30 protein-coding genes are annotated in these 44,630 nt (G+C 49.7%); 12 read left to right on the top strand and 18 right to left on the bottom strand.

Annotated features, from left to right (window positions below):
- The coding region (locus B3A20_RS01000; protein ID WP_290760908.1) for a right-handed parallel beta-helix repeat-containing protein at positions 1 to 1,037 on the bottom strand (1,037 nt) is incomplete at its 3' end.
- Between the two features lie 263 nt (positions 1,038 to 1,300).
- Positions 1,301 to 3,205 carry a carbohydrate-binding protein gene (locus B3A20_RS01005; RefSeq protein WP_290760910.1) on the bottom strand — a complete coding sequence of 635 codons (1,905 nt, stop codon included), beginning with the start codon at positions 3,203 to 3,205 and terminating at the stop codon, positions 1,301 to 1,303.
- 332 nt (positions 3,206 to 3,537) lie between these two features.
- Between B3A20_RS01005 and tenpIN the strand changes: the two genes are divergently transcribed.
- Positions 3,538 to 4,005 carry a type III toxin-antitoxin system TenpIN family toxin gene (tenpIN, locus tag B3A20_RS01010; RefSeq protein WP_290760912.1) on the top strand — a complete coding sequence of 156 codons (468 nt, stop codon included), beginning with the start codon at positions 3,538 to 3,540 and terminating at the stop codon, positions 4,003 to 4,005.
- A gap of 52 nt (positions 4,006 to 4,057) precedes the next feature.
- On the opposite strand, the gene B3A20_RS01015 is transcribed toward tenpIN, so the two are convergent.
- Both B3A20_RS01015 and B3A20_RS01020 read right to left on the bottom strand, forming a co-directional pair.
- Entirely contained in the window at positions 4,058 to 5,554 is a 1,497-nt protein-coding gene (locus B3A20_RS01015) for a carbohydrate binding domain-containing protein (protein ID WP_290760913.1), read from the bottom strand.
- A 542-nt stretch (positions 5,555 to 6,096) separates the two neighbouring features.
- Positions 6,097 to 8,439, bottom strand: a complete 2,343-nt coding sequence (locus B3A20_RS01020) for a family 43 glycosylhydrolase (RefSeq protein WP_290760914.1) — start codon at positions 8,437 to 8,439, stop codon at positions 6,097 to 6,099.
- A 334-nt stretch (positions 8,440 to 8,773) separates the two neighbouring features.
- On the opposite strand from B3A20_RS01020, the gene B3A20_RS01025 reads away from it, so the two are divergent.
- A complete protein-coding gene (locus B3A20_RS01025; RefSeq protein WP_290760915.1) occupies positions 8,774 to 10,264 on the top strand; it encodes a PHB depolymerase family esterase in 1,491 nt (496 codons plus the stop codon).
- Between the two features lie 610 nt (positions 10,265 to 10,874).
- Here B3A20_RS01025 and B3A20_RS01030 read toward each other — a convergent pair.
- From B3A20_RS01030 to B3A20_RS01065, 8 genes are all read right to left on the bottom strand, one after another.
- Positions 10,875 to 12,515, bottom strand: a complete 1,641-nt coding sequence (locus B3A20_RS01030) for a sialate O-acetylesterase (protein ID WP_290760916.1) — start codon at positions 12,513 to 12,515, stop codon at positions 10,875 to 10,877.
- A gap of 204 nt (positions 12,516 to 12,719) precedes the next feature.
- Entirely contained in the window at positions 12,720 to 14,825 is a 2,106-nt protein-coding gene (locus tag B3A20_RS01035) for a carbohydrate-binding protein (protein WP_290760917.1), read from the bottom strand.
- Positions 14,826 to 15,471: 646 nt separating this feature from the next.
- A complete protein-coding gene (locus B3A20_RS01040; RefSeq protein WP_290760918.1) occupies positions 15,472 to 17,664 on the bottom strand; it encodes a carbohydrate-binding protein in 2,193 nt (730 codons plus the stop codon).
- Between the two features lie 174 nt (positions 17,665 to 17,838).
- Complete coding sequence (locus B3A20_RS01045; protein WP_290760919.1) at positions 17,839 to 20,064, bottom strand: carbohydrate-binding protein; 2,226 nt, start codon at positions 20,062 to 20,064, stop codon at positions 17,839 to 17,841.
- 209 nt (positions 20,065 to 20,273) lie between these two features.
- The gene (locus B3A20_RS01050; protein ID WP_290760921.1) at positions 20,274 to 22,505 is read right to left on the bottom strand and encodes a carbohydrate-binding protein; all 2,232 of its coding nucleotides are present in this window, start codon (positions 22,503 to 22,505) and stop codon (positions 20,274 to 20,276) included.
- A 122-nt stretch (positions 22,506 to 22,627) separates the two neighbouring features.
- The gene (locus B3A20_RS01055; protein WP_290760923.1) at positions 22,628 to 23,848 is read right to left on the bottom strand and encodes a hypothetical protein; all 1,221 of its coding nucleotides are present in this window, start codon (positions 23,846 to 23,848) and stop codon (positions 22,628 to 22,630) included.
- The gene (locus tag B3A20_RS01060; protein WP_173560975.1) at positions 23,845 to 24,711 is read right to left on the bottom strand and encodes a DUF4423 domain-containing protein; all 867 of its coding nucleotides are present in this window, start codon (positions 24,709 to 24,711) and stop codon (positions 23,845 to 23,847) included. Before B3A20_RS01060 ends, B3A20_RS01055 begins: the two co-directional genes overlap by 4 nt.
- 543 nt (positions 24,712 to 25,254) lie before the next feature.
- The gene (locus B3A20_RS01065) at positions 25,255 to 26,445 is read right to left on the bottom strand and encodes an FKBP-type peptidyl-prolyl cis-trans isomerase (RefSeq protein ID WP_290760927.1); all 1,191 of its coding nucleotides are present in this window, start codon (positions 26,443 to 26,445) and stop codon (positions 25,255 to 25,257) included.
- A 72-nt stretch (positions 26,446 to 26,517) separates the two neighbouring features.
- Here B3A20_RS01065 and B3A20_RS01070 point away from each other — a divergent pair, with 72 nt between their 5' ends.
- Together B3A20_RS01070 and B3A20_RS01075 are read left to right on the top strand one after the other, a co-directional pair.
- Positions 26,518 to 27,081: a hypothetical protein gene (locus B3A20_RS01070; protein WP_290760929.1), complete on the top strand. Its 564-nt coding sequence runs from the start codon at positions 26,518 to 26,520 to the stop codon at positions 27,079 to 27,081.
- On the top strand, positions 27,074 to 29,242 hold the full coding sequence (locus B3A20_RS01075; RefSeq protein ID WP_290760931.1) for a PorV/PorQ family protein: 2,169 nt from the start codon (positions 27,074 to 27,076) through the stop codon (positions 29,240 to 29,242). Before B3A20_RS01070 ends, B3A20_RS01075 begins: the two co-directional genes overlap by 8 nt.
- Positions 29,243 to 29,427: 185 nt before the next feature.
- Here the strand turns inward: B3A20_RS01075 and rsmG are convergent, their stop codons facing one another.
- Positions 29,428 to 30,195, bottom strand: coding sequence for a 16S rRNA (guanine(527)-N(7))-methyltransferase RsmG (gene rsmG / locus B3A20_RS01080; protein WP_290760933.1), 768 nt, complete (start codon positions 30,193 to 30,195; stop codon positions 29,428 to 29,430).
- Positions 30,196 to 30,276: 81 nt separating this feature from the next.
- Between rsmG and B3A20_RS01085 the strand changes: the two genes are divergently transcribed.
- The 7 genes from B3A20_RS01085 to B3A20_RS01115 all read left to right on the top strand — a co-directional run bounded on the left by B3A20_RS01085 (position 30,277) and on the right by B3A20_RS01115 (position 38,171).
- Positions 30,277 to 31,698 carry a hypothetical protein gene (locus tag B3A20_RS01085; protein WP_290760935.1) on the top strand — a complete coding sequence of 474 codons (1,422 nt, stop codon included), beginning with the start codon at positions 30,277 to 30,279 and terminating at the stop codon, positions 31,696 to 31,698.
- Between the two features lie 180 nt (positions 31,699 to 31,878).
- Positions 31,879 to 32,274: a hypothetical protein gene (locus B3A20_RS01090; RefSeq protein ID WP_290760937.1), complete on the top strand. Its 396-nt coding sequence runs from the start codon at positions 31,879 to 31,881 to the stop codon at positions 32,272 to 32,274.
- A gap of 3 nt (positions 32,275 to 32,277) precedes the next feature.
- Positions 32,278 to 33,000 (top strand): epoxyqueuosine reductase QueH, encoded by a 723-nt coding sequence (locus B3A20_RS01095; protein ID WP_290760939.1) that lies wholly within the window; start codon positions 32,278 to 32,280, stop codon positions 32,998 to 33,000.
- 50 nt (positions 33,001 to 33,050) lie between these two features.
- Positions 33,051 to 34,061: an FISUMP domain-containing protein gene (locus tag B3A20_RS01100; protein ID WP_290760941.1), complete on the top strand. Its 1,011-nt coding sequence runs from the start codon at positions 33,051 to 33,053 to the stop codon at positions 34,059 to 34,061.
- Between the two features lie 72 nt (positions 34,062 to 34,133).
- Positions 34,134 to 36,446 carry a YgiQ family radical SAM protein gene (locus B3A20_RS01105; protein WP_290760942.1) on the top strand — a complete coding sequence of 771 codons (2,313 nt, stop codon included), beginning with the start codon at positions 34,134 to 34,136 and terminating at the stop codon, positions 36,444 to 36,446.
- A 157-nt stretch (positions 36,447 to 36,603) separates the two neighbouring features.
- Complete coding sequence (locus tag B3A20_RS01110) at positions 36,604 to 37,659, top strand: helix-turn-helix domain-containing protein (protein ID WP_290760944.1); 1,056 nt, start codon at positions 36,604 to 36,606, stop codon at positions 37,657 to 37,659.
- Positions 37,656 to 38,171: a hypothetical protein gene (locus tag B3A20_RS01115; RefSeq protein ID WP_290760946.1), complete on the top strand. Its 516-nt coding sequence runs from the start codon at positions 37,656 to 37,658 to the stop codon at positions 38,169 to 38,171. Before B3A20_RS01110 ends, B3A20_RS01115 begins: the two co-directional genes overlap by 4 nt.
- Positions 38,172 to 38,344: 173 nt before the next feature.
- On the opposite strand, the gene B3A20_RS01120 is transcribed toward B3A20_RS01115, so the two are convergent.
- Positions 38,345 to 39,187, bottom strand: a complete 843-nt coding sequence (locus B3A20_RS01120; protein WP_290760948.1) for a 50S ribosomal protein L11 methyltransferase — start codon at positions 39,185 to 39,187, stop codon at positions 38,345 to 38,347.
- Between the two features lie 84 nt (positions 39,188 to 39,271).
- Between B3A20_RS01120 and B3A20_RS01125 the strand changes: the two genes are divergently transcribed.
- The gene (locus tag B3A20_RS01125) at positions 39,272 to 40,312 is read left to right on the top strand and encodes a Fic family protein (protein WP_290760950.1); all 1,041 of its coding nucleotides are present in this window, start codon (positions 39,272 to 39,274) and stop codon (positions 40,310 to 40,312) included.
- A 565-nt stretch (positions 40,313 to 40,877) separates the two neighbouring features.
- Here B3A20_RS01125 and B3A20_RS01130 read toward each other — a convergent pair.
- The 4 genes from B3A20_RS01130 to B3A20_RS01145 all read right to left on the bottom strand — a co-directional run.
- Positions 40,878 to 42,326 (bottom strand): RNA-binding domain-containing protein, encoded by a 1,449-nt coding sequence (locus B3A20_RS01130; RefSeq protein WP_290760952.1) that lies wholly within the window; start codon positions 42,324 to 42,326, stop codon positions 40,878 to 40,880.
- 17 nt (positions 42,327 to 42,343) lie between these two features.
- Positions 42,344 to 43,183 (bottom strand): DNA damage-inducible protein D, encoded by an 840-nt coding sequence (gene dinD / locus B3A20_RS01135; protein ID WP_088660050.1) that lies wholly within the window; start codon positions 43,181 to 43,183, stop codon positions 42,344 to 42,346.
- Positions 43,184 to 43,369: 186 nt separating this feature from the next.
- Positions 43,370 to 44,359 carry a hypothetical protein gene (locus tag B3A20_RS01140; protein ID WP_290760956.1) on the bottom strand — a complete coding sequence of 330 codons (990 nt, stop codon included), beginning with the start codon at positions 44,357 to 44,359 and terminating at the stop codon, positions 43,370 to 43,372.
- A gap of 68 nt (positions 44,360 to 44,427) precedes the next feature.
- A partial coding sequence (locus tag B3A20_RS01145; RefSeq protein ID WP_290760958.1) for a winged helix-turn-helix domain-containing protein occupies positions 44,428 to 44,630 on the bottom strand: 203 nt, incomplete at its 5' end.

Genomic DNA, 44,630 nt, shown 5'->3' on the forward strand with positions numbered 1-44,630 from the left:
ATGTTGAACATACTTGCCTGCAAATCCAGGAAGCCTTCTTCGCTCGGACGCAAGAAATTGGAGTTTGCAAAGGTTATGCCTTCAAAAGACATGTAACCAACTTTGTTCTTAGTATCCTTACCGAGAATGCTGAAGAGCGTATTGACGCGCGGAACGACAACATTTGCGGTCGCCATGTTTTCGCCTGCGCGGGCCTTGTAATAAAGCGTACCGGTCGATTCGTCCAAGTACCATTCGCCCGGCTGGTCGATAAATTCGTAAGCATTTTCAAGGTAGTAAACCTGCTGCTTCGGCGGATTGCTCATGAAAGCAGTGCCAAGCATCGGGTATTTGCGGCGGAAAAGCTTGCTTCTTTCAGGATCCTGCGGTTCAAACTTGAAGGTATTGCCCTGCTGAGAAATCTTGTCAAGACGCAAGATGCTTTCGGCCCACGCAATCATCAAATGGATTTCGACCTTCTTCGGATTCTTCCAGTCCGTAGACTTGACATCGCTGCTGTTGAGGAGGAATGCAGAGCCTGCAGAGTCCACTTTGTTCAAGCGGAAGAAGTTATGGTCGCCGTTATCGAGCAAGTTCGGCATACGCGCGCGAATTGCCTTTTTGCCGTTCACGTACATCTGGCGGAAACGGGCATCGACACCTTCGACCTTCCAGATGTTGTTCTTTTCATCGTGAATCGTCCAGCCAGACATCGGGATACCGCCCGTAATAAGCGGAGTTTCGTTCGGATAGGCTTTATAGCGGACGTAGAAACCATCCTTACCGCCATCAGCCTCAGTAAAATTGACCGTAGACGAAAGCTGATAGGTTCCGCCACGAAGAATGACGGAGATATCGCCCGTCATGGTGCCGTTGATGGCACGCACAGCCTTCTGGGCCTGCGTAATCGTCTTGAACGGGGCCTCTTCGGTACCCTTGTTGGAATCGCTGCCATTGGGAGCGACATAGAAAGTAGCCTGATCAGCGGCGGTAGCAACAGTAACACCCAGGAAGAGTGCAGAAACTGCGGCAAGATGACCAATTGTTTTGAAGCTCATACCTAACCTCACGTTTAAAAACCAAACATAGTTTGCCCTAACAACACTTTAAAATTATTCTCGAAAATGCGTTTTTTTCATGTTTTAAGGCGAGATATTGTGGACGGTTTATCCATAGCTATGGGAGGGTGGAATATTCTTTTTTAGAGTTAGGAATTACACAAAATGCCTCGCGGAAGCGCGAGGCATTTTGAATGTGTTTGTGAGGAGAAATCTCAATGCCGCCCCGGCGCAAAGGCCGAGGAGACAACGCAAAGCGCTATTTAGCGAACGTTCACACGCTGGATTTGGTTACCCTTGACGGAGCGCACCATGTACGTGCCACGTGCATACCCAGCGTTCTTGAGCGCCTGCGGCATGCTAGCGCCATTCAAGTCCACGCGGCCAAGATGCTTACCTGTAGCGCTGAACACGTTGTAGGAATTCTCGGATTCAAACGACGTGAGACGAGTTTTTGCAAGCCCAACCTTTTCATCGCAAGTTTCTTCGCAGAACTTAATCCAGTCAATGTCCATCCAGTCGCCGGTTACCGTAAAGCGGAGGATGTGTTCGCCTTCGGTCAGCTTCACGTCAGCCTTAACTATGTTGTATTCATCGTAGTTGTCTTCGCCTTCGCTTGCAGCAGGTACCGCAATTTCTTCAGTAATATCCTTGCCATCCATGGAGAGTTTGAAGCTAGAAGTACTGTTGGCAGAAGCCACAGAAGCATTCATGGCATAAGTTCCCGTCGAAGCCACCTTCACTGTGTATTCAAGCCATTCGCCTGCCTGGTTGTAGCCAACAATGACACCGGTAGCCTTCTTGTAAAGGTCCACGCCAGTACCCGGGCGGTAATCGGAATCGCCGTGGTTTTCTGTATCGCTTTCGTTGTAAGTGGTGTTGCCCTGACCCACGCCGTTCACATCGAAATCTTCCACTTCGATCTTACCCGGAATGTCAAGAGGCTTGCCCTTGAACGGTTCGCGCGGAACCGGCTTTAAAACCAAGCGGAGCAGTGCAGAACCATGAGCCGGGAGTTCAATAGAAACACTAGAGACCGGTCCCAAATCCTTCTTTTTCCAGGCATCGCGGACTTCTACTTCGCCTTCTACGCCAATGTCTTTAAAGTTGCATTCGACGGTCTGGGTAGAATTGTTATTGTTGAGAAGCGCCACGGCGATATCGCCATTTTTCAAAGGCTTGGTCCAAACCTGCTTGCCATTCTTGTCAGAAATGCGGTGGCCCTGAACGCCCAAGGAGTCCTGGTTAATGGCAATCATGTCCTTGTTCAGGTAGAGTTCCTTAGTCTCGTTGCTCATGTTGCGCACATCGGAACTGATCATGATGGGAGCAGCCATGATGGACCACATCGTCATCTGGGAGCGCTGTTCCTCGTAAGAGAGGCCTCTGTTACCTACTTCGAGCATGTCCGGGTCATTCCAGTGACCGGGCTTTGCAATCTGCCAATACTTGTTGTTCGCATCAATAATTTCGTAGACGCCGCGGTACCACGAAGTCGAAATCCATTCGGGACCAATGTCGAAAGTGGTGCGCCAGAGGTTAGCAATTTTCGGCATCCAGTCCTTGTATTCCCACATGCAAATGCTGAACACGATGTCGCGTCCGGAATTGCGGAGAGCGTTGGACATTGCAGTGTAATCTTTTTCCTGCGTTCTCGGATCCGAGTCGCAGTTATCGTACTTCCAGTAATCCACGCCCCATTCAGCGAGCTTCTTGGCGTCCTGAACTTCGTGGCCGTTGGAACCACTTTCGCTTTGCCAGTTGCTATTGTAATGGTGGCAGGTGCGTTTGCCACGGTCGCCGTAAAGGCCGAACTTCAGGCCCTTCTTATGCACGTAATCAGCGATGGCCTTCATGCCACTCGGGAAAGTCTTCGGGTTGTTCTGGAGGTTGCCCTGGGCATCGCGCTTGGTATCCATCCAGTTATCGTCCAGATTAAGGAACACATAGCCCGCGTCTCTCAAACCGGATTCGACCATCGCGTCGGCAATTTCCTGAATCTGCTTTTCGTTGATGTTTTCGTGGAAAACGTTCCAGCTGTTCCAACCCAGCGGCGGCGTAAGCACCAAAGTGTCGGCACTAGCAAAAGCCTGCGATGCCAATCCCGCTAAAGCCAAAGAAGCTAGCACTCCAAACTTGCGACCATTTTTCTTGTTCAAACCAAACATAAGCACTCCTGTATCCTAAGTATTAATCATCCCCAAACTAAAAATACCCCCTAAAAAACAAAAAAATTAAAGGAATTACAAATGTTCCTTTGACATTTTATCCACGATGGATAAGAAGATGGATAGCAAAGCCAGCATATTGACTTTCCCGCAGATTTTTTGTATATTATTTGTAGATGACAGGGTGGCAGACCAATCCACCTAAGATAAAAAAGAAAGGTCAACCAATGACAGGGTGGCAGACCAGCCCACCTAAGATAAAAAAGAAAGGTCTAAGATGAGCCGTATTTCGTTATATATGAAATACGGCCTTTTTTATTTTAAGGAAAAAAATGAAACTGGCTCAAGCCGTCTTTCTTAAGCAATCTTTCTTTGAACGACATAAAGACCACAAGGAAATACTTACAAATAAAGCAGGCAGACCTTACCTATCTTTCATAATCGAATGTAATGGAACATTATTCGCCATTCCATTTCGAACAAATATCAAACACCCATACGCATTCATATTCAAAACTTCAAGCAGACACACAGACGAAAAGAAAGGATTGCCCGGCATCGATTTTACCAAAGCGGTAGTCATTCAGCAAATAGATATTGAATGTCAATGTACCATCGATAAAAAGGAATGGGTTGAACTCAACAAAAACTTGATGACAATCTTCACCAACTTTACCGAATACCTCAAAAAGTTTACAGCATCACTAGAAAATAGCGATTTTAGCAAGTTGCCCGTATTCAAATACTCATCGCTACAATATTTTATCGATGATGTGAAATCAGTCGTCAACTCTTTATAAAAAAAGAGCGTCCCCGAAGCCAGGGAGCGCTCTTGGTGAGAGAGAGTATTTTTTAACGGTCAACGGGCAACATGAACGAACGCGTTTTATCGCGCAAGATGTAAACGCCCTTGCCAAAGCCAGCATTTTTCATCGTTTTTTGCATGTTCGGCACATCGTTTTCGATGATTTCGACAAACCCGAGGCGTTTGCCCACAAGGTTATAGACACCAAACTTGCCGTTTGACGTTTTGAAGCGGAGAAATGACGCAATCGCGATTGTTCCCGGATCGGGTTCCGCAATTTTCTTGAGCGTGACGTTGTCGAGCGTAAGCGTGCCTGTCGAGGCGCCCGCATTAAAGCTCAAACGAGAATCCTTGTCCGTTGCCGCGGTCATCTGGAACTGGAAGGAATACTTCTTGGATTCCGTGCCGAGATCAAAATTTGCCTTTTCAGTGAGGTAGCTTGCCCACGGATCTGTATGCTGTTCCACATTCACTTCGAGCGTACGGGAAGCGCCAGCGCTTGCTTCAAAGCTCACTTCGTACCACTGGCCTTTTTCGAGACGCAAGTCATGCTGGATAAGCTGCACCTGATAATTCTGGTCGCCAACGGCGGTGATGTTGAAATTGTACTTGCCATTTTTCACGTCACCTGTTGCAGTGGCGCTGCCGTGAGTCTGCAAAGTCCAGGCGACATCTGTCGAATCGAAGCCACCGTTGAAAATGCTATCGCGGTCAGTCGGCACCTGAATTGGCGGCGGAAGCGAGGAGCCATCCAGCGAATAATTCTTGACAAAATTCCAAATTTCAACACTCGTATTGACACTGACAGCCTCGTCCATGGAATACCAGTGACCCTTGCCAGCAATCGTGAGCAAACGGACTTCGACGTTATCCTTGCACCCGCTCCAGACTTCGAGAGAAGCGGCAGAACCCGGCTTGCTCGCCGGATAAGGCTTTATAACCTTGGAACTCGAAGAGCATTTTTGCGCAGAGACCCAGCCCTTGAGGGTATTCACGGTGCTGTTGTAATTCACCACGTCATCGGAAGTGCCATGTGTATGCATAATCGGCATCGCGCGCTTGGGCGAGTTCACCCCGCCGCCACCAGAAACAGGCGCTATGGCCGCAATCATGTCGCCCATCTTGTTTGCCGCATGGTAGCTCATCATGCCGCCCATCGAGAATCCCGAAACGTACACGCGATTTTTATCAATGCCGTACTTGTTGTACATTTCATTGATAATCGCCTTGAGGAAATTGATGTCCTTGTCGCCACCGATGTCCCAGGCCTTGTTTTGGCCGTTCGGGAACACGACCACAAATCGTGCGGTATCGGCAATCGGCTCCCACTTGGCGGCGTTCTGCTGATACGGGGCATCCTGATTCATACCGTGCATCTGGATGATGAGCGGGCGGCCCTTTTCGATATTTTTCGGCGCATACACATTCATGGTACGGTTCGTGCCGTTCACGTTAATGTTGTCTGCAAAAGAAAAGGTCGCAAGGCTTGCTAGAACAGCAAGCGAAAGCAATCCATGAACTTTTTTGAAGATTTTACCAAACATACCTTATCCCTTAGAGATATCCATTTCACCTAAAGACAAAATACATTTGGAAGCGTAACTTATCGCATGCAGATTATTATTTTCCATTGCTCTTTTGACAATGGGTTGAGGGGATAAAATGTGTAATAGGGGTGTTTTAAGAACAACCAAAAACGGTCAGGATATACACGCTTAAAAATACTTGCGTATTTCCGCGTGTGCAGGCCTCTTGGTTGTTCTGGAATGTGTAATGGGGGTGGTAAAGAAGGGTGTTTAGAGAACAACCAAAAACGGCTTGGATATACCCACAGGAAAGCAAGCTTTCCGAGATGTAATTCTAGCCTCTTGGTTGTTCTGGGAATGTAATGGGGAGTGTTTGCAGAACAACCAAAACGGGCTGGAAATGCATATTTGAAAACTTCGTTTTCAATATGCGCTTCCAGCCCTTGGGGGTGTTTACAGAACACCAGAACGACCAGGAAATGGATGTCCGTAAGCTTCGCTTCCGACATCCGCTTCCTGGTCTCGGGGGTGTTTGAGGAACTATGAATAAACTATATAGATTACTTTGTTACGGAGAGGCGGAGGGTGGTGCCTGAGGTGAGGGACTTGACGATGTACACGCCGCTTTCCCTCACGAGGCTGTTCACCTTTGTACGGACATCAACGCTGTTCATGGCATCGATGCGGCCGACAAACTTACCGTTCAAGCCATAGACACTATAAGACTGTACGCCCTGTATGCCGTAGCGGACAGCATTTGCAATACCGATAGGCTCGATAGGTTCCGGATCCGTAGCATCCGCACCCTTCACGAACGTGAAGTAGTCGATATCAAGCCAAGAGCCAACAACCGTGAAGCGGAGTACATGTTCGCCTTCCGGGAGTTTTACGTTTGCTTTTACCTTGTTATAATCGTCATAATTTTCTTCGCCGGAACTTGCCGCCGGCACCGCAATTTCTTCGGTGATGTCCTTGCCATCCAAGGAGAGCTTGAAGCTCGAGGTGTTGCCCGCTGCTGCGACAGCCGCAAACATGGTGTAATCTCCAGCTTCCTTTACGTTCACAGTATATTCGAGCCAGTCGCCTTCGCTGTTGTAGCCCACAATGACGCCAGTTGCCTTCTTGTAAAGGTCAACGCCGGTACCCTTGCGGTAGTCAGAGTCGCCGTGGTTTTCGGAATCGCCATCATAGTAAGAGGAACCATCTTTGCCCTTGCCCGGCACGTCGAAGTCTTCGGCTTCGATCTTGCCCGGGAGCGCAATTGCGGGGCAGTTTTCGCCAGCGGCACAGAACGGAGTCTGCGGAACAGGTTCAGAACCAGCGCCGTCGAGATAAATTTCATCGTTCACATCGGTACCGACCTTGAACCAGTCGAAGTCAGCATAGCCGCCCGCCTGCTTGGTCGCAAAGTTGAAGAGGCCCCAGCGCACGCCTACGAACATGTGGAGGTCATAATTGAGCTTCACATCGTTGCCAATCTTTTTCCAAGAGCTACCATCGGTACTGTAATAGAAGTATGCGGTACCGCGGTCAATCGGCAAGTCAAAATCAATTCGCAGGTAAACCTTGGAGTCCGAAAGATTTTCACTTGTTACAAGTCTTTCGCCATCCTTGTTTCCGCTGTACATCACAACCTTGTAGTTACCGCCATCTTTTGCAAGCGCGACAAAGCCCTTGTCATCCTGCAAAGCAACGAGGCCCGCCATGTCTCCATCCTTCATGCCCTTGCCGTCAACAAGGGTACGGCCAGAACTCTTAGGGCCAAAGGAACGCTGTGTCAAAGTGTTCTTTGCATTCACGACACGGCTATCCGTGCGGCCCGTGGTAATGCGGAAAAATCCCGGATTTGCCGTCAAAGACCAGTTCTTGTTATCGGGATTGTGGTTGAATTGCCATTCGAGAGCAAGTTCGCCAGATTCAAAATCGTCACTCGTGACCATGCCGTAGCCCGGGAGCGGAGATTCCGGCAAGTCGATTGTTGAAGGTGCCTTGGAGCCGCTCGTAGGCACTGGCCAACCGTCCTTCCATTCCATCGGCACCAGGTGCGACATACGGCCAACCGGGCCGGAATCGCGGAACAAAAGTGCATACCACTTGCCATCGGGAGTGTCAAAGATGCCACCCTGCGCAACACCGTTATCAGAGAGGAAATACCTTCCGCTAAATCCGGAGAGCAGGCTCTTGGAACGGTAAACGATTTCGCTACGGCTCTTGCCAGCCGGCCAGGAAATCGTAAACAGGTAGTATTCGCCATTCACCTTTTCCATGTGCGAGCCTTCCTGCTGCACGTAGTAGTTGCTGGTGCCGGTCACCTGGTTGATGCTCACGCCGCCAATCTTGCCGCTCTTGCCGCCGGCCTTTACACCGCTTGCGTCGTCGTTCAACTGCACGTAGCTAATCTGGTCACCACTGCCGTAGAACACCCACACGGTGCCATCGTCATCGAAGAACAGAGAAGGGTCGTGGTAGAACGGGAGTTGCACTTCACTCCACTGGCCGCTTTCCACGTCGGCGGTTTTGTACAAATGCGTCTTGCCCGTCGTGTAGGACGGGGTCAGCACGTAGAAGAATCCCTTGTGGTAACGGATGCTCGATGCCCAGGAGCCCTTACCGTAGGCATCCTTGCCGCCATTCAAATTCTGCTGGTCATTGTTGGCAAGCGTCTGGTAGGCATAACCCACAGTGCGCCACTGCGCCAAATCCGTGCTCTTGAAAACAGGCACGCCAGGCGCAAAGTGCATGGTCGTCGTGACCATGTAATAAGCATCGTCAACACGGACAATGGAAGGGTCCGGGCTATCGACATACATGATCGGGTTATTGACCTTAACGGCTGCACTATTCACTACAGCAAAAGCAGCCAAAACCACAGCCGACTTCGCCATCTTACTAAACAATCCCATAACAACTCCTTTCCAACCAAGGCTAGATAAGATTAACAATCATAATTTATCCCATTTACACACTTTCTAACCTTAAAACCAAGTCCTTTTTATGGATTTTTTGTCAATAGCGCAACCTCTTTTTGCCCCATTACAACCCCCTAAGCCACGTTGCTTTGTAAAAATTCCTTTTCGCAATTTTCACAACGCTTTATAAATTTTCACAACACCAATTCACAACACCCCAAGAACTTCCATTTATATTTTGTTCAGGTCTAGCGAATATCGTGGGGGATTTGGTTGGACTCGGTGGATGAATAGAGTTTGGAATGATTAACTATAAAAAGGAGTAGCTATGACCATGTTTAAATCCATGGCATTCGCAGGATCGCTTGCAGCACTGAGCACGCTTTCTTTTGGCTGGAGTATCAGTGGATCAGTCAATTCGGGCTCTGGCCGTGCACTTGCCGGCGTAACGATTTCGTCGTTCAACTATGCAGGACTTGAAGCAAAGTCTGCAGAAGACGGCACGTTCACCATTACAAACGCAGAGGCTTCCCTGCACAACGCGTTTGTAAAGACGGCAAAAGTTCAATACAACTACAACGTCATTACCATTTCGGGCGTCAAGGCACAGACCATTACGGTGTCCGTCATGGACGCACTCGGCAAGGTTGCATATTCCAAGACGCAGCACAATGTCAACGGTTCCCTCAGCATTGACTTAAACAAGACGAGTGCCAGAGGCGCCAAGTTCCTCCGCATCAACGCCGACGGAAACCGCAACACCTACCAGATTGGCAAGACTGTAACGCTCATGAAGGAAGGCGACCCGCTGCCGGTCTTGCAGTTCGCCTTGGAAGGCTACCAGACCACCACCTACCAGGCCAAGGCCGAAATTGAAACTGGCGTCAAGATTACAATGCAACGAGGCAGCAACATCAATCCGGTCTCCAGCTCTAGCCAAAAGGCCGAATCCAGTTCTTCCGCCAAGGTTGAGTCCAGCAGCAGCGAAGAAGCCTCATCTAGCAGCAAGGCCGAAGAAATTATTATCAACTGCGCCGGCAAGACTTACCAGGCTGGCGACCACAAGATGTCCGTAAATGTTGACGGCAAGAATCGCACGTTCATCATGCACGTTCCGAGCGCCTACAAGGGCGACAAGCCGGTACCGCTCGTTGTCGACTACCACCCAATTGGAGGTAGCGGCCAGGGTCAGCTCAGCGGCACCACTTACAAGTCCCAGACAGACCCCGAAGGCGTCATCTCGCTCTATCCGGATGGCACTGGCGGAAAGTCCATGATGGGTGCCGGCTGGAACGTGGGCCCGTGCTGCTCGAACGATGACGACGTGAAGTTCTCTCGTGAAATGATCAAGGCTGTCGAAGAAAAGGTCTGCATCGATACCAAGCGCGTTTACGCAACCGGTTTCTCGATGGGCGGCGGCATGAGTAACCACGTGGCATGCTACATGTCCGACATTTACGCCGCAGTTGCTCCGGCAGCTATGGACTTGAACAAGACCAACAGCGCCACCTGCAATCCGGTTCGCCCGATTTCCATCATCATGTTCCGCGGCACAAACGACAACGTCTGCCGTTACCAAGGTGGCGATAGCGGATTCAACGACGGCTTGAACTTCCTGGGCGCCGAAGGCAACTTCAAATTCTGGGCCGAAAAGAACGGCTGCACCGGCTCTCCGTCCAAGAACTCCGACGGTTGCGACGAGTACTCCAACTGCAAGGACGGCACGAAGGTCGTGCTCTGCACCAAGCAGGGTGGCGGTCACGAACAGGGCAATGGCAAGGTCGGCTGGCCGTTCCTGAAGTCCTTCACAATGCCATAATGAATTTGATTTCATAATTCATCCTAACCTCAAATCGCTCCGGATAAAACCGGAGCGATTCTTTTATTTTGTATAGTTGTCAACTACTGAAATTTTGAAAAACACTCGTTTTTTACGTGAATAAATTGAAATCTCTCAAACTAATCACGTAATTTTTGGTATAAAAGAAGCATATTTCAGACATTTTCCATTAAAAACACATCGAAAACAACCTTTTCTACCGTCTTTATCAAAAAAAAACACCCCAAAACCAGCTTTTCCACATTCAAAACTACAGACAACGTTTAAATATTACGTGAAAGCCACGTATTTTCAATACCTTTTTCACGTAAATTTCACCATTTTCTAAAAATTTCATTTTTTTTCACACACCAACAGGCATTCAAACCACCGATTACTTTTTATAAATGCGGACCATTGCGCATTCTTGATAACGCGCCGCGATCTCCGACTCCATACGAAAAGAGCCCCGGCGGTTGCCGAGGCCCTATAGGAGTCACACTAATTTTTCCCGTGTATTATTCTCTCATTTTATTAGCCGTACATGATGCCAAGAGCAACAGCGACGACAAAGAAGAAAGCGATTTGCTTTACTACTACCAACTCGTTTTTATTCATGTATCACCACCTTTTTGGTTAGAGATTTTTCCCCGTTCTTGCGGACAAAGAACACGCCCTTTGCCTGCTTGCGGAGCTTTGCGTTTTCCCTCACTAGATTCATTGCTTCGTCCATTCCCTTTGCGGTAAACGAGCCGAGCTTTACCCCCTGCATGTCGAACACGCTAAAGTTGCTTTCGGCCTCAGTCATACCAAAGCGGATATTCTTAATTCCAATGGGCGGCTGAGCGCTGATTTCCTTGAATTCGATATAGTCAATATCAATCCAGTCGTTTGCAATTTCAATCTTCAGTTCGTGTTCGCCAGCCTTCAGGGAAACCTTGCCACCATCGACGATAGAGAACGTGTCAAAGCCCTTGCCTTCGTTCACCATTTCATCGCCAATGCGCTTGTCATCCATGTAGAGCACAATGCTACCGGTCGCATTGTCACCGGCTACGTTCGCCGTAATTGCGTAGTCGCCATCGGCCTTGACATTTACGGTGTACTTGAGCCATTCAGACTTTTGGCAGTGACCGACGACAATGCCCATGTTCGGCTGGTAAATATCGACATCGTTCTTGCGGAGCTTACCGCCTTCGTTGCCCTTGCTCAAATCGTAATAGGCCTTGTCGGCGCCGCCCTTGTTGTAGTTTTCAGCTTCGACCTTGCCAGGGATTTCAATCGGGTCCGTGTACGGGCCATATTCCTCGGGCGGTTCATCCGGAACCGTAGACTGGCTCGGGTCCACAAGGTTTACCGGCGGAGCATCCGGATCAATCGTCTTGTCGATAAGCTTGAGCATTTCGGAGCAGTAGCGCTTGCCAAGTTCAATCACGCCCGCACGGCCAAAGTGGTACGGATCCTTGCCGTTACCCTGCAAGCCCTTGGAAGAGGCAAGTCCGAACTTCTTGAAATTTTGCTTAAGCTGGGCAATGCCGCCGTTTTTGCTAGAGCAGCAGTTCTGGCCTTCCTGGAGGAGTTCGCCCGCCACAAACGGCACTTCGTTTTCGTCCAAGCCAAGCGCATCAATCACGTCCTTGTAGGTCTTGTAAACGGTCTTGCGCCAGTTGGCATCGGTACCGTCACTTTCGCCCTGGTGGAAGATGAAGCCCTTGATGACGCCCACTTCCTTTGCCTTCTTGGCAAGTTCCAGAATGCGTCCCGGAGGGTTGTTGTCGTAATCCTTGGGCCAGCCCCAGTTCATGATGTCCTTGCCATCGCCCCTGAAATAAGCTTCGTACTGGTCCTTGTCAAAGGCGCGGATGCTCACAGCACCGATGGCAACCGGGATAATGCCCACGGTCACGCCCGGCAAGGAATCGGCCATAGCGCGGCCAAAGTAGTCCGCCGGGGAGAGGTTTTCGAACGGATGGAACATCGGAGGAATTGCCGGGTACCATTCGCCCGTCTTGATAGACTGATTCGTCTTGCCGCTGCGTTGGCTTGCATTTGCATTGTGCGAAGCAAGCATGATAAAGTTCTTGGGCGGATTCGCCTGGTCCTCGGACGGTACGATATCGCCGTTGCCCGCCATGTTGGACTGCCCGTAAGCAATGTAAATATGGAAGTTCGGGTTCGGAGCCGCATTCGCCCCCACCGCAAACATAGAAAGCCCTGCAGCAACACCTGCATAGGCCAGGATTTTTTTCAATTCTCTTTCCACGCTCATTTTTATATCCCTTAATCCAAAATTTCTATAAAGAATCTACCCTAAAAAAGCCGTTTTGTAGCACAGCAGGGCTCCATATAATATGGACGTTTTGTCAATGATTTGCGAAATTCGCTCAAAAGCAGCATTTTGTCCACAAAAAAAAACGAGAGCCAATCGCTCGGCTCCCGCTTTAGGAATATGAAATTATTTAACCACCGAGATGCGGTAAGCCTTGCCGCCCTTCAGCGACTTTACGATGTAGACACCACCTCGACGCACCACATTTTGGGTCATGTGCAGGACATCGGCAGACACGGCATTGAACTTGCCCACGAACATGCCATTCACGTCATAGACGCCAAACGTTTCAGCGACAGTGACCATGTGAGGCTTCGAATACTTGATGGCAATTGAAGAATCTCCCGTTTCACCGCCGATAGGTTCGGGGTCCTTAGCATCCTTGCCCTTCACAAACGTGAAGTAGTCCACATCCATCCAGGAGCCGACCACGGTAAAGCGGAGAATATGCTGACCGGCCGGGAGCGTCACGTTTGCGCTCACCTTGTTGTAATCATCGTAATTTTCTTCGCCATCGTTCTTAGGCACAGAAATCACGTCCGTGAGTTCCTTGCCGTCCAGGGACATCTGGAAGCTCGAAGTTGCATTGGCCGATGCGACAGCCGCAAAGAACGTGTAATCGCCCGCTTCCTTCACGTTTACAGTGTATTCAAGCCATTCGCCTTCCTGGTTGTAGCCCACGATATAGCCAGTAGCCTTCTTGTAAATGTCAACGCCAGTGCCTTCACGGTAGTTGGTTTCGCCATGGTCATCGGAATCGGTTTCGTAATAGGTCTTGTTTTCCTTGCCGGTACCCGGAATGTCGAAGTTCTCGGCTTCAACCTTGCCCGGGAGCTCCACAACCTTGCCACCAAACGGTTCGCGAGGTACAGGATCTGCCGGAGTGCCACTGCCCACGAGTGTCACAATGCAGTCCTTGAATTCCGAGCTTCCCGCATCCATGGTGATAGTCACGGAGCCGTTCTTCACTTCAACTTCGCCTTCATATTTTGCATTCTTTGCCTGGCTCGTCGTGTACACGTGGAAGGATTCCACATCGGCACCCTTCACATTGACGGTCACAGTCTTGCTATTCTTGTAGTCGCGGTTCACGAGCACCACGATAACGCTATCGCCATCTTTGCTCTTGTATGCACTTGCAAAGACTTCCTTTTCGGGGTTTGCTGTAGCGCCCACGCGGACAGCACCCGGGCGGACAAAGCGCGCAAACTGGCTCATCACGTAACCGCGCTTAGAAATCTTGCCGATTTCGTTGCTCGGAATCTGGAGCTTGTTGCCAAAGTCCTTTTCCATAATCAGGCCATAGCAGCGACGGATGTACCACCAGGTGTACTGATTGAAATTGCCTACGACCATGGCGCGGTGGATTTCGTAAGCCACGTCCATGGCGTTCACGGTATCGCGCTTGTTGGCGTTCGCCTGGTCACCCGTATTCGTAATCGTGCGCCAGTAGTTACCGCTTCCCTGGCTTTCGGTATAGTGTTCCGTCATCCAGCGTTCGACTTTTTTTTGGTCAGCAAGGCTGTACTGGAAGAAGTTGTCCCCAGTCCTTCGGTCACTCGCGTAAAAATGCGCGCCGAGAATGTCCCAGTTCTTGAGGGCATTGGCATCGTTCAAGACCTTGTTGTAGAGGTTCTTGTCATAACGGAACGATTCCGTCGAAATCACCTTGACCCCGTTCTTGCGCATTTTGTCTGCGTAACCCTTGGTGAAGTTGTAGATTTCGTCGGCACTCCAGCAAGCCCATTCATGGCACCAGTCCGGTTCGTTACTGATGGAGATAGCGTACAGGGGTACGCCCTGATTCTTCATGTAGTCGTTAAAGCTATTCAGGTGGTCCACATACTTCTGGTAATTCGAAGAAGCCATGTGCTGGTTCGCCCCTGCGTACGGCGATGTCCACGGAGTCGCATAAAGGATAAAGTCATCGCCGGCGTACTTTTTGGCATACTTTGCGGCCTGAACTTCCTTGTTGAAGTCATTGGAATTGGCGTAAACCGGAATACGGAGCGTGTTGAGGCCGATTGTGCCATCGCCCGTACCAAAAGCAATCTTCGCATCGGCTTCGGAAAGGCCTCCACCGCCCTGCCACTGGTTATGCACCATGCCGCCAAACCCGCGGATAACCTGGTGTTCTTCGGTCACGTCAACGTTGACCGTCGAGGCAAAAGCAGGTATAGCAAAAACCAAACCGTAAGCGGCAGCCTTCAAGACTTCACCCATGCGCTTCATAGTAAATCTCCTAAAAAAGTAATCCCATATTTTTTCGTAATTTAAATTTATACCCCTCGCGCAATGATTTTACACCCCCAGAATAATTTTCCATTGTCAATTTGGTAATGAACGAAAAGACTCTGTAACAAGAGTCTTTTTTTCATTCATAAATGAACTTCATGCGGGCGGGGCCCCAGCTCGGAGTTGCGAAGGCCGCACGGGCCCCTCCCTGCACCCTCCCCATCCTTGGCCGACGCTTTATTCTCTCGACGATTATTTTTTTTGTTTTTTTTCATTAAATTACACGCATTATATTAGGAGATGTAAACAAAACACCTCGGAACGTTCGTCCCGAGGTGTAATGACGCCATTCAGCGCCATTAGGGTGTGTGGTTTAGGAGGATCGTTTGGGCTTCAGGCGCCCTACAAGGCCGTAAACAATAGCCTATCGCAAACTCAAAAACATCCCAAATTTTTCGCCTGCAAAACAGCAAGGCTTTCCAATATGGAATTTAGAAACTCCAAACGCCCAAAAGGCATTTTTCCAAATATTTATCATTGACATTTTGGTAATGGGGGGATTAGGAAAGTTGCGAGTCATTTGCAAAAACACCCCGGGGTGCCCGAGGTGTTCCTGTTATTTGGTTTCGGAATTATATGAATTTTATCTTGCGACAGAAGTCATGAAAGTCTTGCGGCCGTCAATGCTCTTGAGCATGTAAACGCCTTTGTTGAAACCTGCACTCTGGAGGGCTTCGCTAGCCTTCTTTCCGGCGAGTTCCACAGTGCCCATGAGCTTTCCGCTCACGCTATACACGCGGAATTCGCGGGAACCGCTCGTCTGGAACCTCACTGCGTTCCTGATACCCATCTTTTCCACATCGCCAAGGGAGAACCAATCGACGTTTACGTTGTCGCCAGTAATCACGAGACGGATTACATGAGTGCCCTTAGTAAGTTTCGCCTTGCCACCATCGAATTCCTTGTAGACGCTCCAGTCTTCACCGGTCTGCGGAACCGTAATGGTATCGCCAACAGCCTTGCCGTCCACCAAGAAGCAGAAGCTCGCGCTTTCCATGCCAGTAGAAGCCGAGGCCTTAATCGCATAATCGCCGTCTTCCGGGACTTCGACCGTATATTCAAGCCATTCGCCAGATGCGGTATAGCCAATCGCCATGCCCGTGCCACCTTCGACAATGTCAACGCCCAAATCTTCGCGGAACTTGGCATCGCCCTGGTTTTCGGAATCGTTATCGCTGTAAGAATCCACATCGCCACCGCGACCCGTGCCCGGGATGTCGTACTTTTCAGCTTCAATCTTTGCCGGGAGCTTCACGGCGACGCTATCGTAGGGAACTTGCGGAGTCGGCGGAGTTGTGCCGCTACCTTCAAAGCCCCATGCCTTAATTGCCATGGTGGAGTCCTGAGAGCCCTTGAACACGAGGAAAATTTCATCTACGATGCCCTTGAGGCCGGTCACTTCGCAGGAATTTTCTGCAAAAGTGTTCTTGTTGCCGGTATTCTTGAGCGTACAAGTGCCAGCGAGCGTACCTGTAGCAGAGCCCGAATGAATTTCAATCTTGTTGCCATCAGCAGCGCTTGCCGCCTGAACCACAAAGCCCGTTGCCGCCGTACCAAAGTCCACGCCACTCACGCGAATCCAGGATTCCTTCGTCGAAAGCGGAAGCAGCAAATGTTCGGCGACCTTGCCCGGAGCCCAGTTCGAACGGCTGCGAATGCCCTTCTGCTTGGAACTCGTCAAAGCCGGGTACCAGTCATACGGATCGAAGTTTTCAATCTGCTTCGGGCCTTCCTTCGTGAAGGTCAGCGACTTCATGGTACCGTCATTGTTGTAGAAAAACTCGTCAACGCTTACGCTGCGGTGGAAAGCCGGCACCGGATTCGGCTTGCCATCGTCTGCCGGGATTTTTTCGAGGCCGTCATAACCGTTTGCAATGCGGCGGTCATGGTAAGCCACGTACCAGTGGCCCTTGAATTCTGCAATGCCATGGTGGTTATTATTGTTCGCATTGATGTTCTGGCCGTTAATATTCGGGTTCCCCATGAAGATACCCTTGTATTCGTAAGGACCCATCGGGTTCTTGGACATGCCGTATGCAATGCGCAAGTCGGCCGTACTATAAGAGAGATAGTAATTACCCTTATACTTATGGATGTATGATGCTTCCATCGCCTTCGGACCGCCAATTTTCAGGTTGGTCTTGGAGCTCACATCGAAGCCCTTCATATCCTTGTTGAACTTGTAAATATTGAAGATGTTATTGTTGTTGTCGTTTGCCGGGCGGGAATTGCTACTACCGCCACCGAACGTGAAATAGCCCGTGCCATCGTCATCGAAGAAGATTGCCGGGTCAAAGCACCAACCGATACCGTCGCAGTCTGCAAGACCGCCACCCCAGTTGTTGATGAGCTTCTTGTTGCCAGAGACCGGGTTTGTCCACGGGCCTGCAATGCTGTCGGCACCGATAAGGCCGACACCGCCACCACCGCCATCCGGGAACACAATGTAAAGTCTGTGGTCATTCGGGTTCACCGCAATGCCAGACGCCCAGATATCGCCAATGCCATCGACCTTGCGGGCATCGTAAATGATACCGAAGTCGGTCCAGTTCTTCATATCCTTCGTGCGGAAACCGTAAAGGGCCTTGATATTATAGCCATTGGCATTCGATGCAGCAGGGTCATCCGAGTCGGTTATGACATAGAAATAAGTATCATCGGCAGCGGCACCCGGGTCCGCCAAATAGTGGTAACTCGAAATCGGGTTGTCTGCAAGCGCGCCCACACCAAAGCCCGCCAGCAAGCCAGCCATCGTTAAACGTTTCAGTAATCTCATTGTTCACTCCTTGGGATCGACCAAACACACCGCCATCCCGTTTTTTATAAAACTATCCTCAGAAATGCCAAAAGACCCACGAAAAATCGTAGGTCTCATGGATAAAAAGTCAATAAATCAGTAGGAAGTAGGCGGTAGGAAGTAGGAAGTGGACTGTAAGTGGGAATTTCCCTCTTAACGAGTCGTTCTTACTCTTGCCACCGCGCCGTTGTTACGGTTACGGATGATGCAAACGCCCTGCACGCTCTTGGACATGGCATTATCGCGCCAGAGCTTCTTAGCTTCGTGGATGTGGCGAGCCGTGAAGCTCGTAATCTTCTTGCCGTTCAGATCGAACACGTCGAAGTTTGCGACTGCATCGGCACCAAGCACCCTGAAGCCTTTGATACCAATCGTTTCGTCGTCCGGATCCGTAGCATTCTTGCCAGCAGCAAACTGCATGTAGTCGATATCGAACCAGTCGCCCGTAACAGTGAAGCGCAGGACATGTTCACCGGCCGTGAGCTTCACATTGGCCTTGACCTTCACAAAGTCATCCCAGCTGTCACCGGAAACCGGAACTTCGGCGATGGACTTGTCGTCAATGGCGAGCGTAAAGCTAGCCGTGGAATTGTCCGTAGCCACAGATGCAAACATCGTGTAGTCGCCATCTTCCTTGACGTTCACGGTGTATTCGAGCCATTCGCCGGACTGGTTGTAGCCCACGACGTAGCCCGTAGCCTTCTTGTAGATATCGACGCCAGTGTCTTCGCGGTAGCTCTTGCCGCCGTTGCTTTCGGCACCGTGGTCTTCGGAATCGTTTTCGCTGTAGGACTTGATTTCGCTACCGCGGCCAGAGCCCGGAATGTCAAAGTCTTCCATTTCAATCTTGCCCGGGATTTCCCAAGCCTTACCGCTAAACGGCTTCTGCGGTTCCGGCGGAGTCGTGCCACTGCCTTCGAAGCCCCAGGCCTTGACTGCCATGGTCGAATCCTGATTACCCTTGAACACGAGGAACAACTGCTTTACAATGCCCTTGAGGCCTTCAACTTCGCACTTGTTTTCGGCATAGGTGTTCTTGTTGCCGGTATTCTTGATGGTGCAAGTACCCGCAAGCGTACCCGTTGCAGAACCCGAGCGGATTTCGACCTTGTTACCATCAGTCGTGCTTGCGGCTTCAACGGTAAAGCCCGTTGCGCCAGCGCCAAAGTCCACGCCCGACACGCGGAGCCAAGCTTCCTTGCTCGAAAGCGGGAGCATCACATGGTCAGCGGCCTTGCCCTGCACAAAGTTAGAGCGGCTGCGGATGCCCTTCTGCTTGGAGCTCGTGAGTGCCGGATACCAATCGTACGGGTCAAAGTTTTCAATCTGTGCCGGACCTTCATCCGTCACCTTCACCGTCTGAATGGTGCCGTCAGCATTGTAGAACATTTCATCAACAGAAACGCTACGGTGGTAACCTTCGTTCGGTTTTGCCTTGCCATCATCCGCCGGGATAATTTCCAAGCCGTTGTGGCCCTTCGCGATACGGCGGTCATGATAGACAACGTAAGAATGGCCCTTGAATTCGGCAATACCATGATGGTTGTTGTTGCCGTTGATGCTACGGCCGTTCATGCTCGGGTCGCCAAGAATCGTACCCTTCCAGGTGTACGGTCCCATGACGTTGTTAGACGTGCCATAGTCAATCGTCGGAGCGCCTTGCTGCCAGCCGGTACTGTAAGAGAAGTAGTAAGTACCCTTATGCTTGTGGATGTAAGAAGCTTCGAGCATCTTGCGGGTCGGCAAGTTGTTCACCTTCACATGGGAACCGTTGCCCACCGGGGCATTCTTCGCATCGTTCAGCTTGACGATATCAAAGTTGTCTGTATTCGGACGGCTATTGCTTTCGCCACCGCCCCACGTCACGTAGGTCGTACCGTCGTCATCAATAAAGATACCCGGGTCAAAGCACCAAGAAACGCCATCGCAACCGATAATGCCTCGGCCACCGACAAGCTTATCCTTGCCCTGGCCCACGGCGTTTGTCCAGGGGCCTTCAATTGCAGGAGCCTTGATGTAGCCAATGCCACCGCCACCGCCATCGGGGAACACGATGTAGAACGTGCCGTTATGCACGGCAATGCCAGAAGCCCAAATGTCGTTAATGCCGCTCACCTTACGGGCATCGTAAATAATGCCGAAGTCGGTCCAGTTCTGCATATCCCTACTGCGGAATGCATAAAGGGCGTAAATCTTGTAACCGTTAGAATTGTACGGAGCCGGGTCATCGGAGTCCGTGATGATGTAGAAGTAATCATCGTCAGCGGCTGCACCCGGGTCAGCCAAGTAGTGGTAAGTAGAAATCGGGTTGTCAGCGAGAGCGCTTACTCCAAAGCCCGCCAAGAGTCCAAACATCGTTGCTTTCTTAAGTAGTTTCATAACACTCCTTAGGATCGACCATACACCGTCAATCCATCCAATCTAAAAGTATGTCCAAAATCACAAAATAGCCCTGAACACGCCAAAAGATTTATGGACAAAACGTCAATGGATTAGTAGACAGTAGGAAGTAGGCGGTAGGAAGCTGGATGCAAAAAAGGCTCCTCTTTCGAGAAGCCCTTTTAGATGGAGGTGTGAGTGAGGAAAATCTAGCGCGTCATGCGGACCTTAGCCATCATGCCAGTGCCACGGTTGCGGATGATGCACACGCCCTGCACATTAGCCTGGGCGCCACCACGAAGCATGTTCTTCGCTTCGTCCATGCTATGGGCCGTGAAGCTAGAGACCTTCTTACCGGTCAAGTCAAACACGTCGTAAGTTGCAGCAGCGATTGCATTCATGCGAACCATCTGACGGATACCCACTTCGCCACCTTCATCCGGGTCCTTGGCATCCTTGCCTGCTGCAAACTGGATGTAGTCGATGTCCATCCAGTCGCCAGTCACGGTAAAGCGGAGGATATGCTTACCCGACGGGAGCTTCACATTAGCCTTCACCTTGCTGTAGTCGTCATAGTTTTCTTCGCCATCGTTCTTCGGGACAGAAATCGATTCCGTAATATCGTCGCCATCGATGGAGAGCTTAAAGCCAGAGGTCGCATTGGCAGAAGCCACAGCAGCAAACATCGTGTAGTCGCCTTCCTTTTCGACATTCACAGTATATTCCAGCCATTCATCGGCCTGGTTGTAACCGACAACGTAACCCGTCGCCTTCTTGTAGATATCGACGCCGGTACCTTCGCGGTAGCTCTTGCCGCCATTGCTTTCGGCACCGTGGTCATCGGAATCGTTTTCGCTATAAGAATCGTTGCCAGCGCCATAACCCGGTTCATCGAAGTTTTCCATTTCGATCTTGCCCGGGATCGCCCAAGCCTTGCCGCCAAACGGAGTCTGCGGTTCAGGTTCGCGCTTCGTACCCTGGAATTCCCATTCAAGAACGCCCATGGTAGAGTCCTTGCCATTGTTCTTGAACACGAAGAACACCTGGTCGATAACGCCCGTAAGGCCCTTCATTTCGCAATCGTTATCCACGAAGGTCATGTTATTGGCGGTCTTTGCAAGTTCGCAAGTACCGGCGAGCGTACCCGTCGCACTACCCGTATGAATTTCAATCTTGTTGCCATCGCCCACGTTTGCGGCCTTGATGCGGAGGTTTTCAGCACCTTTACCGAAGTCCACGCCAGTAACGCGGATCCAGGATTCGCTACGGCTCGTAAGCGGCAAGAGCACGTGCTTGACCGGCTGGCCCTTGGTCCAGTCGGTACGGCTACGGATGTTCATTTGCTTGGAACTCGTCGTTGCCTTATAGGTCTTGTACGGGTCGAAGTTCTTAATCTGCTTTGGTCCTTCACGTGTGAAGGTGAGCTTGTTCATCTTGTCGCCATTCCACGTGAGTTCGTCGATGGACACGCTTCTGTGGTTTTCGTAGTTCGGGTTTTCGGAGCGCACGCCCTGCTGCGTCGTTGCAGCCGGGTGGTTATCGGAAGTCACCAGGCGACGGTCGTGGTAAACGGCATACCACTTGTCCTTGAACGGAGCAAAGCCCTGGTGGTTGTTACCACCTTCGCCGTGCGCATCAGGCACGGAGCCAATTCCCGGAATAACCGTACCTACGAAGGTATAAGGCCCCCAAATATTGTTGGACATACCATAGTCAATCACCTGGCTACGGTTGTTGAAGCTCAAGTAATAAGTGCTACCCTTCTTGTGCAGGTAAGGAGCTTCAAAAGAGTTCGGCAAAGAAACCTTCTTCAAGGAGTTCTTGTCGAAAGTAATCTTGCCATTGCTTTCGGTAAAGCTGATAATGTCAAAGTTGTTGCCATACGGGCGGCTGGAGCTTTCGCCACCACCGAAAATCACGTAACCCTTGCCGTCGTCATCAATCAAGATGCCCGGGTCAAAGCAGTGCGCAATGCCGTCGCAGCTACCAATCAAGCTACCGCCACCTGCAATTCTATTGACGCCATGGGTTTCCTTGACCGGGTCGGTATAAGGACCATCGATAGCCGGAGCGGTAATCATGCCCACGCCGCTTGCACCATCAGGGTAAACAATGTAAACCTTGCCGTTTTTCACGGCAATGCCCGAAGCCCAAGTGTTGTTCGGGTAATTGCCGAATTCACGCCTCGAACGGAAAATCATGCCGTGATCAGTCCAGTTCTTCATGTCTTCAGACGTGAAGGCGTAAAGGCCAACAATATCGTAGTTCCAGTTTGTCTGGTTGTTATAATCATCCACATCGGTCAAGATGTAGAAGGTATCACCGTCAGAGGCGCAAGAGGGGTCTGCCAGATAGTGATAGCTAGAAATAGGGTTGTCAGCAAGCGCACTTACTCCAAAGCCAGCAAGTAAGCCCAGTGCAGCCAAACGTTTCATGTTCATACACACTCCTTCGGACTAGCCATACACCGCCAATCCATCCATTTTAAATCTATCATCAAACAACAAAAAAAGACCTGCAAAGCGATGCAGGTCCATTGATAAAATGTCAATAGTGGATAAATCTATTCTTCTTTCCGGACAACGCTCTTCTTCACAACCGGGGCGTACGGGTCAAAGATACCGTAGCCAAAGACTTCGATATCGTCCACCCAGACTTCCGTATCCATAGCACCGAAGATGCCAATCTTTGTGACACTGTCCTTCACCGCTTCCCAGCCGTAGTTACCGCCATTGCTGTCGGCCGTATCCAGTTCCGCCGGAATCACGGTAAACTGCGTCCAGACCGTATCCGCCTCGAAATGGCGCCAAGACTTGATATTATCGGAACTCGTCACGGAATCGTCATTCACGAACCTGTCGAACGAGAACGAAATTCTCGACGGAGTCGAGACGCGGACCCAGAAGCGGATAGAATCCAGATCGCTCAAGTTGACATAGCCACCCAGTTCACGACCGATAAGCGCCCAGTCCCACTGAGCCGCAGAATCGCGTTTACAGATAAAGTGTGCAGCCTTGCCTTCGCGACCAAGACCTGCCGATTCAATATTAAAGGTGACCTCCGCGTTGAGCGATGCAGCAGCTTCCCACGCGCCGGCGCCATTTTCAAAGTCATCAAATACAAAATATTTCTTGACGTATGCAGAGTCACCAAGGTAAAGGGCGCCTTCGCCAGATGGCGCACCAACGTCAGCCTCAATGCGGCCATATTCCGTGACCGAGTCAGCATCAGCTTCGTTCACGAAAGCGACAATTTCGACATTGCCGTTCGGGAGCGATTCAAACTCAAAATAGCCCGAGGAATCCATCGGGACCTGATAGTCCAACCCCTGAACAGAAACTGTTGCAGAACGGCGGACCAACTGCGGAAGACCGACACGACCGGAGACCTTGGTCGGTTCCGAGACTTCGACTGTCAAAGGTGTCGTGGAATCAGATTCGACGTATGCAATCTTTACAAAGCCCTTCAAATTCAAGGAATCACTGCGGGCTTCAATTATATAAGAACCAGTCGGGACATCAGACAGAACCACTCGGCCCTGTTCGTCGGTTTCAAAGTGCAACTGGTAGAGGGAGTCCGAACCCAGTTCGGTTGCACCCGACAAATAAGATTCAGGGCGGACAATAACGTCCATACGTGCAGCAGGCGTGCCATCGGCCAATTGAGTAAGCACCGCGATGGAATTTTCCGTTTCCATCGACGATCCTGCGGTACGACCGCTATCGCAGGCGACATTGCACAGTGCCAACATCGCCAATCCGTATGTCCACGCCCGTTTAATCATTTTTTTACTCCTGCACCTTCCCCTTTTATTATAGTATTTTCCGATGCCCCTCCTTTACGGGCAACCGGATAAAAAGCCATAGAAAGCTGCATAACACGATCAGGATTCTTGGCTCCGTCTACTCTTTTTTGGACTAGACGGCGGAATTCCCTCAACATGTCGCCCAAATCCTCGAAGCAGGACTGGTCTACAGATAGGGTCAGTGTAGAAATATTGCGTTCATTGACGGGGACGTTTTCGAGCGCATCGCTCGCAAGGCTCAACACCTGGCGCTGGAAATTGCGCACAGCCTTCGCCTTTTCGGGCCCCCCTACTGTCAAATGGGCTTCGGTGAGTGCGAGCTTGCCCGATGCAAGCTTCTTCACGAGACCGACGCTCTTCAAAGTTTCAATGGCTTCGAGAGCCTGTTCCTCAGTGATCGGCGGGCAGATATCCTTAGCAATCTGCTTGACGTTTACAACACCACCGTTCAATTCCAGGTAGGCGCGTACCGCAGGAATCCACCAGTTTTCGAGGAGTTTAAGTTCAGCAGCCTGCAAAGAATGGCGTTCCACGTCGCGCAGCGAGAGTGCCTTCGCCATGAGTTCTTCGCGCTTGGTCTTATCCTTGCTGACAGCAGCAGAATACAGGAGGTCGAAGTATTCGGCCTCGCGACCACTCAGCGCAAGGATTTCCTTTGCCGCAGGTAATGCATGAGCAGGCAAGTGCTGCTTCTTTTGCAATACGCGATAGAGATAGCTGGAGTCTAGCCCGAGCTTATCACCCATCATGCGGTAGCTGTAGAAGGGCATCTCGACCTTGCGCCTGTCGTAGAATTCCTTCAAGAAGTCGCGGTAATCCGCTATGTCAGAAAAAGTAACCATCAATATCTAAAATATTTAAAACAGAACACCGAAGACCTACAATGTAAACATTTGGTATGGATATTTTGTCAACGGAGTAGCCGATGGTCATAAGATAATAAATGCGCAGAATGGATTAAAATGGCGTTTTTTGAGAAAATGGCGAAATTTACGTGAACTCAGCTTATTTTTCACCATTTTTCACGTAAAATCATTACTTTATACGAAATATTTTTGGTCTTTTTCATCATTTCGTCTTCTTTTTTGTGGAAATAAGGGCGTTTTATAAAGCAAATGGACATATATAGGGGGTAAAAACAGGCTTTTTCAGAGAAAATCGATTACTTTGTGTAAAATTTTACGTGAATACGAACAATTTTTCATCGTTTTTCACGTAAAAAACAACCATTTTTCAATTTTTCGATTTCCAGTAGCGAGTTAGTTTATTCAAAACAGGCGTATTTACAACCGACGCCCCCATTTTGCCCCACAAAAAAGTCCGCCGAAGCGGACTTTTCCAAACATTTTCCGATAGCAGTATTCCTGCCTGCTGCGGCTCCGCCGCTATTCCTCTCCGAGGTATTCCACGGCAAAGATGAGCGTTGCACCGCCAGGAATCGGACCTGCACCGCGGCTGCCGTAGCCAAGGCCAGGCGGCACCACGAGGATTCTCTTTTCGCCGGGGAGCATGCCCTGCACGCCGAGCTCCCAGCCGCGGATCACGTTACCCGCACCGAGTTCAAATGCAAACGGCTGACCGCGATCGCGGGAACTGTCGAACTTGTAACCATTCACCATCCAGCCTGTGTAATGCACAATGGCGCGGTGACCAGAACGGGCCGGTTCGCCTTCGCCCGGCTTCACGATAGCATAACGTAAACCTTCCGGGCCATTTTCGTACTTGAGGAGTGTTGTATCCGGGAAGAAATCCATGTGCTTTGCCAGTTCCGGATCCACATCGCTAGAAACCATCTCGACACGGAACAAAAGCGTAGAGTTCGGCGGGATCATCGAGAACGCCGTAGCGCCATAGCCCATTGCCGGCGACACGCGCAACCAGCGAACGCCGCCCTCGCGCATCCCTTCAAGACCCGTTTCCCAGCCCTTGATCATCTTGCCGGCGCCCATCACAGCTTCGAGCGGCTTGCCCAAATCCTTAGAGCTACCGAACTTGCGACCGGAGAGAAGCCAGCCCGTGTAATGAACCTTAATTACGTTACCCGCAGCGTTCAGCTTGCCACTACCCGCCTTTTCATCGTAGACCTTGAGCCCGCGGCCCATGTCACGCCATTTGAGTTTATCTACATTAGCCGGGAATTTGTCTGCTTCGAGCGGCTTTTCGGCATGGACAAGTTCAACAACGAACATCAAGTCGCTATTAGGCGGAATGCCTTCGAGAGAGTTGTCGCCATAAGCCATCACGGAGGGCACCGAGAGCTTGCGCACCTCACCAATCTTCATGCCGACAAGGCCCTTGTCCCAGCCTTCAATCACCTGACCCACGCCAATCGTGAATTCCAGCGGCTGTTCGCTGTAATAAGAGTTTGCAAAATAGGGAGCCTCGACCGTCGAATCCGTTGCGGCCTTGTTCACCATTGCGCTATCGACCGCCAAATAACCTTTATAATGGACCTTAATCAACTGACCTGCACGAATGGACTCTCCCGCGCCCTCCTTGAGCGTTTCGACCTTAAACGGGACGGCCCAGGCAGTACAACAAGCAAGCATCACTATAAAAAACTTTAATTTTGACATAATATCTCCTGCCTTATAAAATAGAAAATGCTAGTTTTTGAGAGTAAGGATTTATCGTAAACGGATTTAAATATGCTATCAATCATCATCGTCATTGCGATTGTGCTATTGTCCATCGTCCTCGCCGGGATTGGAATTTATGTAGGCATGCACAATTCCGATGAAAAAGAAACGACAAAACCCATTATCGACGTATCGGGGCAATACGCCGCCATCGGCCGACCCGCCCGCGAGACGCTCACCGCAGTGAAGCCCTCCGAAGCATCCATCAGGGCTTGGCTTGAGACCCAGAATTTGACTCCAGAACAAAGGTTGGCCTACATCGAGCAGTGGAACCAGACGCTGGAAGAAACAATCAAGACGATTGACGAAGGGGACAAGCAAGGGGTCGCGACTTACAGAATCGTGATTGGTCCCAAGGGCAAGAATTATTGTAAATTCGTGAGTGAGGAAAATTTCATCACCCGCGAACAGATTCGCAATCACGCGGAAATTTTACCACCTTATGTTTTGGGCTGCGACTGTAAGCTTTTACCGAAGCAGCCCTGGGAAAACCCGAGCAAATCCGGATGGAAGGCTGTGATCCCGACACACGGAAACACTTACAACGTCCCGGATTGGAGGCAACTTGCGTAAGTCATTATTATCTGCTATTCTTTTGGCACCTGCCATGGCACTCGCCACAGGTTCGGCCATCATCACCCTCCAGATGCCCGTTGGCGCACGCCAGCTAGGTATGGGCGAAGTCGGTGCCGCACTTGCCGATGACGCAACCGCCATGTACTACAACCCGGCAGGGCTTGCATTCGGGCCTCTCGCTGACGAATGGCGCACTTCTTACAAAGCAGACGCCAAGCAAACGCCGTTCTTCACGCACATGGCATCCCGCTCCAAGAACGGGTTCTTCGACAAAAGCGAACTCTGGGCAGGCACCACGCAGGGCATTCTCAAGTTCGATGGCGAACAGTGGGTCAACTACTACTCCGTCACCTTGCAAGGGAACGCCAAGATTAAGGACGCCGTACGCACCTACGTTGGCTCGGAACGCGGTCTCGACGAATACACCCGAGTCGTGAAAGCATTCAACGACGTGAAAAATGCCGACGACGAATCGCACGTGGTCGAAGTCAAGATGCCCTGGGACCTCGTCGTCAAGGACACCATCACCGCCATCCTCTACGAAAGCCTTACCGAAAAGCTCTGGGTAGGTACCCCCAAGGGCCTTTACCGCTTTGACGGCAAGAGCTGGAAATCCTTTGAAACGGAACTCGGCGAACGCCGCGTGACCGCACTTGCAAAGCAGGGCGCCTCCCTCTGGATCGGTACAGACAACGGTCTCTTCGTCTACCGCAACGGCGCCTTCGAACAGAAGGGCAAGGTCCTCCCGAGTCAAAAAATTAACGCACTCGTCTGGTCCGAAAACCGCAAGGAACTTTACGTAGCCGTCGATGGCGCAGGTGTTGCACGCCTCACCCCGAAAAAGAGCGCTAACGACAAGGACCGCTGGAGCCTGTTCAACCTTGAAGACGGCATCATGGACCTCACCCCGACTGCACTCGCCGTCGACAGTTCGGGCCATGTCTGGGCAGCGCACAAGGGCGGTCTCTCGCACTTTACACTGCGCAAGTGGGAACAAGTGCAGTTTGCGAATAACACCGTAAACGACGTTTCTGTGGACCGCAAGGGCGCCATCTGGATTGCAACCGACCTTGGCGTCTGGCGCCACTTGCCTGATTACGCCACCGCCAGCGGCCGTAAGGCAGAACTTGAACGCAGTTCCAAAGAAGACCCGGAAGCGACAAAGCGCGACGACGAATGGACGCACTACCACCAGGGCAACGGCCTTTCGACAAACAAGGTCTGGGAAGTCCTCCCCGAAGGGAACGACGTGTGGTTCAGCACGGCAAACGGCATGGAACAGTACAAGGATGCCGACTACCAGCTCACCGCCTTCTACGAAAAGCTTTTGCCAGTTTTGAACATCCCGGACCTTTACCACCTCTACGGCGGCATGACCATTCCGCTGAATGACTGGGGAACGCTCGGTGTATCCGTGAACTTCGTCTCGTTCGGCTCAACCGTCGTTTCTGGCGACCTGGATGCCGATGACCTCGTAGCTTACAACAGTTCTGAAATCGTCGGCGGCGTGAGCTACGGTACGCGCTTCCCGAACGACTGGGGCCTCGGCCTCTCCATCAAGTTCTTCTATTCCGACCTGAGCTCTGGCGCAGGCGCAGGCGAAGAAGAAGCCACTACGTTCGGTTATGCATTTGACATTGGCGTCTTGAAAAAGAACCTCTTCATCCCGAAATTGAACTTCGCATTAGTCCTTGCCAACATCGGCCCGAGCGTGTACTACGTCGATAAGACCATCGAAGACCCGATTCCCCTTACCTGGCGCCTCGGCCTCTCTTACGAGATTCTCAGCATGGCAGACTACAAGTGGACTGTCGCATTCGATTACAACCGCGAAGTCGTGATGGACGATGACAAGGGCAATCCGGAACCGTTCTACATCGCCTGTTGGAAAGACCTCTTTGCCCCCGATGATGACGATGTCAATACACTCCTCCAGGGCGTTTTCAACTTCGGTACGGAATTCATTTATTCTAATACAATCGCTCTCCGCTTAGGCTACCTCTACGACCGCGTGGGCAAACGCAACGAAGTAGACTTCGGTGTAGGCGTGATGCTTTCCGACGTGTTGCAGTTCGACTGGGCTACAATCAAGAACGTAGGCCGTGCCGATGGCGTTCGCGATGGCCAGATGAGATTCGGCTTGCTGTTTAAGTTCTAGGCTGCTAGTTATCAGTCATTAGTCACTGGTCATTAGTTAAAACTTGGCGGTTTCGCCGCAGTAGAAAGTAGACAGTAGGCAGAAAAAATCGCGACTACGTCGCCTGTTAACATTCAGCGAAAAAAGGAGATGCCCGCCAACGAGAGCGGGCATCTTTTTTATACGATAACAGAAATATTTTACGTTTATTCCACGCGTTCAAGAATAATCAGTGCGCGGTCCTGAGTGCTGTTCGGGATGGTATAGAAATGCTTCCCGACAAACTTGTAGCCGAAATCTTCTGGATAGAACGTTTTTAGTTCGTCTGCAACCGCAGGGCCCTTCATAAAGTACACGCGGCCGCCGACCTTCAAAGAATTTGCAATGCGAGGGAGCGTCTTTTCCATGAGCTCAAAAGCTCGGCTAATCACGCCATCGACAGGGATAGTCATGCTGCGGCTCGTGACCTTGTGGCCGAACACGTCAATTCCCTTGAGGCCCATCTTTTCGATGACCATGTTGAGGAAGTTGATACGATTCGGGCGCGGTTCGCACAACGTAAGTCGAATGGACGGATTCACAATCTTGAGCGGGATTCCCGGGAAACCGGCACCACTACCGACGTCAATCATGCGAGCAGGCCACTTTGGCACGTAAGCGTTGATGAGCGTGCAGTCGGCATAATGGCGCTCCACCATCGTCTCAAAAGCGTTAAGGCGGGTCAAATCCTGGTCATCATTATTCGCACGGAGCAACTGGTGGAATTCCCAAATCTGCTTCAAGGTTTCCTGCTGAAGTTCCACACCGTAGTAATGCAAAAGCTTGTCGAGCCCTGCAAGAGAGGGCGTCACACGCTTGCCGTTAAAAAGCGGAAACTCCGTACGCGGAGCCTTCATGTGGGGGATAAAATCCTTGCCAAGCGCACTCGCACCACTGCGAGGTTTGGAATTCTTTGACCAAGATGAATTTGCCATGCCCAAAAGTTAGAAAAGTTTTGCAATAAAAAAACGGGCCAAAACCTCCGTTCAAGCGTGTATATATAACGGAGGTTCCCTTTGCAAAAATTACTCATCATTCTCGCCCTTGCATTTTTTACGGTAGACACCCCAAAGGCATGTGCACAAGCCCTTGATTCGACAGCTCTACAACAAGAATCCGCACAACCGCCTTTTGACGCCGCCCAGGTATTCGAATGGTGGGACGACGGTCTCATCACCGCCGAGCAGGCCGATGAAATCTTCTCGCGACTCGAAGAAGATAACTACGACGAAGCCTGCCTACTTGCAGAGGTCTATGCACAGGAACCCTGCCAAATCAAAAAAGAAAAGAGGCCGCACAACAAACGAAAGCACAAAAAAGAGAATGTACCACGGGCAACAAAAGCGACACATGCCTCCACTATTGCATCCATCGTTCCACATGGCCGCGCATCGTGGAAGGGCCAGTACGATTCCGAGGGGCATTTGAAAAAACACCGCAAAGAATTGCAACTCCAGTTCTACTATTTCAAATTGCGTCTAGGTTCACAAGAGCTACTTTCTTACCGCCGCGACAACTTCGAATCGTATTTCGGACAAATTTCCACTTTAGAACTTCATAGCCACTTACCGCTAGACACCCTGTGGGGAGCCGCACTCCTCTTCCCCATCGGCAAGTTCCGGCTCGGCACATTCTTTGATACGGCAAAGACATTCCAAACGCGATTATCATTTCTCGCAAGCCGTTCCACTGAAATCTCGGGTTCATTCTGGAAATTTTCAAATGCCACCGCCATTGCGCTACAAGCCCACACGACACTTGGGCAAATTTCCGCCTGGTACCAGTTCGGGCAAAATCGGCCACTCGTCAAAATTCAGCTGCAAAACGATGAAAAATGGCTAACATGGAAAACAACCGCCTATATCCACGGCGACACCGTTCCACAAGGGCTCAACCTGAGCAAAGGCATTGCCGAAAACTGGCTCTGGGCATCGCAAACATTTTCCGCAAAATGGCCCGAAGCGCTAAACATGGTCCTATCCGCCAAAGCGCGACTCCTAAGCCCCGTTGGCACCGACTCCGTGAGCGCAAGGTTCAAGCTCTCCCTGGAATCCGGCCCCGCCCATTTACGACCAAGCATAAACGTGACCTGCATCGAAGCCGCCGAGAACTGCCAAAACACCGAATGGAAGGGCTCAATCCAATCCGCATGGGACACTTTCGCCTTCAATGCGAGCGCAAAGTTCCGCTATAACCGCAACCAAAGTTCCAAATTACCCAAAATTGAGCTTGCGGCAAGCTACCGCACTCACCTGGCACTCGCCAAGCTAACAGTCGCATTCCCCGAAACCACCCCCGCCAGGGGCATTTCCGTCCAAAACGAGGTTTCACTCCACACTGCACCGCTTGGTTGCGATTTCGTGTTCGCCTTTAAAAAGACCCAAACCAAGCCATTCAAGCCAAATTTCGCCCACATCCAAGCAAGCCTCAATTTTTGAAACATTTTGCCCCAATTAGGCCACTTCAAACAAACGTGGATACAATTGTAACCACTATTTTTTGGAATAATCCAATCTATCGCTCTTAAGAAATCTATTATTATTAATACCCAAACACTCTCAGACTCCTTTAGGTTACCTCCTTTGCCTGAAGGAGTCCTTTTTTTTTATCTTAGGGATATGTTTTACATCGCTGCAATTATCGGATCTATCGTCTTTTTGCCCTCCATCGCACTGAACATAGCGCTTGCGCTTGGGGCACCGCTAGGCATGTACGCCATGAACGGCCGCCACAAGGTCGTTCCCCAGGAGGTCCGCAAGGCATTCATATTGCCGATTATCATGCAATTTGTGGCACTTTTTACGATTTTAAGTGCCGGGCACGTGCTGCCGGAGACGATCCCGTTTGGGATTGTGCGCATCCTCGCATTTTTCTACGCTGTTTACCTGACTTTTTACACGGCAACGGTATTCTTTAGCTTGAGTGCCCAGGAACGCCATGTGATGGGACCGCTCGCAATCGCCTCGACCATCTGCTTCTGGATTACTGCTTTTGGCACTTTAAGCTGGGAGTAATATATGGCCGAAAAGGATCAAACGCACATTGTTCAGCGCGAAAAGGAGATACCCGACCAAATCGGGCATGACAAAGGCCATCCCAAGCACAATTACCAGGTCGATTTGGACCGCATCATACGCAGGCTTGAACGCACGGGTGAAGTGCCGACGCTCTTGTTGCATGCGTGTTGCGCGCCGTGCAGCAGCTACACCATCGAATACCTTTCCCAATACTTCAAGATTACACTTTTCTACTACAACCCGAACATCGCCCCCGCCGAAGAATACCAGCATCGCGTGAACGAAATCAAGCGCTTTGTCGCTGAATTTAAGACAAAGTACCCAGTTACGCTTGTCGAAGGCGAATACGACCCGAAAAAGTTTTACGATGTTGCCCGCGGGCTCGAAAAAGAACCCGAAGGAGGCAAGCGCTGCCGCAAATGCTTTGAGCTCCGCCTTGCTGAATCCGCAAGACTCGCCAAGGAACTGAATTGCGACTACTTCACGACGACGCTCACCATAAGCCCGATGAAGGACGCCCAAGTGCTCAACGAGGTCGTACAGGAACAGTGCGACATTTACGGCATCAAGCGGCTCCCAAGCGATTTCAAGAAGAAGGGCGGTTACAAGCGTTCCATCCAGCTCTCGCACGAATACAACCTCTACCGCCAGAATTTTTGCGGGTGCGTCTACTCCATGCGCGAAGCGGAAGAACGCGAATTGAATAAAACGCGTGACATTTAGAGCGTTATTATATATACTTTTATAGAATGCACAGGATATGGATATACGCAATGGCCGTCTTGGGGGGAATCGTCACAAGCGCATGCAGTGACGACGTTACCGATGCGCACGAAACAGGCAATATCCGCGACGACCAACCTTCTGGCTCCATCGAAATCATTGAGATTATCGATAAATCACCTAGCAAAAGTTCTTCTAGCATATACCGTTCCAAAAAAAAGGATCTTTACTTTTCAAATAAAATTGAAATCAAAAGTTCATCAAGCAAACAGTCATCTTCAAGCAAGGCCAAAGACTGCTCGAGCAGTTCCAAGCCAATACCTAAATCTTCCAGTTCTAGCGCCCAGTCTTCTAGCTCAAAACCCGCCAGTTCCAGCAGTGAAGAAAGTTCTAGTTCTGAGGCGCCAAAGTCCAGTGCCGAGCTCCGCTTTTACAATTGCGACCAATACGACTGCGTCACCATGGAATACCTGAATACAGACATTTCTTACGGCGAAATGCTAGACAAGCGCGACAACCAGGTTTACCGCACCCTCGTCATCAGTAACCATGTGTGGACCGCACAAAACATGAACTATAAAATCGAGACCGAAAAGGGCAGCGAAGAATCCAGTTGGTGCTACGCCAACAACCCCGAACACTGTCAAGAACTTGGCCGCCTTTACACTTGGGAAGCCGCTCAAAAAGTTTGTCCTGAAGGCTGGCATTTGCCCACCGCCGATGAATGGGCGGAACTTTTAAATGACCACTCTTGCAACGTTGAACTTTATCAAGACTCTGTTCTCATTTTCAATTGCTCCGGAGGCGAATTAAAAGCAGCCGAAACATGGGGCAAGGTCAACAAGGATCCCAACGGATTTTCCGTCGTTGCAGCAGGAATTCACTACACAGACGGATTCCATTCGTACAACGAATACGCTTTATTTTGGACATCAACAGAATTTGAAGATCCTTCCTTCTATGCGGCTAGTTTCAACGAATCCGACGGCGCAACCCTTTGGCCCCAAAACAAAAACAAATACGGGCTTTCTGTCCGTTGCGTCAAAGGAAACGCTGAGTAAGACGAAAATAAATTCCGCCTGCATTCGCGTTTTCTATCTTTGACTTAAAACCCTCAACTCCAAAGTTCCATTATGTACGATCCTCGATTTTTACCCATTTGCAAAGAAGACCTGGACGAACTCGGTTGGGATTACGTTGACGTGATTATCATCAGCGCCGACGCCTACGTGGACCACCCTTGCTTTGGGCATGCGGTTGTCGGACGACTTTTGGAACACGAGGGTTTGCGCGTGGCGATTTTGCCGCAGCCGAACTGGCGCGACGACTTGCGCGATTTCAAGAAGCTTGGGAAGCCGAGACTTTTCTTTGCCATTTCGAGCGGCATGGACTCCATGGTGAACCACTACACCGCAGCAAAGCGCCTCCGCAGTGACGACGCCTTCACGCCGGGGAACAAGGCCGGATTCCGCCCGGATTACGCGACATACACATACGCAAAAATTTTGAAGATGCTCTACCCCGATGTGCCGCTGCTCATTGGAGGTCTCGAATCGAGCCTTCGCCGCGTGACGCATTACGACTACTGGAGCAACAGACTCAAGCCGAGTATTTTGTTCGATACGCAGGCCGATATTCTCGTTTACGGCATGGGCGAAAAGCCGCTGAAAGAAATCGTTCGTTTGCTCAAAAAAGGCGTTCCGTTCTCGAGCCTGAATTCTGTTCCGCAAACTGCCTACTTGGCGCCTAAAGGGAACGTTCCGAAGAACAGCAATTGGGAAGACTTGCGTTTGTACAGCTACGAGGAATGCCTAGAAAGCAAGCGGAATCAAATCGAGAACTGCCGCCAAGTGGATATCGAATGTAACAAGTGGTTCCAGCGCCGCATTCTGCAAGATGTCGCCGAACAGACCGTGGTGATTAACCCCGCGTACCCGCCGATGGAATACGGCGAACTCGACGAAAGCTTTGAATACCCCTACGCCCGCGAACCGCACCCGCGCTACAAAAAGCGCGGCAACATTCCGGCGTTCGACATGATCAAGTTCAGCATCAACACGCACCGCGGCTGTTTTGGCGGTTGCAGTTTCTGCGCCATCAACGCACACCAGGGCAAATTCATCGCAAGCCGTAGCCGCGAAAGCATTCTGCGCGAAGTCGAAATCGTGACGCAGATGGAAGGATTTGCCGGAACAATCACAGACCTCGGCGGCCCTAGCGCAAATATGTACAACATGCGTGGACGCGACCCGAGCCGTTGCCAAAAGTGCGCTCGTGCAAGTTGCCTTACACCCAAGATTTGCGACAACATGGACACGCACCACGCCGAAATCTTGAGCCTTTATCGCGAAGTGCGCAACCATCCGAAAGTGAAGCATCTGTTCATCGGAAGCGGCGTTCGTTACGACATGCTCTTGCAGGAGACGGATGACGAAGAACTCCGCAAGGACCACGAAGAATACGCCCGCGAACTCATCGACTACCACGTGAGCGGCCGCTTGAAGGTTGCGCCGGAGCACACAAGCGACGCCGTGCTGAAACTGATGCGCAAGCCGAGCTTTACGCTGTTTCACAAGTTCAAGGAATTCTTTGACGACGAATGCAAACGCATCGGTAAAAAGCAGCAACTGATTCCGTACTTTATCAGTAGCCATCCGGGATGCACCGAAGCCGACATGGCTGAACTTGCGCTCGAAACAAAGCAATTGGGTTTCCAGTTGGAACAAGTTCAAGACTTTACACCAACGCCGATGACGATTGCGACCGAGATGTTCTACGCTGAAATGACGCCGGACGGAAAGCCGCTCTTTGTCGCGAAAACGCCCGAAGAAAAGGCGAACCAGAAGCAATTCTTCTTCTGGTACATCCCCGCAAACCGCCCGCATCTGCGCGAAGTCTTGGAACGGCTCAAGATGGGTAAGGTCAGCCGCTTGTTGCTGAGCCGCACGGCAATGGCCGAAGGCAAGGAATACTTCCCCAGCAAGGAACGCGAAGAAAACGAAGACTTCCGCAACCGCGAAATGCAAAAGCGCGACGAACGCACGAATGCATTACGCCCGAAAAAAGAGAAGGTCAAGAATCGTTGGCGAGATGAAGGGTACGAGCCGCGCGGGGACCGCTGGGAGGATAATCGCGAAATGCGCCTAGGAATGCGCGGGGACCGCTACGAAGGCCGCGAACGCTTTGGCGAGAATCGCCGAGAACAACGTTTTGAAACGCGATATGAACCGCGCGAGAATCGCCGCGACTTTGACCGCCGAAGCAATGTATTCGAAGACCGCCGAGATTTCGATCGCAATGGGGATCGCCGCGGGAACCAGCAGAATGCGCCGTTCCGCGAACACCGCAATGTCGAAGACAAGAACCGCTTCAACAGCGGCGAAATAAACCTCGCCAGCCGCCGTTCACACGGTAAAGGCTTCAAGAAGCCTTCGTTTAAGAAGTAAGTAAACAGTGGTTAGTGGCTAGTATTTTTTTCATTCGTCATCCTCGCGAAGGCGAGGATCTTTAGCATCAGCAATTTATGGAACGCCATTGACAAAAAAAACGCTTAGTTTACAAATTATAACTCTTTATATATATTTGTAAACAACGGAGGAAAGTATGGCGGAACTTTCTATTTTTTCATCAAGGCTTAAAAATGCCCGCATCATGATGGGGCTTTCTATGGACGAACTCTGCGCGTCTATGGGAAACAAAGTCTCAAAGATGGCCATTTCCAAATACGAAAAAGGTTTGATGGCTCCAAGCAGCGATATCGTCATCGCATTGTCAAAAGCACTTCACCAGCCTATTGATTATTTCTTTAGGCCCTTTGCCGTACAAGTCGAATCTGTTCGATTCCGTAAAAAAAGTTCTCTCCCGCAAAAAAAAGAGAACGGCATCCGCGAAGCCATTGCGGACCTTATGGAACGTTATATCAACATCGAAGAAATCTGTGGCGATGAAACGATACAATCGCCCCTTCCCCGCATAAGCGCATCTTCGTCCAAAGAAGTCAAGGCAGCAGCAGCTAAAATCCGCAAAGAATGGAACCTTGGTCTAGACGGCATCGTGAATGTTATTGACTTGCTCGAACGAAACGGAGTAAAAGTTATCGAAATTGATGCACCAGATTCATTCGATGGCATGAGTTCTCTAGTCAATGAAAAATTCCATGTAGTCATTCTAAACAAAACTTTTTCCGTCGAAAGAAAACGCTTTACGGCACTACATGAACTTGGACATTTGGTTCTGCAATTCCCTAAAAACATCAACAATAAGCAAGAAGAAACTTTCTGTCACCTGTTTGCTAGCGAAATGTTGCTTCCCGAATCAGAACTCAAACGAATTCTCGGGAGCACTCGAAAAGACATTTCATATCAGGAGCTGAAAGCGATTCAACTTTCTTACGGAATTTCTTGTGACGCCATCATGTACAAAGCAAAAGATTGCGGCATCATTTCGGAACAACGATTCCGCACCTTCTGCATCCAGAAAAACCGAGCAAAAGGATTCAAGGCACTTATAGAAAGAACCTTATTCCACCAAGAAACGTCAACCCGTTTCGTTAGCCTAGTTTACAAGGCTCTGAGCAAAGAACTTATTACTACATCCAAGGCTGCAAACCTTTTGCATCAAGACATTGAACAAGTTCGAAGAGATCTAGCCTTGGTATGATAAAAGAACGCATTGTCATAAGCGACGCAAACATCATCTTTGACTTACTTTCAGTAAGCCTACTGGAAGCGTTTTTTGCCTTGCCCTGCGAAATATGCACAACAGATTTAGTTATCAGCGAAATCACTCGACCAGAACAGCTGAAGATAGTCCAAAAATTTATCAATTCAAAGAAATTAGGTGTAGTATCTTTTAACGCCGCTGATTTTAGCCAAGTGATTTCGTTACACACGAGCTGTACAAATAACGCTTCAATCGCAGATTGTTCTGTATGGTATTACGCCAAAAAAATTGATGGCCGTCTTTTAACCGGAGACGGTAAGTTACGCTCAGCAGCACAAAAAGACGGTGTTAAAGTTTCAGGGGTTCTTTACCTATTCGACAATTTGATTGAATACAACATTTTATCCCCAAAAGAAGCTGCAGAAAATTTAGAAGCTCTCATGAATCTAAATATGCGCTTACCTAAAGGTGAGTGCGAATCAAGAATTCAATTTTGGCGAAATAAATAATCCGCGACTCTCGCCTTTTGCGTTTGTCGCCCTTACGGCTCATTTACGAGCGTGCAAGCACACTCCACCATTGCAAAATCACTTCGTGATTTTGCCAAACGCGCGGCTCGGTTATAGCCAAGCGAGCTTGGCTGCAACACTCGCCTTATGCGTTTGTCTCCTTTCCGGCTCATTTAGGAGCGTGCAAGCACGCTCCACCATTCGCCTTTGGTGCGTTCGACAGAGACTTTGAAACCAGCTTCATCGAACCATTTGAGGATGTAATCCTTTTCTGTGACAAGCTGTCCGCTGATGATGAGTTCGCCGCCTTCGGCGAGCAAGTCTTCGATGTCATCGCGGAGCGGCCAAAGTTCACTGCGGATCATGTTGCAGAGAATCACGTCGAACTTCGTTCCGTCCTTGAACGCATCCAGGAATCCGAGCACGCAGTCGCTTTCACCAAAACCATTGCGTTCAAAGTTTTCCGCAATGCAGGGAATCGTAAGCGGGTCGATTTCCGTTCCCACAGCAAGGCTTGCGCCCTTGCGACGTGCAAACATCGCGAGGATGCCCGTTCCCGTACCGATGTCGAGAACCGTCTTGCCCTTGAAATCGATATTTTCCATGAGCGCAGCACAGCTACTCGTTGTCTCGTGCTCGCCCGTACCAAATGCAGTCTTTGCCTCAAGTTCCAAGACAACCGCTTCAGGATCTTCCGGCGTAAATTCCACCCAAGGTGGACGAACCCAAAGGTGCTCGCTCACAGCCACCGGCTGCGCACGGTCGCGCCACCACTTGTCCCAATCCTTTGCAGGCTCTTCCGTTACAACAAAGTTGTACTGCGGAAATTCCGCCACGATGCGGTCACGTTCCGCCTTGTCGCCCGTGTAAAAACAGAACTCCGTGCGGCCAGCGGTCACCGGGTCGAGTTCTTCGAGCGTCGCAACACCCGCCTCGAAAAGCAGGTAGCTTGCAATTTCATATTCTTCATCGGGGCAATTGCCCTCAGCCTTGTACCAAGTTTCAATTTTCTGCATAGTTTAAATTTATCAAATTCAACGGAGCATTGAAACGCGCGCGCCAAATAACGCCGGAAAAAGAAATATATTTGAGAAAAGACCATGCTTTACATCCACCAATTCCCAGACTGGACGCGATTCCGCTTCGATTCTCCCAAGGTGCTCCAAGCGCTTGGGCAGACACGCCTTGAAGAAGGCAAGCTCATCGGAATCATGCAAATCTGTGGACTCAAGGACATCGAAGCAAAACTCCTCGCCGAAGACATCGTCGCCAATTACGCCATCGACGGCTACACGCTGGATTCCGCGCACACACTTGCCGAAGTAGAACTCAAAAGCAAAGGCTCGCAAAACTTTATCAAAAACTACCTCGGCGCCATCCAAAACGCCTCGCAGCCCCTCACCGCAGAACGCCTTTTCAGCTGGCATTCTGCGATGGGTCAGAACAAAGTCCTAAAGTTCCGCGAAATTCCGAGCGAAGTGCAAACGACCATCGACGAAAAGCAACTCCATTTTGTAGGCCCGAACCCGGAACGCCTCCAAAGCGAAATGAAAAACTTTTTATCGTGGTTCGAGAGCGCAAATATAGACGGGGTGATTAAAGCCGCAATTGCACATTTCTGGTTCATCACGATTCGCCCCTTCGCCGACGCAAATGGCAGACTCGCCCGCGCCATCACAGCCATGCAACTCGCCCGCGCCGAAAACACAACGCATTGCCAATACGCACTGAACAAACAAATTAACGTCCACAAAAGCGACTACTTCAAGATTCTCGCACGCACACAAGCCGCAAGCGGTGACCTCACCGAATGGATTTTATGGTTCCTGCAAATGATGCGAGACGCCATCAAAGATAGCGAACAACTTTTCGCCTCCGAAATCAGCCGCATCCAGTTCCGCAACGCCCACGCAAGCACCACCTTCAGCGAACGCGAACAACAACTCATCGACGAAATCATGGCAGGCCGCCTCGCGCAACCCTTCACCGCCAAAGAAGCTGCCGCCCTTTTCAACGCAAGCCACGACACCGCCCTCCGCGAAATCCAAAGCCTCATGGACAAAGGAATCCTCGAGACAAATAAAAAAGGCGGCCGCAGCATGCGATACAGACTGAAGATTGCTAGCGTATCCGAGAATTGATAGACGAATTTTATCCTATCACCCAACCGCTGTTGTCCTTCAAAATGTTTAAAAATAGATTAAAACAAGAACGCACATTTGTGTAATCTAACCCTCCCGTTTTTTCAGCTTCAATTTGTTTATAACCTTAGATACCTCCAACACCACATCCGTGTACTTGGACTTTGCCGTATCAAAGCATAAGTCTTTATCTACATCAATGAATCTTATACAATTTCCTCCGGGGTATCGCAAAGAATATGACACACCCTTATATGTACTGCATATCTCTTTAAAGAATTCTACAATCTTGCGAGAGTCATCTTTTTCTTTTTGCAATGGCGTTAATATTCGCTCTATTTTATCGTACAATTTTTGTTCTTCTTCAGTAAAGCCGCTTTCACCATCAGCGTATTATCCCCAGTAATACATCATTTCAACTTCTTTTTCTGTAAATGTATAGTTCATTTTTCCTCATTCTTATGATTAAGGTTACAGTTTGTGGTAGCTTTCAAGTCCTATTCTAAAGCTAAATCCACAGTTGTACCGCGTCAAGAGCTTGAACTTTTACTCATTTTAGAGTGATTTATTCAACTATTTCCCAGTATCCGTTTTTATTGCTGCCGACACGTTTCAGAACACCCTCTTTCTGTAGTTTTGACATACTTTTAGCAACAGACACACGGTGAAGATTTAGCTGTTCGGCAATTTCAGCTTGATTAGTTCTCGGATCACTCAAGATTATCTCAAGAATTTTCTTTTGACTATCAGTCAGTTTTATTGTAGCATTTATTGTAGCGCTTATTGTAGCGTTTATTGTAGCCTTTGCAGTCGGAATTACAGTCGGCTGTCCTTCATTCAATTCAAACGGAGTCACGTTAATCCTGTTGAAAGGGATCGTCACCACAATGAAATTTTTCTCAATCTTTATGGAATCGCGACCATACGCCTCGACAATCTTCGGCACACCACGTCCCGACCGTTCGCTTAACCGCAGTTGCAAGAAAATTGAAGCTAGGATTTCATTGACAGGGATGCTCACGCCCTTGTAAAAGCCCTCCAAATCCTGCTCAAGACCAAGACCGCCATGAGAAAGAATCTCTATACGGTCCGTAAAGACGCTGATCATGGGCGCATTCATTCCCAGCCACTTGTTATGAATAAACGCGTTCAATATTGCTTCGTGAAAAGCCTCGTAATCAAAAAGAGGAACATCCTTCCGCTCGGAAATACGTCCCCGTTCATCCGCCTGGATGATGTTGATGGCATCGCCGTATTCCAAAATTTTATCCATCGCATACAAAATACAGGAATTTCCGTATTCCTTGACTGAGAAAAGCGTATCAGCCTTGCTCTTGCCACTAAAAACGGAAACACGAATCGGAATGTCATTCGCATCCGAAAGCAGCAACGCCATAATGTTATAGCGTCCATCAGCAGTCAAGAGCCTGAGCGACTTCTTGAAAGTTTCCTTTCGAAGTGCAACGCCCTTCGCCCCATAATACATAAACAGTTTTTCAAAAGTCAGTTCCTGCGCATAATCAGGAGCCGCCATACTGACAATCGTCGGAATGCCATTAGACAAAATGTTCAAAAGACGAATTTCCCATTCAGGGAACTTCGAAAGTTTTTCTTTGCTTGAACCTATTCGGATAAAAGCTTGTGACAGGAACTTCGTTGGGACGGATTTCGCTGCAGGGACAGACAACAAAACAAGACGTTTGCCGTCAATCTGAACATCTTCAACATCAAAAGCAACGCTCGGCTTTAAATTCCTCGCGAGATAATGCTTGTAAGGCTCATGATTAACGTCCTTGTCAAAATTTACAGTCGTGCCGATGATTTCATGATTTGAATTGCGAATTCCCCACACGATATAACCAAATTCTCGGCCACACAATGCCGCTCCATTCGAAATCGCCGAAATATACTCGCCAACCTCGTCTTTTGAAAACCAACTTTCCTTAAAGTCCAACCACTCGTATTCATGCGGAAGGGCTATCAAGCTCTTTATAAGGTTCTCTGATTTTGACATAGGGCCTCCTGCGTTTTTCATTTCTTCGCAACGGCTTTCTTGCGCTCCTGTTTCAACTTTTGGGCACTGATTTTGGGCGTGGGGAGGTTTTCTGGCATTGTTCCGCCAAGTTCCGCAATCGTTTGGCGAACCTTCTTGCCTACGGCATAATGGGTTTCGTTTGCCCGTTCCTTCCCCTTGATGTTTTCACGACGGAGTTTGTCATCTGTCTGGGTGATGCGGAACAGGTTCGCAGCAAGTTCGGTGGCCCCCATGTGGTCCAAGATCTGTTCGTTTTTCTTGAGCCCCTTGCGCTTGTGAATATCCTTCATTCCCAACCCGTTGTAAAGTCCCTGGTAGCCACGATTTTGGAACACGGCGTAATCCACAGGCGTTTCAACACCGGCCGCCTTTGCAGAACTGGCAAGGAATTTGTTGCGAATGGTCACTTCGTCACGAATCGCCAGGCGTTTTTCGTCTTCCGAAAGCTGTGCCGCAGAGTCCGAAATTTCCTTCTGCCGGGTTTTAACAGCAAAATATGTTTGACCCAGGGCAATCACTTCTTTGCGGGGGTCTCCGTTCATCACAATCAGGTAACAAGCGTAACGCGAAAGCTTGATATCGGTGATTTCACGCTGGGCACCTTTAGCGAGGATTATCATTTTGCCGACGTCGGCAAAATGATCCTCAACATCCAACCCGCTGGCCTCACAGGCGGTTTTTGCACGGACAATCGATTCTTGAAAACGGCGCCACTGGGCATATTCAAGAGCCGTTTGCAGCTCCCTTGCATACCAGAATTCAGTTCCATTTTCGTCGGTGTGCTTGATATTCTCGAAAGTCTGCTGAGAATAAGTGACAATTTCTTTTTTAGCCATAGGGCCTCCTGTGTTTATTGTTTTTACTAGGAACGCCCTTGCAATACGGCAAAGCCAAATAAAGCAAAAGCGCATCATTCCTTTCTACGGAATGACGCGCATGAGTGTAATGTACCTAATATCGCAAAAGTTGGCAAGAGGGGCAAGAAAATTTTACATCTGGTTTTACTTTTGATTTGCACTTTATCACGGAAGCGTATAATAATCAAGTATCAGGTCAACCGCACTTGCGTCCTTGAGGATTCGGTTTTCTATCTCGGGCATTGGCTCGGGTTCGTTTCTTTTTTCAAAGTCCATGAGATCCAAATACGTCGAAATCCTTAGACGGTTCTGAGAAGATAAGCCCATAGCCGTGGCATAGACCTTTGCGTTTCGAATAATCTCTGCACCACGAGGAATTCCTATAGATTCAAGGTTATCCGGAATATAAGAGAATCCCATAAAATAGACTCGCTGTGCACTTTTCAGGAATTCTTGATACTTTGCCTTTTCAGTTTCATCGCGATTCTGGCGCTTTTCCCAGACAGTTTCCATCCTCTTGGCAATTTCTTGATATTTGCCATTTTCTACAGCACCAAAGGGAATTTCCTCAAGAGAGCCGATAAAGCCATTGACATGAAATATTTGCATTTCTTTTATAAAGGCATGAGCGGCAGCATCTGCATATTGCTTGTCCGATGTCAGATACAAGAAGATGCAATATTCCAGGACGCGGTCATAATTAAAGGTAAGGAACACCGTTTGTTTCAGGATTTCTTTCCAATTATCTTGCTGGTCTATCCGAGAAAGCAGATGTTGAATCCAGTCAATGTTGCCAAGCCGTGACGCTTGTTCCGCCTTCAAGATCTCGTAAGCTATCAGACGTTTTCCGAAATCAGCTTGTTCGTTTTGCTTTTGACCTAAGCGATTCTTCAAAAATTCATCTGTCGAAACCATCATTGAATGGCGAATACTTTGGGCAAAAGGAAGAACAATCCCATCCATCAATTGATTGTAGAAGTTTTCATGTTCAGTGTACGGTAAGACCCACGCATAATCTTTTCCGTATTGTCTTTTATTATCTGTACTTGAATAACCAAAATGCTCTTGATATAAATCAACTAGGAAAATATCAATTGAGTCGTTAGGGTCTCTAGGAAATTTTCTGCCGTAGTCGAAATTCTTCAACTTCTGCATCAGCATTGCACCCGTAGGGAATCCATACGGGACACTGCAACCGGCACCTATGACAAAAACATCAGACATCATTTTTTCAACGAGTACGTCCTATTCTTGTTTGCCCCGTTGGAGACAATTTTGCCTTCTTCAACAAGTTCTGTTATGTAGTCCTTAGTTCGAGAAATCTTCAAGCCTATAACATCAGCAATTTCTCGTGAGCGGGCTTCTTCGTGTTCAGCAAGGTATTCGACAATCTTTTCCTTGAAATTTATCGCCGATTTATCGCCGA

Origin of the sequence: Fibrobacter sp. UBA4297 (assembly GCF_002394865.1) — a bacterium.
In the GTDB taxonomy this organism is placed as follows: domain Bacteria; phylum Fibrobacterota; class Fibrobacteria; order Fibrobacterales; family Fibrobacteraceae; genus Fibrobacter.

Bases quoted from the DNA above. Each gene is read 5' to 3' on its own strand.
- B3A20_RS01015 (WP_290760913.1), bottom strand. From the start codon at position 5,554: ATGTTTGGTAAAATCTTCAAAAAAGTTCATGGATTGCTTTCGCTTGCT.
- B3A20_RS01060 (WP_173560975.1), bottom strand. From the start codon at position 24,711: ATGGTTACTTTTTCTGACATAGCGGATTACCGCGACTTCTTGAAGGAA.
- B3A20_RS01090 (WP_290760937.1), top strand. From the start codon at position 31,879: ATGTTTTACATCGCTGCAATTATCGGATCTATCGTCTTTTTGCCCTCC.
- B3A20_RS01140 (WP_290760956.1), bottom strand. From the start codon at position 44,359: ATGCAGAAGTTGAAGAATTTCGACTACGGCAGAAAATTTCCTAGAGAC.
- tenpIN (WP_290760912.1), top strand. From the start codon at position 3,538: ATGAAACTGGCTCAAGCCGTCTTTCTTAAGCAATCTTTCTTTGAACGA.
- B3A20_RS01125 (WP_290760950.1), top strand. From the start codon at position 39,272: ATGCTTTACATCCACCAATTCCCAGACTGGACGCGATTCCGCTTCGAT.
- B3A20_RS01020 (WP_290760914.1), bottom strand. From the start codon at position 8,439: ATGGGATTGTTTAGTAAGATGGCGAAGTCGGCTGTGGTTTTGGCTGCT.
- B3A20_RS01005 (WP_290760910.1), bottom strand. From the start codon at position 3,205: ATGTTTGGTTTGAACAAGAAAAATGGTCGCAAGTTTGGAGTGCTAGCT.
- B3A20_RS01115 (WP_290760946.1), top strand. From the start codon at position 37,656: ATGATAAAAGAACGCATTGTCATAAGCGACGCAAACATCATCTTTGAC.
- B3A20_RS01065 (WP_290760927.1), bottom strand. From the start codon at position 26,445: ATGTCAAAATTAAAGTTTTTTATAGTGATGCTTGCTTGTTGTACTGCC.
- B3A20_RS01105 (WP_290760942.1), top strand. From the start codon at position 34,134: ATGTACGATCCTCGATTTTTACCCATTTGCAAAGAAGACCTGGACGAA.
- B3A20_RS01110 (WP_290760944.1), top strand. From the start codon at position 36,604: ATGGCGGAACTTTCTATTTTTTCATCAAGGCTTAAAAATGCCCGCATC.
- B3A20_RS01035 (WP_290760917.1), bottom strand. From the start codon at position 14,825: ATGAAGCGCATGGGTGAAGTCTTGAAGGCTGCCGCTTACGGTTTGGTT.
- B3A20_RS01095 (WP_290760939.1), top strand. From the start codon at position 32,278: ATGGCCGAAAAGGATCAAACGCACATTGTTCAGCGCGAAAAGGAGATA.
- rsmG (WP_290760933.1), bottom strand. From the start codon at position 30,195: ATGGCAAATTCATCTTGGTCAAAGAATTCCAAACCTCGCAGTGGTGCG.
- B3A20_RS01045 (WP_290760919.1), bottom strand. From the start codon at position 20,064: ATGAAACTACTTAAGAAAGCAACGATGTTTGGACTCTTGGCGGGCTTT.
- B3A20_RS01130 (WP_290760952.1), bottom strand. From the start codon at position 42,326: ATGTCAAAATCAGAGAACCTTATAAAGAGCTTGATAGCCCTTCCGCAT.
- B3A20_RS01055 (WP_290760923.1), bottom strand. From the start codon at position 23,848: ATGATTAAACGGGCGTGGACATACGGATTGGCGATGTTGGCACTGTGC.
- B3A20_RS01100 (WP_290760941.1), top strand. From the start codon at position 33,051: ATGGCCGTCTTGGGGGGAATCGTCACAAGCGCATGCAGTGACGACGTT.
- B3A20_RS01025 (WP_290760915.1), top strand. From the start codon at position 8,774: ATGACCATGTTTAAATCCATGGCATTCGCAGGATCGCTTGCAGCACTG.
- B3A20_RS01050 (WP_290760921.1), bottom strand. From the start codon at position 22,505: ATGAACATGAAACGTTTGGCTGCACTGGGCTTACTTGCTGGCTTTGGA.
- B3A20_RS01070 (WP_290760929.1), top strand. From the start codon at position 26,518: ATGCTATCAATCATCATCGTCATTGCGATTGTGCTATTGTCCATCGTC.
- B3A20_RS01040 (WP_290760918.1), bottom strand. From the start codon at position 17,664: ATGAGATTACTGAAACGTTTAACGATGGCTGGCTTGCTGGCGGGCTTT.
- dinD (WP_088660050.1), bottom strand. From the start codon at position 43,183: ATGGCTAAAAAAGAAATTGTCACTTATTCTCAGCAGACTTTCGAGAAT.
- B3A20_RS01120 (WP_290760948.1), bottom strand. From the start codon at position 39,187: ATGCAGAAAATTGAAACTTGGTACAAGGCTGAGGGCAATTGCCCCGAT.